Annotated in this window: 45 protein-coding genes and 8 pseudogenes (2 of these 53 running past the window's edge); 39 read left to right on the top strand and 14 right to left on the bottom strand. The window is 41.1% G+C overall.

Going from position 1 to position 57671, the window contains the following annotated elements; genetic code table 11:
- The 6 genes from PGRAN_RS03135 to PGRAN_RS03160 form a co-directional block, all read left to right on the top strand.
- On the top strand, positions 1-784 hold the 3' portion of the coding sequence (locus PGRAN_RS03135) for a phosphate acyltransferase (protein ID WP_036064966.1). 92 nt of this gene lie to the left of the window's left edge; the window shows 784 of its 876 coding nt (coding positions 93-876); the start codon falls outside the window, past its left edge; the stop codon is at positions 782-784.
- 118 nt (positions 785-902) lie between these two features.
- Complete coding sequence (gene buk, locus PGRAN_RS03140) at positions 903-1976, top strand: butyrate kinase (RefSeq protein WP_149023963.1); 1074 nt, start codon at positions 903-905, stop codon at positions 1974-1976.
- A 2-nt stretch (positions 1977-1978) separates the two neighbouring features.
- Positions 1979-3403: a dihydrolipoyl dehydrogenase gene (gene lpdA, locus PGRAN_RS03145; protein WP_036064969.1), complete on the top strand. Its 1425-nt coding sequence runs from the start codon at positions 1979-1981 to the stop codon at positions 3401-3403.
- 22 nt (positions 3404-3425) lie between these two features.
- Entirely contained in the window at positions 3426-4412 is a 987-nt protein-coding gene (locus tag PGRAN_RS03150; RefSeq protein ID WP_036064971.1) for a thiamine pyrophosphate-dependent dehydrogenase E1 component subunit alpha, read from the top strand.
- A 53-nt stretch (positions 4413-4465) separates the two neighbouring features.
- Positions 4466-5449, top strand: a complete 984-nt coding sequence (locus tag PGRAN_RS03155; RefSeq protein WP_036064972.1) for an alpha-ketoacid dehydrogenase subunit beta — start codon at positions 4466-4468, stop codon at positions 5447-5449.
- A 14-nt stretch (positions 5450-5463) separates the two neighbouring features.
- Entirely contained in the window at positions 5464-6705 is a 1242-nt protein-coding gene (locus PGRAN_RS03160) for a dihydrolipoamide acetyltransferase family protein (protein WP_036064974.1), read from the top strand.
- A 387-nt stretch (positions 6706-7092) separates the two neighbouring features.
- On the opposite strand, the gene prli42 is transcribed toward PGRAN_RS03160, so the two are convergent.
- Complete coding sequence (prli42, locus tag PGRAN_RS16545; RefSeq protein WP_149023964.1) at positions 7093-7188, bottom strand: stressosome-associated protein Prli42; 96 nt, start codon at positions 7186-7188, stop codon at positions 7093-7095.
- A 206-nt stretch (positions 7189-7394) separates the two neighbouring features.
- Between prli42 and PGRAN_RS03170 the strand changes: the two genes are divergently transcribed.
- The 4 genes and pseudogenes from PGRAN_RS03170 (at position 7395) to PGRAN_RS03185 (ending at position 12420) form a co-directional block, all read left to right on the top strand.
- Positions 7395-8402, top strand: a complete 1008-nt coding sequence (locus PGRAN_RS03170) for a M20/M25/M40 family metallo-hydrolase (RefSeq protein ID WP_036064978.1) — start codon at positions 7395-7397, stop codon at positions 8400-8402.
- 129 nt (positions 8403-8531) lie between these two features.
- Entirely contained in the window at positions 8532-9950 is a 1419-nt protein-coding gene (gene gndA / locus PGRAN_RS03175; protein WP_036065283.1) for an NADP-dependent phosphogluconate dehydrogenase, read from the top strand.
- Between the two features lie 303 nt (positions 9951-10253).
- A complete protein-coding gene (locus tag PGRAN_RS03180; protein ID WP_036064979.1) occupies positions 10254-10937 on the top strand; it encodes a response regulator transcription factor in 684 nt (227 codons plus the stop codon).
- Positions 10934-12420: pseudogene (locus tag PGRAN_RS03185) on the top strand (HAMP domain-containing sensor histidine kinase). The gene PGRAN_RS03180 and the pseudogene PGRAN_RS03185 overlap by 4 nt, the downstream one beginning before the upstream one ends.
- An 88-nt stretch (positions 12421-12508) precedes the next feature.
- Here the strand turns inward: PGRAN_RS03185 and yidC are convergent.
- From yidC to PGRAN_RS03200, 3 genes and pseudogenes are all read right to left on the bottom strand, one after another.
- Positions 12509-13334, bottom strand: a pseudogene (yidC, locus tag PGRAN_RS03190) (membrane protein insertase YidC).
- A 25-nt stretch (positions 13335-13359) separates the two neighbouring features.
- Positions 13360-13653: a hypothetical protein gene (locus tag PGRAN_RS03195; RefSeq protein WP_036064981.1), complete on the bottom strand. Its 294-nt coding sequence runs from the start codon at positions 13651-13653 to the stop codon at positions 13360-13362.
- Positions 13654-13729: 76 nt separating this feature from the next.
- Positions 13730-14011, bottom strand: coding sequence for an acylphosphatase (locus PGRAN_RS03200; RefSeq protein WP_036064984.1), 282 nt, complete (start codon positions 14009-14011; stop codon positions 13730-13732).
- A 169-nt stretch (positions 14012-14180) separates the two neighbouring features.
- Here PGRAN_RS03200 and PGRAN_RS03205 point away from each other — a divergent pair, with 169 nt between their 5' ends.
- Both PGRAN_RS03205 and fni read left to right on the top strand, forming a co-directional pair.
- A complete protein-coding gene (locus PGRAN_RS03205; RefSeq protein WP_036064986.1) occupies positions 14181-14543 on the top strand; it encodes a DUF1033 family protein in 363 nt (120 codons plus the stop codon).
- Positions 14544-14582: 39 nt separating this feature from the next.
- On the top strand, positions 14583-15638 hold the full coding sequence (gene fni, locus PGRAN_RS03210; RefSeq protein WP_036064988.1) for a type 2 isopentenyl-diphosphate Delta-isomerase: 1056 nt from the start codon (positions 14583-14585) through the stop codon (positions 15636-15638).
- Between the two features lie 43 nt (positions 15639-15681).
- Here fni and trhO read toward each other — a convergent pair whose 3' ends face one another.
- On the bottom strand, positions 15682-16641 hold the full coding sequence (trhO, locus tag PGRAN_RS03215) for an oxygen-dependent tRNA uridine(34) hydroxylase TrhO (RefSeq protein ID WP_036064990.1): 960 nt from the start codon (positions 16639-16641) through the stop codon (positions 15682-15684).
- A gap of 308 nt (positions 16642-16949) precedes the next feature.
- Between trhO and PGRAN_RS03220 the strand changes: the two genes are divergently transcribed.
- The gene (locus PGRAN_RS03220; protein ID WP_149023965.1) at positions 16950-17771 is read left to right on the top strand and encodes a YitT family protein; all 822 of its coding nucleotides are present in this window, start codon (positions 16950-16952) and stop codon (positions 17769-17771) included.
- Positions 17772-17921: 150 nt separating this feature from the next.
- Positions 17922-20198, top strand: a pseudogene (locus PGRAN_RS03230) (DNA translocase FtsK); the annotation flags it as partial.
- A gap of 61 nt (positions 20199-20259) precedes the next feature.
- Here PGRAN_RS03230 and proG read toward each other — a convergent pair.
- Positions 20260-21096, bottom strand: coding sequence for a pyrroline-5-carboxylate reductase ProG (gene proG / locus PGRAN_RS03235; RefSeq protein ID WP_036065285.1), 837 nt, complete (start codon positions 21094-21096; stop codon positions 20260-20262).
- 312 nt (positions 21097-21408) lie between these two features.
- Here proG and PGRAN_RS03240 point away from each other — a divergent pair, with 312 nt between their 5' ends.
- From PGRAN_RS03240 to PGRAN_RS03350, 23 genes and pseudogenes are all read left to right on the top strand, one after another.
- Positions 21409-22476, top strand: coding sequence for a BMP family lipoprotein (locus PGRAN_RS03240; RefSeq protein WP_036064997.1), 1068 nt, complete (start codon positions 21409-21411; stop codon positions 22474-22476).
- A 380-nt stretch (positions 22477-22856) separates the two neighbouring features.
- A complete protein-coding gene (locus tag PGRAN_RS03245) occupies positions 22857-24392 on the top strand; it encodes an ABC transporter ATP-binding protein (RefSeq protein ID WP_036064999.1) in 1536 nt (511 codons plus the stop codon).
- A complete protein-coding gene (locus tag PGRAN_RS03250) occupies positions 24385-25437 on the top strand; it encodes an ABC transporter permease (RefSeq protein ID WP_036065000.1) in 1053 nt (350 codons plus the stop codon). Before PGRAN_RS03245 ends, PGRAN_RS03250 begins: the two co-directional genes overlap by 8 nt.
- Positions 25434-26384, top strand: coding sequence for an ABC transporter permease (locus PGRAN_RS03255; protein ID WP_036065001.1), 951 nt, complete (start codon positions 25434-25436; stop codon positions 26382-26384). The genes PGRAN_RS03250 and PGRAN_RS03255 overlap by 4 nt, the downstream gene beginning before the upstream one ends.
- Positions 26385-26495: 111 nt before the next feature.
- Positions 26496-27779 (top strand): EF-P 5-aminopentanol modification-associated protein YfmF, encoded by a 1284-nt coding sequence (gene yfmF / locus PGRAN_RS03260; RefSeq protein WP_036065002.1) that lies wholly within the window; start codon positions 26496-26498, stop codon positions 27777-27779.
- 20 nt (positions 27780-27799) lie between these two features.
- A pseudogene (yfmH, locus tag PGRAN_RS03265) lies at positions 27800-29056 on the top strand (EF-P 5-aminopentanol modification-associated protein YfmH); the annotation flags it as partial.
- 90 nt (positions 29057-29146) lie between these two features.
- On the top strand, positions 29147-29881 hold the full coding sequence (gene ymfI, locus PGRAN_RS03270; RefSeq protein WP_036065287.1) for an elongation factor P 5-aminopentanone reductase: 735 nt from the start codon (positions 29147-29149) through the stop codon (positions 29879-29881).
- Positions 29882-29914: 33 nt separating this feature from the next.
- Positions 29915-30865: a helix-turn-helix domain-containing protein gene (locus tag PGRAN_RS03275; RefSeq protein WP_036065004.1), complete on the top strand. Its 951-nt coding sequence runs from the start codon at positions 29915-29917 to the stop codon at positions 30863-30865.
- 109 nt (positions 30866-30974) lie between these two features.
- On the top strand, positions 30975-31553 hold the full coding sequence (gene pgsA / locus PGRAN_RS03280) for a CDP-diacylglycerol--glycerol-3-phosphate 3-phosphatidyltransferase (RefSeq protein WP_036065006.1): 579 nt from the start codon (positions 30975-30977) through the stop codon (positions 31551-31553).
- Positions 31554-31662: 109 nt separating this feature from the next.
- Positions 31663-32926, top strand: a pseudogene (locus PGRAN_RS03285) (competence/damage-inducible protein A).
- A 313-nt stretch (positions 32927-33239) separates the two neighbouring features.
- Positions 33240-34289: a recombinase RecA gene (gene recA, locus PGRAN_RS03290; RefSeq protein ID WP_036065008.1), complete on the top strand. Its 1050-nt coding sequence runs from the start codon at positions 33240-33242 to the stop codon at positions 34287-34289.
- A 249-nt stretch (positions 34290-34538) separates the two neighbouring features.
- Positions 34539-36101 carry a ribonuclease Y gene (gene rny / locus PGRAN_RS03295; protein ID WP_036065010.1) on the top strand — a complete coding sequence of 521 codons (1563 nt, stop codon included), beginning with the start codon at positions 34539-34541 and terminating at the stop codon, positions 36099-36101.
- A 132-nt stretch (positions 36102-36233) separates the two neighbouring features.
- Positions 36234-36731, top strand: coding sequence for a GNAT family N-acetyltransferase (locus PGRAN_RS03300; protein ID WP_036065012.1), 498 nt, complete (start codon positions 36234-36236; stop codon positions 36729-36731).
- 78 nt (positions 36732-36809) lie between these two features.
- Complete coding sequence (locus PGRAN_RS03305; RefSeq protein WP_036065014.1) at positions 36810-37610, top strand: TIGR00282 family metallophosphoesterase; 801 nt, start codon at positions 36810-36812, stop codon at positions 37608-37610.
- Positions 37610-37984: a YlbF/YmcA family competence regulator gene (locus PGRAN_RS03310; RefSeq protein ID WP_376699082.1), complete on the top strand. Its 375-nt coding sequence runs from the start codon at positions 37610-37612 to the stop codon at positions 37982-37984. The genes PGRAN_RS03305 and PGRAN_RS03310 overlap by 1 nt, the downstream gene beginning before the upstream one ends.
- Positions 37985-38125: 141 nt before the next feature.
- A complete protein-coding gene (gene mutS / locus PGRAN_RS03315) occupies positions 38126-40717 on the top strand; it encodes a DNA mismatch repair protein MutS (RefSeq protein WP_036065288.1) in 2592 nt (863 codons plus the stop codon).
- A gap of 18 nt (positions 40718-40735) precedes the next feature.
- Positions 40736-42595: a DNA mismatch repair endonuclease MutL gene (gene mutL / locus PGRAN_RS03320; RefSeq protein ID WP_036065017.1), complete on the top strand. Its 1860-nt coding sequence runs from the start codon at positions 40736-40738 to the stop codon at positions 42593-42595.
- Positions 42596-42638: 43 nt separating this feature from the next.
- Positions 42639-43163, top strand: a complete 525-nt coding sequence (locus PGRAN_RS03325) for a glycerol-3-phosphate responsive antiterminator (RefSeq protein ID WP_036065020.1) — start codon at positions 42639-42641, stop codon at positions 43161-43163.
- Between the two features lie 12 nt (positions 43164-43175).
- Positions 43176-44024, top strand: coding sequence for a ribokinase (locus PGRAN_RS03330; RefSeq protein WP_036065022.1), 849 nt, complete (start codon positions 43176-43178; stop codon positions 44022-44024).
- A gap of 398 nt (positions 44025-44422) precedes the next feature.
- Positions 44423-46654: a formate C-acetyltransferase gene (gene pflB, locus PGRAN_RS03335; RefSeq protein ID WP_036065025.1), complete on the top strand. Its 2232-nt coding sequence runs from the start codon at positions 44423-44425 to the stop codon at positions 46652-46654.
- A 99-nt stretch (positions 46655-46753) separates the two neighbouring features.
- Positions 46754-47500: a pyruvate formate-lyase-activating protein gene (pflA, locus tag PGRAN_RS03340; RefSeq protein WP_036065028.1), complete on the top strand. Its 747-nt coding sequence runs from the start codon at positions 46754-46756 to the stop codon at positions 47498-47500.
- Between the two features lie 167 nt (positions 47501-47667).
- Complete coding sequence (locus PGRAN_RS03345; RefSeq protein ID WP_051998400.1) at positions 47668-48552, top strand: polysaccharide deacetylase family protein; 885 nt, start codon at positions 47668-47670, stop codon at positions 48550-48552.
- Between the two features lie 451 nt (positions 48553-49003).
- Positions 49004-49930, top strand: coding sequence for an ETX/MTX2 family pore-forming toxin (locus tag PGRAN_RS03350; RefSeq protein WP_036065031.1), 927 nt, complete (start codon positions 49004-49006; stop codon positions 49928-49930).
- 336 nt (positions 49931-50266) lie between these two features.
- Here PGRAN_RS03350 and PGRAN_RS03355 read toward each other — a convergent pair whose 3' ends face one another.
- From PGRAN_RS03355 to PGRAN_RS17580, 4 genes and pseudogenes are all read right to left on the bottom strand, one after another.
- Complete coding sequence (locus tag PGRAN_RS03355) at positions 50267-50545, bottom strand: methyltransferase domain-containing protein (RefSeq protein ID WP_077914568.1); 279 nt, start codon at positions 50543-50545, stop codon at positions 50267-50269.
- A 67-nt stretch (positions 50546-50612) separates the two neighbouring features.
- A pseudogene (locus PGRAN_RS03360) lies at positions 50613-53787 on the bottom strand (ATP-binding cassette domain-containing protein).
- 66 nt (positions 53788-53853) lie between these two features.
- On the bottom strand, positions 53854-54264 hold the full coding sequence (locus PGRAN_RS17575) for an SRPBCC family protein (protein WP_051998410.1): 411 nt from the start codon (positions 54262-54264) through the stop codon (positions 53854-53856).
- 138 nt (positions 54265-54402) lie between these two features.
- A pseudogene (locus PGRAN_RS17580) lies at positions 54403-54516 on the bottom strand (ArsR family transcriptional regulator); the annotation flags it as partial.
- Between the two features lie 397 nt (positions 54517-54913).
- On the opposite strand from PGRAN_RS17580, the gene PGRAN_RS03370 reads away from it, so the two are divergent.
- Positions 54914-55396 carry a DUF2975 domain-containing protein gene (locus PGRAN_RS03370; protein ID WP_036065036.1) on the top strand — a complete coding sequence of 161 codons (483 nt, stop codon included), beginning with the start codon at positions 54914-54916 and terminating at the stop codon, positions 55394-55396.
- A 9-nt stretch (positions 55397-55405) separates the two neighbouring features.
- Positions 55406-55624, top strand: a complete 219-nt coding sequence (locus PGRAN_RS03375; protein ID WP_036065038.1) for a helix-turn-helix domain-containing protein — start codon at positions 55406-55408, stop codon at positions 55622-55624.
- A gap of 63 nt (positions 55625-55687) precedes the next feature.
- Here PGRAN_RS03375 and PGRAN_RS03380 read toward each other — a convergent pair whose 3' ends face one another.
- The 4 genes and pseudogenes from PGRAN_RS03380 to PGRAN_RS03390 all read right to left on the bottom strand — a co-directional run.
- Positions 55688-56281, bottom strand: coding sequence for a hypothetical protein (locus PGRAN_RS03380; protein WP_149023966.1), 594 nt, complete (start codon positions 56279-56281; stop codon positions 55688-55690).
- Positions 56282-56302: 21 nt separating this feature from the next.
- Positions 56303-56452 carry a hypothetical protein gene (locus tag PGRAN_RS16550; RefSeq protein ID WP_159101107.1) on the bottom strand — a complete coding sequence of 50 codons (150 nt, stop codon included), beginning with the start codon at positions 56450-56452 and terminating at the stop codon, positions 56303-56305.
- On the bottom strand, positions 56443-56772 hold the full coding sequence (locus tag PGRAN_RS15500; protein WP_051998401.1) for an SRPBCC family protein: 330 nt from the start codon (positions 56770-56772) through the stop codon (positions 56443-56445). The genes PGRAN_RS16550 and PGRAN_RS15500 overlap by 10 nt, the downstream gene beginning before the upstream one ends.
- Positions 56773-56843: 71 nt before the next feature.
- Positions 56844-57671 (bottom strand): annotated as a pseudogene (locus tag PGRAN_RS03390) (MFS transporter); it runs 425 nt beyond the window's last position.

Genomic DNA, 57671 nt, shown 5'->3' on the forward strand with positions numbered 1-57671 from the left:
GGTGGAGCAAGCCTTGGAACTTGGTATTGCGAATTTTTTACTGTTTGGTCGAGCGGAAGGAATTTCACTACGGTCGCCACATGTAAAAATAGTTGCCACTGATTCAGAACAAGAGGCCGCAGAAAAAGCGACGGAAGCTGTAGTAAATAAACGAGCAGATGTATTGATGAAAGGCAATCTGCCAACAGGGCTCATTTTGAAAACGGTTTTGAAACGAGAATACGAACTGCGCGAACGAGCATTATTATCGCACGTTTCTGTATTTGAAATACCGGCATATGATAAACCACTCATCGTATCAGATGTAGCAATGAATATCGCGCCAACAGAGGAAGAACAGATTCAGATTACACATAACGCGATTCGTGTAGCCCAAAAATTAGGCATTGAAAGACCAAAAGTCGCGATTCTAAGTGCGGTGGAAAAAGAGAACCCTAAAATGCGATCTTCGGTGCAAGCCGCCCAAGTAGCTGCTTATTTCAAAGCATTCCCAGATGGTGACTCACGAGTAGAAGGTCCATTGGCGTTTGATAATGCCATCTCGAAAACAGCAGCGTTGCATAAGAATATTGTGAACGATGTAGCAGGAGATGCAGATATTTTAATCGTACCTTCTATCGAGGCCGGAAATATTTTATATAAATCACTCGTGTTCTTTGCTGGTGCTAGGGTTGGTGGGATTATTGCCGGCGTAAAAGTACCCGTGATCATCGCCTCCAGAAGCGACTCGGTGGATAACAAACTTGCCTCATTAATACTAACAGTTGGAATGATCGGAAAATGATACAAAAATGTGAATAAAACGATTTCAACTGTTGGGGTGCAAAGCTTTTTAAGTTTGTGATAGGCACGTGTTACAATGGGCTGGAGAACAATATCAGATTCACATGGGAGGTAACTACGTGACATTTCAAGTTTTAGCAATTAATCCAGGTTCGACATCGACAAAAATTGCTTTATTTGCAGGAGAAGAAGTCATTTTAAAGCAGGAAATATCACATCCAAGAGAAAAAATCGCAACGTTTGACAGCATCTTGGCGCAGTTTTCTTTTCGCTATGAACTTATTAAAGAGACGCTTCAAAAAACGGATTTAAAACGATTAGCAGCAGTCGTTGGTCGTGGAGGGCTATTGCGACCTATGGCTGGTGGCACATATGAAGTAAACGAAGCGATGGAACGAGATCTGAAAATCGGCGTTTCTGGACAGCACGCTTCGAATTTAGGTGGGTTACTCGCTCGCAAAATAGCGGATGATCATGGACTTCCCGCGTACATTGTCGATCCTGTTGTCGTGGATGAACTTGCGCCCATCGCTCGTTATTCTGGAAATGCGCATATCGTGCGACAAAGTATTTTTCATGCGTTAAACCATAAGGCGGTGGCTCGGAATGTTGCGAAGTCGCTGAACAAAGAATATGCCACGCTAAATCTTATTGTAGCGCATCTTGGTGGCGGAATTTCCGTTGGTGCGCATCAACAAGGCCTAGTCATTGATGTGAACAATGCGCTGGATGGTGATGGTCCGATGAGTCCGGAACGCTCAGGCTCGCTTCCGATGGCAGGTTTTCTCGAATGGGCTTTTTCTGGTGAGATGACAAAAGAAGCACTACATAACGAACTTGTCGGGCGCGGTGGACTTGTTTCCTACAAAGGGACGAATGATCTGCGCGATATCGAGCGACAAATAGAAGCAGGGGATCAAGAAGCGCGTGCTCTTTTTGAAGCAATGGCTTACCAAGTCGCTAAAGAAATCGGGGCAAGTGCTGCTGTACTAAAAGGAAAAATGGATGTGATCGTGCTCACTGGTGGATTAGCCCGAAGTAAAGCCTTTATACAAGAAGTGAGCCAGTACATTCATTGGATCGCACCTATTATGACAGTGCCTGGTGAGGACGAAATGGCCGCACTAAATGGTGGGGCACAGCGGATTTTGCAAGGAATAGAGGAAGCGAAAGTTTACCTAGGGGAGGAATAGAAATGGCAAAAGAGTATGATGTAGTAGTATTAGGCGGTGGAACAGGTGGTTATGTTGCTGCAATCCGTGCCGCACAAAACGGGCTCTCAGTCGCCGTTGTTGAAAAAGACAGACTAGGCGGAACATGCTTACATCGTGGTTGTATCCCGAGTAAAGCGCTACTACGTTCGGCAGAAGTGCTGCAAACTGTAAGAAAAGCAGCCGAATTTGGCATTGATACACCAGAACCAACGTTTAATTTTATAAAAGCACAAGAGCGCAAACAAAAGATTGTTGACCAACTGGAAAGCGGGATCCAGCAATTATTTAGTAAAGGCAAAATCGATTTATACGAAGGAAAAGGCACAATTTTAGGACCATCTATTTTTTCACCAACAGCAGGAACGATTTCTGTTGAGTTTGCAGATGGTCGCGAAAATGAAATGTTGATTCCTAAAAACTTAATTATTGCGACAGGCTCTAAACCACGTGCTTTAAAAGGTCTTGCGTTTGATGAAACATCGGTTTTATCATCCGACGGTGCCTTGCAACTCGAAGCTTTGCCAGAGTCGATCATCATCGTTGGTGGTGGCGTTATTGGTATGGAATGGGCATCTATGTTGCATGATTTTGGCGTAAATGTCACTGTCATTGAATATAGCGATCGTATTTTGCCAACGGAAGATAGGGAAATTTCAAAAGAACTTCACAGCCTTTACAGGAAGAAAAAAATCAATATCGTGACGAGTGCGGAAGTACAAGCAAATACTTTTGAAAAAACACCGGATGGCATCGCGATAAAAGCAATCGTAAAAGGACAGGAGCAAACATTCACGGCAACCAAAATGCTCGTATCGGTTGGTAGAAGCGCTAATGTTGAGAATATCGGCCTTGAGAATACGGACGTGATTGTTGAAAATGGTGTGATTCAAGTTACTGATAATTTCCAGACGAAAGAGAGTCATATGTATGCTGTTGGGGATTGCATTGGTGGCCTGCAACTCGCGCATGTCGCAATGGAAGAAGGCATTATTGCAGCGGAAGATATTAGTGGAAATCCGCAACCAGCGCTGAATTACAATCACGTACCACGTTGTACGTATACATCACCAGAAATTGCAAGCGTCGGAATTACAGAGGAACAAGCGAAGGAACAAGGTTTTGAAGTGAAGACTGGGAAATTCTTTTTCCGTGGCATTGGAAAAGCGCTTGTTTACGGCGAATCAGATGGTTTCATCAAAGTTGTCGCGGATAAGAAAACCAATGATCTACTTGGTGTTTTCATGATTGGTCCACATGTGACTGACATGATTTCCGAAGCGGCACTCGCGCATGTACTGGATGCGACACCGTTTGAAATTGGTAGCACGATTCATCCGCATCCAACACTTGCAGAGGCATTTGGCGAAGCAGCACTAGCTGTTGATGGCCTTGCCATTCATGGATAACAAATAAGGAGGAAATTTGGCAATGGGATTAAGAGAAACAGGTTTATCAGATGAAACCTTATTAGAAATGTATAAAAAACTACTATTAACGAGACGCATTGATGAGCGTTTATGGTTGCTCAATCGCTCTGGGAAAATACCGTTTACGATATCAGGACAAGGACAAGAAATCGCTCAAATTGGAGCTGCATTTGCGTTTGACTTGGAAAAAGATTATTGTTTGCCGTACTACCGAGACTTAGCGGTTGTGCTTTCCTTTGGGATGACAGCGCGTGATATCATGCTAAGCGCTTTTGCAAAAGCCGAAGATCCAAACTCAGGTGGTCGCCAAATGCCGGCCCATTTCGGCCAAAAATCGAATCGAATTGTGACACAAAGTTCACCAGTAACCACCCAATTCCCGCATGCCGCTGGAATCGGACTTGCTGCTAAAATGAAAAAAGATCCCATCGTTGCCTACGCGTCTACAGGCGAAGGATCATCTAACCAAGGCGATTTCCATGAAGGTATTAATTTTGCGAGTGTGCATAAATTACCGGTGGTTTTCGTGATCCATAATAATCAATACGCCATTTCGGTTCCGGTCGAGAAGCAATATGCCGCGGAAAAGCTATCTGATCGTGCCTTAGGTTATGGTATTCCTGGCGTTCGCGTCGATGGAAATAACATGACAGAAGTATACTTAGCGTTTAAAGAAGCGACAGATCGTGCTCGTCGTGGTGAAGGTCCGACCTTGATTGAAACAATGACATACCGCTTCACACCGCATTCCTCTGATGATGACGATAGAAGTTACCGTACACTGGAAGAGGTCAACAAAGCCAAAGAGCGCGACCCACTTGCGGTTTACACAGAAGAACTGGAAGAGCTAGGCCTGCTAGATGATGCGAAAAAAGAAGTCTTCGAAAAAGAAGTGATGACGCTTGTCAATGAGGCTACAGACTATGCTGAGGCGGCGAGCTATGCTGATCCAGAATCAGCGTTATTACATGTTTACGAAGAAAAATAAAGGTTTTATTTACGTCAAGGGAGTTTACCCTTTACGAATTAGGAGGAATAACAATGCCTGTCATTTCATATATTGATGCCATTACGGCTGCGCTTCGTGAAGAGATGGAGCGCGATCCAAATGTATTTATTTTAGGAGAAGATGTCGGAAAAAAAGGTGGCGTTTTTAAAGCAACGGCTGGCCTTTACGATCAATTCGGCGAAGACCGCGTGCTCGATACACCACTCGCTGAATCTGCCATTGCTGGTGTGGGCATTGGTGCAGCGATGTACGGTTTGCGTCCGGTTGCCGAAATGCAATTTGCTGATTTTATCATGCCTGCTGTCAACCAAATTATTTCCGAAGCATCTCGGATTCGTTACCGCTCCAACAATGATTGGGATTGTCCGATCGTCTTTCGTGCGCCATACGGTGGTGGCGTACACGGTGCGCTTTATCATTCCCAATCGATCGAAAAAGTTTTCTCTGGGCAACCAGGCTTGAAAATTGTGATGCCATCCAGTCCATATGATGCGAAAGGTCTTTTAAAAGCAGCGATTCGCGATAACGACCCGGTTCTTTTTTTAGAACATAAACGCGCGTATCGACTCATTAAAGGCGAGGTGCCAGACACAGATTACACCGTTCCAATCGGAAAAGCCAATGTGGTTCGTGAAGGCGACGACCTAACTGTAATCACATATGGCTTAGCTGTCCACTTTGCCCAACAAGCTGCCGAAAAATTAGCAAGTGATGGCATCGAAGCAGAAATTTTGGACTTAAGAACGATTTATCCTTTAGATAAAACAGCGATTATCGAGGCTGCAAAGAAAACAGGAAAAGTGCTTCTCGTGACAGAAGATAACAAAGAAGGAAGCGTTATTGGCGAAGTAGCTGCAACGATTGCTGAACATTGCCTGTTCGATCTAGATGCTCCAATCAAGCGTCTAGCAGGACCAGACACGCCAGCGATGCCTTTTGCGCCAACAATGGAAAAATATTTTATGATCAATCCAGATAAAGTAGAAAAAGCAATGCGCGATTTAGCGGAATTTTAAAGGAGTGAAAAAGAATGGCACTTGAGAAAATCACAATGCCACAACTTGGTGAGAGCGTAACAGAAGGAACGATTAGCCAATGGTTAGTCGCACCTGGTGACCATGTCAATAAATACGATGCACTAGCAGATGTATTGACCGATAAAGTAACCGCTGAAATCCCATCTTCCTTCACGGGAACGATTAAAGAGCTGATTGCTGAGGAAGATCAGACACTGGATGTCGGCGCAGTTATTTGTATTTTAGAAACAGACAGTGACACAGAATCCGCACCAGAAGAAATAGCCACACAAGAAGCCACTATAGCCAAAAAAGCTCCGGCTAAACAAACGGCAGCAACTGGTCGATTCTCACCAGCCGTTTTAACATTGGCGGCGGAACACGGCATTGATTTAGGTCAAGTAAACGGTACAGGTCGTGACGGGCGCATCACGAGAAAAGATGTACTTTCCTATGTAGAAAACGGTGCACCAGTCGCTCCGAAACCAGCTACACCAACAGAGGTGAAGACTGTATCATCAGAACGGCCGAACGTACCGATGCCAACGAGCCAAGTCGGCGATCGTGAAATCCCGATTGATGGTATCAGAAAAGCCATCGCAAAACATATGTTGACAAGCAAACACGAAATTCCACATGCATGGATGATGGTAGAAGCAGATGCCACAGGTCTTGTTCGTCACCGAGATGCACTAAAAAATAAATTTAAAGCTGAAGAAGGCTATTCCTTGACGTATTTTGCATTTTTTGTCAAAGCAGTAGCACAAGCTCTAAAAGAATTCCCAATTTTAAATAGTACGTGGGCTGGCGATAAAATCATTGAGCGCGCCGATATCAACATCTCCATTGCTGTAGCGACGGACAGCCATCTGTTCGTACCAGTTATCAAAAATGCCGACGAGAAGTCTATTAAAGGTATCGCACGCGAAATCAGCCAATTAGCAGCCAAAGCACGCGCTGGTAAATTAACACAAGACGATATGTCAGGTGGCACATTCACAGTCAATAGCACAGGCTCATTTGGTTCCATCCAGTCAATGGGAATCATTAACCACCCACAAGCAGCAATCCTACAAGTAGAATCCATTGTGAAGCGTCCTGTTGTGATTGATGATATGATCGCGATTCGGAATATGGTTAATCTCTGTCTTTCGATTGATCACCGTATATTGGACGGACTAGTTGCCGGCAGATTCCTAAGTAAAGTCAAAGAAAATATTGAAACTATTACGAAAGATAACACACCAATCTACTGAAAATAAATAAGGTAGTTCCGGGGAACGGCTCATCAGAGTATCCAATGTTTAACAAGAAGAACAGCGGGTATTAAAATAATACATCTAGACCATACCCCTAAACTCCCTAGATGTCTTGAGTGGTACGTTTAAATACGCTATCGCTCTTTTTTGTTGGAAGCCTTTGAAACAAAGTGAATTAGGCTTCCAATATAAGAGTGAGCAAAGCGAACTGTTAATCCTAAAAAAAGCCTTGCAGCATATTAACTTATTCCACAATAAAAAGCCTATGCAAAAAAATACCAAACATAAGAGTAAGCAAATCCAGATTTCACTAACTCAACTGAAGACAAACAAAAAAACCACACAAAACAAGTGCGGTCTCTAAATCTCGTATTCAATCAACAATTATAGAAACATCAATACCCCTGTTAATACAGAAGAGGCTACAATTGCAACAAGCATCAAAATAACAACAACTTTAGCAATTTTTTTGTTAGTCATAAAGTGGATTGGCTCCTTCCAAATAAAATCTCGTTACATCCATCATACTTACTTTTAATGAGAAATTCAAGTAAAATTGGTAGGAAAACACTAATAATTTTTAAGAACAAGGCGGAGGTGACTAAATATGACACAATTTAACGTGCAAGACCTTTTTTTTAGAACTCATTGCTATCCCTTCTCCATCAGGACAAGAGCAGGAAATCATGACATACGTGCAAACCTTTTTTAAAGAAATTGGTATTGCCGCGAAGCTTAGCAAGCAACAGTCCGGTATTGTCGCGACACTTCCAGCAACAAATGAGGCCATGGAGCAACTACCGGTCATTGCTTTTTCAGCCCACTTGGACACGATGTTTTTCTCCGAGTCCCCCGAGGTTATTATAACAAATGGATATATCGAAACAGCTAACAAAGCTAATCTAGGTGCGGATGATAAAGCAGGCGTTGCAGCGATACTTGCCGCAGCTCGCTGGCTTACTAAAAATGATCAGCCGCACGGACCAATCGAGTTTCTTTTGACGACAAAAGAAGAAGAAGGTCTAACCGGGGCTAAGTTGTTTGATTTGGATATTGTGGACGCGAGTTTTGGTTACTGTCTTGATGCACCTGGAGCTGTTGGAGGGATGATTCATACAAGTAAGACGCATTTGCAACTTGATTTTTGGATGGAAGTGGGTGTTCCCCATGAGAAATCTGCTATCCAAGTTGCCAGGGAAGCAATGAAGAAAATCCGTACAACCTTTTCCCATGATGTTGGTATTGCATGGCAAGTGTACCATTTCGGCGGTGAAATTTTGGAGAACGGGAATGAAAAAGTAACGATTTTATCAGAGTTTGTCGCCGATTTTCCGCTACAAGAATGTCTGCCTTATGTGGAGCAGATAAAGCAAATCTTTATTGAAACAGGTGTTACATATAAAGCGGACGTGCAAGATGTGACACATATGAGCTACCATCATTTTAGCCTTCCGGAGACGGCGTATCTTTGCAAGCTCGCAATAAAGGCAATGCAGACGCTAGGAATTCCGGAAAAAGCATTGCAGCTAGAAGGTGGTACCGATGCCAATGTCTTTAACGATCGCGGGATTCCGTTTTTGGTCTTGTCTACTGGTTTTCAAAATCCGCATACGACAAGTGAACGAATTGCGGTAACGGAGCTTGAAAAACTCACGTCACTCATTCTAGAAATCGTGAAAACAGCGGCAAAGTGACAATAAATTCGCTAAATTCGGGTTTGTTTCGTTGCCGTAGCGCCAAAGTTTTGATATAGTTGTTAGTGTTGAGAAAATGGTAGCATTCATTTAACGAATGACTCGAGTGAGAAGGGACGAATGTTGAAAATGGCAAAACAAGAAATTGGCGTTATCGGAATGGGCGTAATGGGTCGTAACTTGGCTCTAAATATTGAAAGTCGTGGTTACAGTGTCTCGATTTTTAACCGCTCTAGCGAGAAAACGAAAGCAGTCGCAGAAGCACATAGCGACAAAAAATTGGTTCCTACGTATAATTTAGAGGAATTTGTAAACTCAATCGAAGTGCCGCGTCGTATTTTATTAATGGTACAAGCAGGTGCAGCAACAGATATGATGATTGATGCAGTCAAGCCTTTCTTAGCACAAGGTGACATTTTGATCGACGGTGGGAATACATTCTTTAAAGATACGATTCGTCGTAACAAAATGCTAAGCGAAGAAGGATTTAATTTTATCGGAACAGGTGTTTCTGGTGGGGAAGAAGGCGCGCTTAAAGGCCCTTCGATTATGCCAGGCGGTCAACGCAAAGCCTACGATTTAGTCGCTCCAATTTTGCAAGAGATCGCGGCTGTGGCTGACGGGGAACCTTGTGTGACTTATATTGGCCCAGATGGCGCTGGTCACTATGTGAAGATGGTGCATAATGGTATCGAGTATGGCGACATGCAGTTAATCGCAGAAGCTTACACGATCCTAAAAGAAATTGGTGGCTTAACAAACGATGAGCTTGCTGACGTGTTCACAGAGTGGAATGACGGCGAATTAGACAGCTACCTTATCCAAATCACGAAAAACATTGTTAAAACAAAGGATCCTGAAACAGGCAAACCAATTGTGGATGTTATTCTTGATAAAGCCGGTCAAAAAGGAACTGGTAAGTGGACAAGTCAAAGCGCGTTAGACCTAGGTGTACCGCTTTCGCTAATCACAGAATCCGTTTTCGCACGTTACATTTCCGCATTAAAAGAAGAACGTGTGCATGCGAGCACGGTATTGACTGGTCCAAGCAATTACTCCTTCAATGGTGATAAAAAAGCTTTCATCGAATCTGTGCGCCGCGCACTATACTTCAGCAAAATCGCGTCTTACGCACAAGGTTTCGCTCAAATGAAAGCTGCATCTGATGAATATGAGTGGGATTTACAATACGGTGAAATTGCGAAGATCTTCCGTGCAGGTTGTATCATCCGCGCGCGTTTCCTACAAAAAATCACCGATGCGTATAATAATGACAAAAACTTGAACAACCTATTATTAGATCCATATTTCAAAGATATTGCGCATAATTACCAAGGTGCATTGCGTGAAGTTGTTGCAGAATCCGTCAAAGCAGGGATTCCAGTACCGACATTCACAGCAGCAATTAGCTATTACGATAGCTATCGCTCTGAAGTGCTGTCTGCGAATTTGATTCAAGCGCAACGTGACTACTTTGGTGCGCACACATATGAACGCGTGGACAAAGCTGGAACATTCCATACAGAATGGCCAGAGATTGACGAGTAAGCTGAATCCAGGAATATAAGCCCTTTAGAGAACACGAGTAGTTGAGCATCTCTTCTTAGAGATGCTCAACTACTCGTGTTTTGCTTTATTCTGTTTCACCATTTTTATTTCGAAATCATATTCTTGTTATTCCTTTACCTAGCTCAAAGCAACAAAAAAGCCCTCATAATAAGCCTAACAATAAGAATCTGATGAAAATTAGGGAATAAATTGCCTAAACAGACTGTTATTAGTTGTTTTTACCGCTAATTTAGTTACAATGGTAATAGGAAGATATCTGGTTTTTGAAGGTGGGGATAGTTAATGAATAGAATATTAATTGTAGAAGATGAAAAAAATCTAGCTCGCTTCATAGAACTAGAGTTGCAACACGAAGGTTATGAGACGGCGGTTGCCAACGATGGTCGCACTGGTTTAGAGCTTGCCATTACCGAAGAGTGGGACGCCATTCTGCTAGATTTAATGCTACCACAGCTCAATGGCGTGGAGGTCTGCCGCCGTGTACGCCAAGTAAAAGAGACACCGATTATTATGATTACTGCACGTGATTCTGTTATTGACCGTGTATCTGGTCTAGATCATGGAGCAGATGATTATATCGTGAAACCATTTGCAATTGAAGAGCTTTTAGCGCGTCTTCGTGCCTTGCTTCGCCGTATTGAGACGAGTGAGAGCGAGATGAAGCAAACAACGCTTGAATATCGTGATATTGTAGTGGAGAAGGAAAGTCGAATCGTGAAGCGTGGTGAAGATATTATTGATCTGACAAAACGTGAGTACGAGCTGTTATTAACCTTGATGGAGAATATTAATATTGTGTTAACACGAGAAGTCCTTTTAAATAAAGTATGGGGTTATGAAACGGAAGTGGAGACGAATGTTGTCGATGTTTACGTCCGGTATTTGCGCAATAAGATCGATAATAAGGGCGACGATGAGAGTTATATCCAAACAGTTCGCGGTACGGGGTATGTGATGCGTACATGACAACCCCCAACACATTTTCTTTAAAAAGCCGATCCTTAAAATTTAAATGGACATTTGGCGCTAGTGCTGCCATTTTTTTGACCTTTTTCTTATTTTCATTCGCCATTTATCAAGGAATCGGTAGTATGCTTTTGGATGAGAAAAATGACACAGTGAAGTCAGCAGCTCTTGTATCTTCTCAAGTGATTTATAGTGCTAATTTAACTGTGGATTCGTCGAGCTTAACTGCTGCAAGTATTGGGCCAATTGTTCGGCAAAGTATTGATCTCAGCCAACGTTTAGAAGATCAGGTCCTTGCTTTTTATGATAAGGATGGGAAATTAATCAGTCAGTATACGGCAGAGCAAAATAATGTAAAACCGTATGCCAAATACGATTACAGTAGTTATCTTGTTAAACAACCAGCACCAACGTTCTCAAAGCCTAAGATTAATGGACAGCAAGTGGTCATTTACCAAGTTCCAATTGTCGACAGTAACGATAACGCAAGCATTATTGGCTATATTCAAGTGATCAATCCGATGACCTCGTACAATAGCATTATGGGGAAACTACTAGCAACGATGTTCTTGCTTGGCGCCGTAGCCTCTTTATTAGCGGGATGCTCGGATATCTACTCGCGCAAAACTTCTTGAATCCACTAACTAAAATGGCGAAAACGATGAACGATATTCGTGACAACGGTTTCCAAAAACGGATTGAGCCAACGGTCATTACGAAAGATGAAATCGGTGAGTTGACATTGGTTTTTAACGATATGATGGCTCAAATCGAACGCAGTTTTGAACAGCAAAAACAATTTGTCGAAGATGCCTCGCATGAATTACGAACGCCAGTACAAATCATGGAAGGGCACTTGAAACTGCTCAATAGATGGGGAAAAGATGATCCGGCAGTACTCGACGAATCATTGAATGCCTCTTTAACAGAACTAGAGCGAATGAAAAAACTCGTGCAAGAGATGCTAGACTTATCGCGTGCTGAGCAAATTTCGCAGACGAAAGAATTACAACTGGTTTGTGTGAATGACGTCTTAGAACAAGTGCGACGGAACTTCGAAGTGATGCATGAGGATTTCACATTTACGCTAAAAGAAGATGATAAAGACCTCCATGCGTTGATTCAGCATAATCATTTGGAGCAGATTTTGATCATTATTTCGGATAATGCCGTGAAGTACTCGGGTGACAGCAAGCAAATCGAGATGCACATCGGCAAAGACCAAGATAAAATAAACGTTTCTGTGAAAGACTACGGTGTCGGTATTTCTAAAGATGAGATTGATAAGATTTTTAATCGTTTTTATCGTGTGGATAAAGCGCGTAGTCGTGAGGTTGGCGGCAATGGTTTGGGTCTTGCGATCGCGAAGGAACTAGTCAGTGGTTACCTCGGTTCTATTCAAGCACAGAGCGAAGATAGCGTTGGCACTACTATCACCATTACGCTACCGCTGATTGAGAAGAAAGAAGAGTCCGCAGAATAATATTAAAAGACGTTTTGATGTGCCTCCCCTAAAGTTAGATTTTTTAACGCTAACTTTAGGGGGGCATGACAAAACGTCTTTTTTATTGTTATTTTTTATTTTGCTCGTGTTCCAACTGTTCGATTTCTTTTTCTTCTTTTTCCATCATCTCTACTTCTGGATGTTTCTTCATGTATAGTTTCTTGGTTAGTAGTGTTTGACCAGCTAGGAATAGTCCTCCAACGGCCCAGTAGAGCGCTAACGCGGATGGTGCAGAGAAGGAAACGAACAAGATCATCATTGGCGAAATTAAACCCATAATCCGCATCTGTTTTTTCTGTTCTGGTGTGTACCCAATGAGGGAGACAAAATATTGCAGCAAATACACGGCACCCGCAATGACAGCCATGATCATATCAGGGCTTCCAAGGCTAAACCATAGGAATTCGTGATGTGCAATGTCGGAAGAACCGCGAATCGCATAATAGAACGCCATCAAAATAGGCATTTGGATTAAGAGCGGTAAACAGCCCATTTGCAGAGGATTAATGTTGTATTTTGCATATACTGCGGTCATTTCTTGTTGTATTTTTTGTTGCTCTTCTTTAGAAGTAGTCTCTTTTTAGTCGTGCCTGAATTTCATCGATTTCTGGTTTGGCTGTCGCCATTTTTGACTGCATGCCCATTTGAGCTTTAGCAGTACGCAGGTTAAGCGGCATGATGATAGCCCGAATCGCGAGTGTGGTAACGATAATCGCGATACCGTAATTCCCGCCAAATATGGAGGCAATCCATTCAATAACCGATGTAAATGGCTTAATCAGGTAAATATAGAAGAAACCATCTGTGTTTTGTGAAGGATCTAAGCTACATCCTGCGAGCGCAAAGAACAACGCTGCAATCATAATAAGTAGTAATATATTTTTCTTTTTCAATGTCTTTCTCCTCCTAAAAATCAGTTCATTTTATGCTTGAATTAGGAAAAGATAAGGAAGCTTCATCGTCAGTATTTGAAAAGCGAGTCATTGCTTGGATGAGCCAAATGATAATGAAACGAGCATGATATGCCTCTGTTGGCTTCCAATGAATAACGGGAAGTGGCGTGATGCATAGATGTTTCGTATGCAATACCATTGTCGGTTTTACCATTGCTAAAACGGGCCAGTAACGCAAAACTGCCATCGTCATGAAAAAAGTAACATATAGCGAAACATACTCCGGGCCAAGCGCCATCTGGATTAATGATTCAAACACACGCCCTCACTCCTTCCATTACTAAATAAGTACAGCCTTAACTATAAGTGAAAACAGCTGTAAAAACAAGTCTCAATCAGTATTCGATATCAAAAGTTTTACGTTCCTCTACAGGTGCGTCTTTGTAGATGTAAACTTCCCCAATTCGCGCGGCTGGAGAGGGTCCTTTTTTTACGGCCTCAATAAATTTCTCTAAGTCTTCTTCTTCCGCGATGGCTTGAATTTCCACAGAGCCATCCTGCAAATTTTTGACAATGCCGCTAATATTCATTTTGTAAGCTAAATGTTTTGTGGTATAACGAAAACCGACGCCTTGCACCATTCCTGTTACGCGCATAATGACAGTTTTACGAGCCATAAGTCTGATCACCTATCCTTTTTATATTGATATCTTTAGTGTTAACTTTTTTTTGCGCACTTTTCAAAAAAATAGCATGCGAAAGAGCAAGTTAGAATGAGATCGACACGCCTTGTGCTATAATAGTTTTACATATTATGAAGTGAATGAAAGTAAGGTGTTTTTAGGGATGGATAAATTTCAAATCATTGTGACGAAAGGTGAGTATGAACCTTGGTGGTTTTTTGAAGATTGGCAAAAGGATATTGAATCTTCGTTTACGTATACAAATAAACAGGAGGCGATGGAGAAATATCAGATGCTAGCACAACAATTAATGACAACATACCCAAATAATGCCGTCAAAAAAGAGGTCTTATTAGCGACTTGGTCTGAGGAGGAGACTCAGTATTGTGAGGAGTGTGAAGATGACATTCAGACGTTCCATGGCCTCATTTTATTTTTGAATGAACGCGTATATGAACCAACAGCAGACGAATTGACAACGTTTTTTGCTTTTAAAGAGGAGCTAAATATGTCAAAGGACGCCTGATTTTTAGGTGTTTTTTTGATAGGAAGAGGAGGAATAGGGATGGAGGATCAACACAGATCGCGCCGCAAGGATGAACATATTACGCTTGCATATGGGCAATTTGATGAGGGGATGACGTCGTTTGCTGATGTCAGATTTGTACCGCAGCCCATACCGCATTTTCATACAAACTCCGTTTCACTACAGACGGAATTTGCAAATCAGCGTTTCGAATTACCATTCTATATCAATGCCATGACCGGTGGAAGTACCCGAACGAAGCAAGTCAATCAAAGCTTGGCGATTATCGCACGTGAAACTGGCATTGCGATGGCGGTTGGCTCACAATCAGCGGCATTGCAAGATCCGGATATGATCGACACCTATAGCATCGTTCGAAAGGAAAACCCGACTGGTAAAATTTTTGCAAATTTGAGCGCGAATAATTCAGTGGATAATGCTAGGAAAGCTGTAGAAATGTTGGAAGCGAATGCTTTACAAATACATATTAATGTGGCACAAGAACTCGTGATGAAAGAGGGAGACCGTGATTTCTCCAATTGGTTAGAGGCCATTCAGCAAATCGTTGCGCTACATGAATTTCCTGTGATAGTGAAAGAAGTTGGCTTTGGAATGAGTCGCGAATTAATGGAACAATTGCAAAACGTTGGTGTGAAAACGCTGGATGTTGGTGGTAAAGGTGGAACTAATTTCGCTAAAATTGAATCAGACCGGCGTCGTGACGGAGCGTATCGGTATTTAGAAGATTGGGGCTTAACGACGGCAGAATCTCTACTTGATTGCCAAAATAGTTCCGGAGAAATACTCGCATCAGGAGGCATAAAAACACCGCTAGATATTGTGAAATGCCTGGCGTTGGGCGCTAAATCTGTTGGTATATCTGGCGTTGTCTTACATCAATTGAAAAGAACAGATGTCGAAACAACCATCCAGATGTTACAAAATTGGCAGGGGGAGCTAAGAAGTATTATGACGCTTCTTGGCGCGAAAGGGATTCCTGAATTGGCTCAAAAAGCGATACTTATTGAAGGGGATCTAAAACATTTTGCTAAGCTGAGACATGTGCCCACCGATCATCTCGCGAATAGAACATAAAAAGAGAGTTGCTACCGTGATTGGTAACAACTCTTTTCTTCATTTATTTAGCGCTTATCGGTGTTTCGAGTGTTGCTAAACGCGCTTCTAAATCCTCTGGACTTAGTGCGTGTTTTTTGACATATAGGTTAGCTGGGTGTGTCCGGCATTCATGCGAACAGCTGCGTAAATATTTCTCCTCATTCTCCTCTGACGCGAGGATTTGCTTATTACAATAAGGATTAGCACAGTTGATGTAGCGTTCACAAGGTGTACCATCGAAGTAGTCTTTCCCAACAATCGTATGATCCACACGGTTGATTGGAACAGCGATACGCTCATCAAACACGTACATCATGCCATCCCAAAGGTCGCCTTTCACCTTCTCATCTTTTCCGTAGGTGGCAATACCGCCATGCAATTGAGAAACATCATCGAAACCAGCTGTTTTCAACCAACCGGAGAATTTCTCACAGCGAATGCCGCCAGTACAATACGTCACAACTTTCTTATCTTCAAATAATTCGCGGTTCTCTTCTACCCATTCCGGTAGATCACGGAACGTCTCGATATCTGGACGAATCGCACCACGGAAATGACCTAGATCAAATTCGTAATCATTTCTTGCATCCAGAATGACTGTGTTCTCGTCTTTTAAAGCCTCGCGGAATTCTTCAGGTTCCATATAATTTCCCGTAATTTCTAAAGGATTGACGTCGTTTTCGAGTGAAAGGGAAACAATTTCTGGGCGCGGACGAACGTGCATTTTTTGGAAAGCATGCTTGTCTGCCGCATCAATTTTGAATACCATGTCAGCAAAACGCGCGTCTGCGTGCATCGCCTCGATATATTTTTCCGTTTCCTCGACTGTCCCTGAAACAGTACCGTTTATGCCTTCCTCTGCTACTAAAATCCGTCCTTTCAGACCGATTTCTTTACACATAGCGAGATGTTCGGCTACGAATTGCTCAGGATTATCAATCGTTGTGTATTTGTAATATAACAACACTTGATAGCTGCTCATGTTCTAACCACCCTTAATTATTTTTTATTGGAAAAATGAATTTCCTAGTTTGCGCATTGTCTATGATACTATATTTATAGCCAATGATGCAAGAGGCAATACATTAACTTTCCATCTGAATAGTTCAATTTATGAAATAATTATTTAACCGACTACTATAATATGATATAATTTATAGTAGAGAAAAAATCGTATGGGAGTGGATAGCTTTTGCAATCAGTAGAAACTGCGTTAGAAGAGACGGTAGTACAAGAGGTATTTGTAAAAAAAACGCAACAAAACAAAAATGGCTGATCTATAAAATTCTGATGATCACGCTAGGTGCTATTTTGATGGGGGTTGGATTAGAGTTATTTCTAGTTAATAATCGCATTCTGGATGGAGGAATTGTCGGTATTTCCATCATTATTTCCCAGCTAACGCCAGCGCCACTAGGTGTTTTAACATTTGTTCTTAATATCCCGTTCTTCATCATCGGCTATCGTAAAATAGGGAAGAGTTTTGCACTTTTCACACTATATGGTATTGCCGTGATGTCGACTGTAACGCTTATATTACACGATTTAGAACCAGTAACAGATGATTTATTGCTCGCAACTGTTTTTGGTGGGGTTACTTTGGGACTGGGCGTAGGTATCGTAATTCGTAATGGTGGGGCGCTAGATGGTACAGAAATCGTATCGATTATTATCAATGGCAAAACACCTTTTTCTACCGGCCAAATTATTATGGCAATCAATATCGTGATTTTCCTTGTTGCAGGGTTAGTTTTCAACTGGGATCGCGCGATGTATTCCCTAATCACGTATTTCCTAGCCTACAAGGTAATTGACATTGTCATAAGTGGTTTAGATGAATCGAAAAGTGCTTTTATTATTAGCCAACACTACGAAAAAATTGGTGCCGAAATCGTCGATCAACTCGGAAAAGGTGTGACGTACATTGATGCATCAGGTGGTTATTCGGGTGATATAAAAAAAGTAGTTTTCGTTATTATCTCCCGCTTTGAAGAACCCAAACTAATTTCCATTTTGGACGACATTGACCCGGAGGCTTTCTTGGCCGTTGGGAATAATATGTCAGAAGTTCGTGGTGGCAAAATGATGAATAAGAAAACGCCGCATTTATGATGTGAAAAAAGATGTTTCCGAACAAGGGAATGTCTTTTTTACGTATAAGAACGTATTTTCGCATTTCGTACTAAAGGTGGAGGTTTATCCATCAATTTTATGTTATAATGAGTGGGATTTAAAAATAGATAGGGTGGGGAATTTGGCAAATCAAACAAAGAAAAAAATCATCTACGCTCGAAAAAAACGAACGAGAAAAGAAAAAGCAAACAAACGAAATCATACTCCTTTGAGATAAGTGGCGTGATCATTGCTGGTCTTAGCTTAATCGGTATTTTTAATCTGGGCTTTATTGGGCGACTTGCCTATGCGCTAGGCGAGTTTATCGCAGGGGACTTAGCGATCGCCCTCCTTATTGGATTGGCCATTCTTGGTATTTATTTTATCTTTAAAGGGGAATTCCCGCCTCTATTCACGAAACGCTTAAACGGTTGCTATTTAATATTTCTTGGCTTTTTGACGTTTTTTCAAATGTGGTATGTAACACATGTACTCGCAGATGGAGCGCCGATTTTTAGCACGATGTGGAAGCTACTCATTGAAAACCTGGGGCATCCGAGTCAAATCGATCAAGTTGGCGGTGGCATTATTGGTTCGGGAATTGTTACCGTTACATATTTTCTAATAGACCGTATTGGCACCAATATTATCGCGACAATGCTTGTGATTTATGGATTATCTTTGTTGACAGGAATCCCTCTAAAAACAGCCTATACAAAAGTAGTCGCCGTTTTGCATCCCCTCTTTGATAAAATGGATCGTCTTTTTGAAAAGGGCAAGAAGCGGAAGGTAAAGCCAAAGAAAACAGTGAAACCAAAACCAAATGTAAAAGAAGCTGAGCCGATTCTTGAAGTGGCAGAAGAGCCAGTGGAACCGAAATTACCGCCGATCATCTCTAACTTTCAGAAAGCACAAGAAACCGCTAAAAAAGAAGTGAAGTTAGAATCTACACAAGATGACGAAGCACCGCCGATCACTTTTCAGCAGGAATCTTTTGAGAATGAGATCTATCAGTTGCCACCAATCGATTTGTTAACACCAGCAGAACCGACTGATCAGAGTAAAGAGTACGACCAAATTAAGGCGAATGCGCAGAAGTTAGAATCGACATTTGAAAGTTTTGGTGTCAAAGCCAAGATCACGCAAGTCCACCTAGGTCCAGCGGTTACAAAATACGAAGTACAGCCATCTGTGGGCGTAAAAGTAAGCAAGATTGTTGGCTTGAGTGATGATATCGCTCTTGCTCTTGCTGCTAAAGACATCCGTATCGAAGCACCGATTCCAGGGAAATCAGCCATTGGCATTGAGGTCGCTAACCAAACCGTCGCGATGGTAGCACTTCGTGAAGTGTTGGAAAACAATCCGAATGATCGACCAGACGAGAAGCTACAAATTGCCTTAGGGCGTGATATTTCTGGAGATGCGATCGTTGCTAATCTTGATAAAATGCCGCATATGCTTGTCGCTGGGGCAACAGGAAGTGGGAAATCTGTCTGTATCAACGGCATCATCACAAGCATCCTATTACGCGCCAAACCACATGAAGTAAAAATGATGATGATCGATCCGAAAATGGTAGAGTTAAACGTCTACAACGGTATTCCGCACTTACTTGCGCCGGTTGTGACCAATCCGAAGAAAGCAGCACAAGCCTTGCAAAAAGTAGTGTCAGAGATGGAGCGTCGTTACGATTTATTCTCTCATACTGGGACACGAAACATGGCTGGCTATAATGCGCATGTACGTCAACAGAATGAGCAAAATGAAGCAAAACAGGCCGAGTTGCCGTTTATTGTGGTCATCGTTGACGAGTTGGCCGACCTGATGATGGTTGCCTCAAATGATGTGGAAGATGCGATCACACGATTAGCGCAAATGGCGCGTGCGGCAGGAATACACCTTATTATTGCGACACAACGCCCGTCTGTTGATGTCATCACGGGGGTCATCAAAGCCAATATCCCGTCTCGAATTGCTTTTGCCGTCTCGAGTTCGATTGACTCTCGAACTATTTTGGATATGGGAGGCGCTGAGAAGTTGCTTGGTCGTGGGGATATGCTGTTTCTCCCTGTGGGCTCTAGCAAACCTGTGCGAATTCAAGGAGCGTTCCTATCAGACCAAGAAGTCGAAGATATTGTTTCGTTCGTTGTTGCCCAACAAAAAGCACAGTATAACGAAGATATGATTCCTGATGAAGTACCAGATGTAGATATAGACGCAGAGGATGAACTGTACAACGAAGCCGTAGAGCTCGTACGCGACATGCAAACCGCATCGGTTTCCATGTTACAACGCAAATTCCGTATTGGTTACAATCGCGCAGCTCGAATCATCGATGAAATGGAACAGCGAGGCGTTGTTGGTCCACACGAGGGTAGTAAACCTCGCCGCGTGAATATTAGTGATATACCGGAATACGAAGAATAACTTTCCAAACAAAAAACGTAAAGCACAGAAATGGCGCCTTACGTTTTTTATTTTCTTCTTTTTAAAATAACGTTTTGATCTGATCTTTAATTTCTTTATGGTGATCGTCGTATTTTCGTTCGGTTCGTTCGAGTAATTCGTCAAAAAACGCAGGCAGCTTGTCTTCACTAAGCGCTACACCTTCAGCTGTAATCCCGCCTTTTGTTGCTACACGCTTAATTAATGAATGAAATGTATAGTCCTGCTCGGCCAATAGTTTAGATGTTCCAGCTAAGGAATTGCTAATCATTTGAAAAACTTCTGCTTCCGTTAAGTCAGACTTACGAACGGCCGCCTGAACAAATTGTTCAAAGATAGCAGCAATGAAACCTGGCGATGAACTCGTCAAATCACTAGCCAAATCAATATCCTCCTCCGCTACTTCGATGACAGAACTAAATGCCCCAAGCGCGTCATTCAACCACGTTTGGTTTGCCTCGGAAACAGATGCGTCATGATTAACTAAACTTGTTCCAATCCCAACAGATGTGGTTAATGAAGGGATTAATTTACTATACTGTGCATCCGTCGTGACATGCTTCAAATCATTGATAGATACCCCTGCAGCAATTGAAATTACATGCTTGTTGCTAGAAAGTGCCTGCTTATTTTCTAAGAGAACAGGCAAAACACCCAAGGGTAAAACGCAAAGAAACGTATGCACTGCTTGTTCAAATACTTCTTGACTCGTTTTGGCAATCGTCACATCGGGGAATACCTCATGAATATCTTTCAATTTTTCATTTTCTGACCGCGTGTATACAATTATTTCTGAAGGTGCCAGATCCGTATGCGCTAAAAACTGCCGCGTCAATAAATCTGCCATACTGCCATACCCAATAAAACCAACTTTCATGATAACCATCTCGTCTCTATTCAAAATTATGCTACCATTTGAAGCACATATACCTATTATGCTGATCTTTGACTTCACTTGCAAGCCATTTACTCTAAAAAAGAATTAATATTCAGAATATATTTTGAATATTTACTTTGAGCTTCGATATTTATTTATTTTACATTCCGTGGTATATTAAAAAGAGTTACAGTATCCGTTTTCAAAGAGGACTTTTAGATACGCAAAAGGGGAACATATACCATACATATTTTCTAATCGTTCGCATTTGGGGTGCTAATAACTATAATTTTATCTCTCGGGAGGGGTTTTAAGGTGAAAAAGCGTACATTTGCTTTAGCACTATCCATGATTTTAGCAACAGGCGTTGTGCTTGGGGCGTGTGGATCATCAGATGACAGTAAGAAGAGCAGTGGCGACAGTGATAAATTTACTGTAGCAATGGTAACAGATACTGGTGGGGTAGATGACCGTTCATTTAACCAATCAGCATGGGAAGGTTTGCAAAAGTTCGGTAAAGCTAACGGCCTTGAAAAAGGAACAGATGGCTATAACTACTTGCAGTCCGCTTCTGAAGCAGATTTCAAAACCAACCTGAATACAGCAGTCCGCAGTGGCTATGACCTTATTTATGGTATTGGCTACAAACTAAAAGACGCTATTGAAGACGTTTCAAAACAAAAACCAAAAAACAAATTTGCACTTGTTGATGATACGATTACAGATCGCGACAATGTTGTAAGTATCGGATTTGCGGACCAAGATGGTTCATTCCTTGTTGGTGTTGTTGCCGGTTTAACGACTAAAACAAACAAAGTTGGATTTGTCGGTGGTGTAAAAGGCGCTGTTATCGATCGCTTTGAAGCTGGATTCACAGAAGGCGTGAAAGCCGTGAACCCGAAAGCAGAAGTAAAAGTGCAATACGCAAATGATTTCGCAAAAGCAGATAAAGGCCAACAAATTGCAGCTGGTATGTACAATGGTGGCGTAGATATTATTTTCCACGCAGCTGGTGCAACTGGTAACGGTGTGTTTGCTGAAGCGAAAAACTTGAAGAAAAAAGATCCTGCACGTGCTGTATGGGTAATCGGTGTTGACCGTGACCAGTGGGACGAAGGAGCTGTCACAGCAAATGATGGTAAAGAGTACAACGTAACATTAACATCTGAAATCAAACGTGTAGACATTGCAGTGGATGATTTGGCGACACGTACAAAAGCTGGCGACTTCCCTGGTGGCGAGAAAATCGAATACGGTCTTGATAAAAATGCCGTAGGTCTTTCTTCAAGTCAAGATAACCTAAGCAAAGAAGTCTTAGCAAAAGTAGATGAATACAAGCAAAAAATCATTAACGGTGACATCAAAGTTCCACAAAAACCTTGATAAAACGTTAAAAGATAAAAACCGGTTTCTCAACCGGTTTTTATTTTTCATTAATGATCGGAGGATGTTTTTATTTTTTGTTCGTATTGTAAGCGGTTTAACCTATTAAGCGTTGGATTATATTCTCTAATCGTAGGTCAAAAAGCATATTTTTATAAAATAACGTCTATTTTTACGCTTTTTTTATAAAAATGAATTGCAATACGGAGCGTTTCGAAATAGAATAAGGTGAAGACTTTTTTGGAAGACTACATATCGCACTTTATTTGTCATCAAAAGGGAACTATTTTGCATAAACTTAGCGCTTGTAAAACGGTTTACATCAAAAAAGAAATCAATCCATTCAATGGATATTTGTTATTAGTAAAGGGAGTGAGACAGTGGATTATGTTATTGAAATGTTAGGGATCAGAAAGGAATTTTCTGGGTTTGTAGCAAACGATAACATCACCTTGCAACTCAAGCGTGGCGAAATTCACGCGCTGCTAGGTGAGAACGGTGCTGGGAAATCAACACTGATGAATGTTTTGTTCGGACTTTATGAACCAGATGGTGGCGAAATTCGCGTCAATGGCAAAACGGAGCTAATTCATAGTCCTAATAAGGCCAACGATCTCGGAATCGGCATGGTGCATCAACATTTTATGCTTGTCGATAAATTTACCGTAGCTGAGAATATTATTTTGGGGAAAGAGCCTAGTAAGTTTGGCGTCATCGAGAAGAAAAAAGCGCTGGAAGAAATACAAGCTATCTCAGATCGCTACGGCTTGAAAGTAGACCCCAATGCTAAAATTAGTGACATCTCGATTGGTATGCAACAACGTGTGGAAATTTTGAAAACATTGTATCGCGGGGCAGATATTCTTATTTTTGATGAACCGACGGCCGTGCTGACGCCACAAGAAATTAAAGAATTAATCTCGATTATGCGTACGCTAATTAAAGAGGGCAAGTCGATTATCCTGATTACTCATAAATTAAAAGAAATCATGGACGTGTGCGATCGCGTAACGGTTATCCGGCGCGGTAAAGGGATGGGAACTGTGAATGTTCCTGAAACAAGTCCACAAGCACTAGCCAATCTCATGGTTGGACGCGAAGTCGTTTTTACTACCGTGAAGACACCTGCCAGTCCAGGAAAAGATGTGCTGGAAGTGAAGGACCTTGTTGTGAAAGAAAGTCGTGGCGTGGAGAGCGTTCGTGGATTGAACCTCACCGTTCGAGCTGGTGAAATCGTCGGTATTGCTGGGGTAGATGGTAACGGCCAAAGCGAGCTTATTCAAGCGATTTCGGGGCTGACAAAAGCAACGACGGGCTCGATTTTGCTAAAAGGCGAACACATTGAAAACAAAAAACCACGCCGTATTACCGAAGCTGGGTTGGGACATATTCCTGAGGATCGCCATAAACATGGACTCGTTCTAGAGATGTCACTCGGTGAAAATATTGCATTACAAACCTACTACAAAAAACCAATTTCGAATAAAGGTTTCTTAAATCATAAGGAAATGTACGATTTCGCGCGTAAACTAATTGAAGAATATGATGTGCGTACAAGTAGTGAATACGTTGCGGCGAAAGCACTTTCTGGTGGAAATCAGCAAAAAGCGATTATCGCGCGTGAAATTAGCCGTGACCCAGATTTCCTGATTGCGGCACAGCCGACGCGTGGACTTGATGTTGGTGCGATTGAGTTTATTCATCGTCGTTTAATTGAGCAACGTGACGAGGGCAAAGCTATTTTGCTGATGTCTTTTGAGCTTGATGAAATTTTAAATGTGAGTGACCGAATCGCGGTTATTTATGAAGGTAAGATTGTGGCTATTGTGAAACCTGAGGAAACAACCGAGCAAGAACTTGGTCTACTGATGGCCGGATCATCTAAAGGGGAAACGGGGGAGAAAACGCATGTCTAAAAAAGTTCAAGCCCTTGTTATACCAGTTACGGCCGTTATTCTAGGCTTACTTTTTGGAGCTATTATTATGTTGCTATTCGGATACAATCCGATAGACGCTTACATTGCACTTTTCCAAGGCGCGTTTGGCGATTCTTTCTATCTTGGAGAAACGATACGTCAAGCAACGCCATATATTCTAGTCGGTCTTTCGATCGCGATTGCTTTTAAAGCAGGGCTTTTCAATATTGGAGCAGAGGGTCAGCTGTTAATGGGCTGGATCGGTGCTGTTGCAGTAGGTCTGAGTTTTGACGGATTAGATAAATGGATTCACTTGCCGCTTGCTTTGCTTGCTGGAATCGTGTGTGGCGCTTTCTGGGCTTTCATTCCAGGGATCTTAAAAGCTACGCTAAAAGTGAATGAAGTTATCGTGACGATCATGTTGAACTACACAGCGCTTTATATTTTCAACTATATCGTGCAAAACGTACTGACGAAACAATTGGACAAAACAAAAGAGGTTCCTGCATCCGCATCACTTCAATCACCGTTCCTACAAGAAATGACGCAATATTCGTCGCTTCACTGGGGAATTTTGATCGCTGTCGGTTGCGCACTTATCATGTGGCTCGTGATTAATAAAACGACATTTGGTTACGAATTGAAATCGGTTGGTTTTAACCAAAATGCTTCGAAATATGCCGGAATGAGCGTCGCGAAAACAATCGTTGTCTCGATGATCATTGCTGGAGGACTTGCTGGGCTTGCTGGCGCGATGGAAGGTCTTGGTAACTACGGAACAGCGTATGTATTACCAACATCTCCAGGTACCGGATTTGACGGTATTGCCGTTGCTTTACTCGGTGGTAATTCACCAATTGGTATTATCTTCTCCGCTATTCTATTCGGAGCGTTAAAAGTAGGATCGCTAAACATGCCTGCTGTCGCTGGAGTTCCAAATGAGTTAGTAAACGTGGTTATCGCGCTTATTATCTTTTTCGTTGCTTCTAGTTATATTATTCGCTGGGCAATGGATAAATTTGCGAAGGGGGCGAAAACAAAATGATTTCGACTTTAGCGATTATTGTCTCCAGTACATTGTTAATGGCTGGACCACTCATTTTTACAGCGCTCGGAGGCGTATTTTCTGAGCGAGCCGGTGTTGTTAATATCGGTCTCGAAGGTATGATGATCATGGGAGCATTTTCATCGATTGTCTTCAACTTAACGTTTGCTGATGTGTTCGGTGACTGGACGCCTTGGGTTGCCCTCTTTGCAGGGATGCTTGTCGGCGGTTTATTCTCACTCGTACATGCCGTTGCAACGATTAATTTCCGCGCCGATCACGTTATTAGTGGTGTTGCGATCAACTTTTTAGCACTCGGTATTTCCTTGTTCCTCGTTAAAGTGATTTACGATAAAGGACAAACCGATCAAATTAAACATTATTTTGGTAAGCCGGATATTCCTGTTTTGAAAGATATTCCTGTCATTGGCGATATTTTCTTCAAAAATGTGCCGGTTATGAGTTACGTCGCGATTCTTGTGGCGATTGCATCTTGGTTTATTATTTATAAAACGCGCTTTGGTTTGCGTCTTCGTTCTGTTGGGGAACATCCTCTAGCAGCTGACACGATGGGAATCAAAGTTCGCTGGATGAGATATCAAGGTGTCATTATTTCTGGTATTCTAGGTGGGCTTGGCGGAGCAGTTTACGCCCAATCGTTCACGCTAGATTTCGGACATGCAACGATCTCTGGTCAAGGTTATATGGCCTTAGCAGCGATGATTTTTGGTAAATGGAATCCACTTGGTGCAATGGGAGCTGCGATTTTCTTCGGATTTGCGCAGTGTCTGAGCATTATCAGTGGTCAACTACCATTCTTCAGCGACATTCCAGACGTTTACTTACAAGTTGCCCCATACGTACTAACGATTCTTGCGCTAGTGGGACTCATTGGTAAATCCGAAGCGCCAAAAGCAGATGGTATCAATTATATTAAAGGTAAATAAAAGCGAAAGCCCGGTTTCAGTTGTAACTAACGAAACTGGGCTTTCTAATTGTTTAGATGCGTATTATAAGGTACAATAACAAGGTTCAGTAAAATGAAGGAGGGATTTTTTATGACGACTCAAAAACAGGAATATAAAGAACAAGTTGGAGCGATTCAGTTAACGCTTATTCCTTCCGACAAATATAAATCCAATAAAATCGTCTTTAAATTTAGAGCGCCACTTGATCGCGCAACCACAACAAAACGGGCTTTGATCGCTGCTTTAATTGAAACAAATACCAAAAAATATCCGACGCAAACCGCATTTCGTAAAGAACTTGCAAGTCTTTATGGTGCCAATTTTTACGCATCGGTTGATAAAAAAGGGAATGAGCACATTATTACGGCCGTGCTTGATATGGTGGACGGCCAATTTGTCCCTGAAGGAGACGCATTACTACAACAAGCATTTGAGCTTATTCAAGAAATTATTTTTAATCCCAATGTGGCGGACGGAAGTTTTAATGAAGCAACCGTAGCACGCGAAAAGGAGAACTTGGCGCAGCGTTTAGAAAGCGTCTACGATGATAAAATTCGCTATGCCAACAAACGGTTAACAGAGATCATGTTTGCCGATGAGAATTATAAATATGGCGCGGCTGGTGTTTTAGAGGACATTGCTGGCATCACAGGTGCCGACCTATTTGAATACTATCAACAGTTTTTAGCGGAGGATACCATCGATTTATTTATCTGTGGCGATGTGCAAAAAGACGCGGTTATTCCATTGATTAAAGCCTTACCATTTGCCGATCGCGCTTATCGTGAGCTTGATGTGATAGCACCTATCCATCCTAAGAACGTTACTACTGTGAAGGAAAATCAGCCAATTAATCAAGGGAAGCTTGTGCTTGGCTACCGAACGAATATTTTATTTGGTGAAGATGCCTATGTCCCATTGCAACTGGCGAACGGTTTACTCGGCGGTTTTGCCAATTCGAAAATCTTTATTAATGTCCGCGAAAAAGCGAGTTTGGCCTATTACGCGAATAGCCGTATAGATTCATTCCATGGCTTCATGCTGATTTCTGCAGGGATTGACGAGAAAAATTACGATCAAGCCTTGGCGATTATTAAAGAACAAGTGGCGGCTATGCAAGCTGGCGATTTTACGGAAGAAGAACTATCACAAACAAAAGCGATGTTATCCAATCAGCTATTGGAAGCAAACGATCAAGCGCAAGGTTTAATTGAACTTGCCTATAATAATACTTTGAAAAAAGCGAATCTCGACTTAGCGAATTGGTTAAAACGAATCGCTGCTGTGACAAAAGAAGAAGTCGTTGCTGCTACAGGTTCATTTGAACTCGATACGATTTATTTCTTAAGCAAAGGAGCTGATTCCAATGAATAAAAAAAGCTATGATCAATTAAAAAGAAGCTGTATACTATGAAAAGTTAGAGAATGGATTGCAAGTATACGTCTTGCCCAAACACGGATTCAGTAAGACATTTGCAATTTTTACAACAAATTATGGCTCGATTGATAATGAATTCGTGCCAATTGGCCAAGAAGATTTTACACGTGTTCCTGATGGTATCGCGCATTTCTTAGAGCACAAGCTTTTCGAAAAAGAAGATGGGGATGTGTTCTTTAAATTTGGTGAAAAGGGCGCTTTTACCAATGCTTTTACATCATTTACACGCACTGCTTATCTGTTCTCAAGTACATCGAGCGTGGAAGAAAACTTAGAGACACTTGTTGATTTTGTTCAAGAACCATACTTCACCGAAGAGACAGTGGAGAAAGAAAAAGGGATTATCGGTCAGGAAATCCAAATGTACGATGATGATGCTGATTTCCGCGTTTATTTCGGTGCGATTGAAAACATGTACCATCACCACCCTGTGAAAATTGATATTGCAGGGACCGTTGAATCCATCGCTGACATTGATAAAGACTTATTGTACCTGTGCTACAATACATTTTATCATCCGAGTAACATGATTTTATTCATTGTCGGTAATGTCGATCCAGAGCAAGCGATTGAGCAAGTTCGTAATAACCAATCGAAGAAAACCTTTGCACCCGCAAAACCCGTGAAGCGTCATTTCCCAGAGGAGCCTAAATCTGTCGCAGTGAAGAAGAAAACATTGGCGTTCCCCGTTCAAATTGCGAAAAATCTGGTGGCGATTAAAGAAGATATCGGTTTATTACGAGGGAAAGAAGCGGTGCAACACGAAATGACTGCTGATATCATGTTAGAACTCTTATTCGGCACAACATCAGATGCTTACTTAGAATTATACGACCAAGGTATTATTGACGATACGTTTGGTTTTGATTATAGTTTACAAGACAGCTTTTCTTTTGTGCTCGTTGGTGGTGACGCAAAAGATCCAGATCTGCAAGAACGAAAAATTAAAGAAACATTTGCCAATGCTATTCAGACAGGCTTCAAAGAGGCAGATTTAGAACTAATAAAACGTAAAAAAATGGGGCAGTTTCTGCGTTCCTTAAACTCACCGGAATTTATCGCTAATCAGTTTTCGCAATACATCTTTGAAGAAGCATCACTATTCGACATTTTGCCGGCAATCGAAGCAGTGACAGTCGCGGACATAGAAGCATTTTTGAAACGGATCTATATGGAAGAACGTGTGACGACTTTTCAAATTGTACCGGAGTGACCATCAATTTTTTAATTTTAATAAAATAAATGGCATTTGGAGCCAAGTCATGCTATGATGAAAGAAATGGATAGAAGGGAATTATCGTCTTTGAGAAATGATACGAAATACGCGCTAGTCACTGGAGCGAGTGGAGATATAGGAAGAGAAATCGCGATTGCGCTTGCAAAACAAGGATTTCACTTATATTTGCATTATTATCGTAACAAAGAGGCGATACAGCTACTACGAGAAGAGTTACTTGTTTTCGATGTGGATGTTATCCCGATTCAAGCTGATTTTACTAATTCTGGCCAGATTACTTGGTTGCAGGAATCAATTTTTCAATTAGATGTATTTGTTCATGCTGCTGGAAATAGCTATTACGGCTTGTTTCAAGATATGCCTGATCAGGAAATAAAGAATTTATGGGATATTCATGTTCACTTTCCGATGCAGTTATTGCAGAAATGGATTCCGAAATTGCAACACAGTCAATCAGGACGAATTATTTTTATTAGTTCTATCTGGGGAGAAGTTGGGGCTGCGATGGAAGTGGCTTATTCGGCTGTCAAAGGAGCACAGATTGCATTTTGTAAAGCGCTGGCTCAAGAAATAGCTGCAACAGGCACGACTGTCAATATAGTATCTCCAGGAATGGTAGATACAAAAATGAATCATCTTTTTAACGAGGAAGAGAAGACAGCAATAATAACCGAGATTCCCATGCACAGATTTGCAAATCCGAGCGAAATTGGGGAAGTGGTCGCCTTCTTAGCAAGCGATCGCGCAAGTTATATGACTGGACAAACGATGCGTTTAGACGGTGGATGGTTTATGAGGTAAGAAAAGATTTTATGTAATGGTAGGTGTTTAAAATTGACCGAACTAGGTGAGAAACTCAAAAATGCAAGGCGAACAAAGGGTCTAAGTCTCGATGATCTACAACAAATAACAAAGATTCAAAAGCGTTATCTCGTTGCTATTGAAGAAGGTAACTATGCAGTAATGCCGGGTAAGTTCTATGCGCGAGCTTTTATTAAGCAATACGCAGAGGCCGTTGATTTAAATAGCGAAGAGCTTTTTCAAGAATTTGAGAATGAAGTTCCAGCTACAAGTCAAGAAGCGGTCGTAAACGAGCAAATGACGCGTGCACAGCAACGTCGTGCGCCACTTGCTGCGAGTCAGCCAGGTAATGATAACCCGAACACGACACATTCTGTCTTTGGGCTTGTTCCGAAGATTCTAATCGCATTATTTATCGTCGTTATCGGCTTTGTTATTTGGTATTTTGCAATTTATAATGCCGGTGGATCAGGAGACGAAGTAAAGAATACAAGTAGCAATGATTCTGCTGTCAAGGTCGATGATTCAACCAAAGGCACGGACACCAAGAAAGATACGACGAAGAAAGATGAGCCGAAAAAAGATACAACAACGGAGAAAAAAGACGAACCGAAGAAAACTGAAATCAAAGCAGATACGTCTGGAAACGCAACAACGTATACGGTCTCTAATGCTGATAAGCTATCCTTAACATTTACATTATCCGGCGGTGAAAGTTGGATCCAAGTTACAGATGATGCTGGCTCAAGTATTTTCGGTGGCATTATTGCTGACGGCGAAACGAAAACATTCGACCTCGCAAGTAGCAAATCTGCCAAAGTAACGGTCGGAAATGCAACACCGGTAGCAATGAAAATCAATGACCAAGCGGCAGAACTAGCGAAAGATTCCATTACGCAGAAATTAACGATTAACCTTGCAACAAGCACGGATACTGGCACGACTGATAGCAATTCAGACAGTAGTGATAGTAGCGCGCAATAACAAGCTCTAAATACAGCGTGGCGATAAAAGCTTACATTTTGCATCTAGCATAAGCGTAAGCAGTTATTGCTGCGCTGCGTTATTACATAGTAAAGAAGGGGTGGGGAAAATGAATTTACCTAATAAAATAACAGTGGCGCGCATCATCTTAATACCGATTTTTGTCGTATTATGTGTGGCTCCGCTTGGTCTAGGAACAGTTACATGGCTTGATTCCACAATTCCAGTATCAAACATTATCGCCGCTATAATCTTCATCGTTGCGGCACTGACAGACTGGTTTGATGGTCATCTAGCTAGGAAGTATAATCTGATTACTAATTTTGGGAAGTTTGCCGATCCATTGGCGGACAAGTTACTTGTAGCAGCAGCATTCATTGTTTTAGTAGAGCAACATATTGCCCCTGCTTGGGTCATCATCATTATTATCAGTCGCGAATTTGCAGTTACTGGCTTGCGACTATTACTTGTTGAAGGTGGCGAAGTAATGGCAGCTGGACAACTCGGCAAAATTAAGACTTTCACACAAATGATCGCGATTCCGTTGTTATTATTACACAACTGGCCGTTCGAATGGAGCGGTATTCGCATCGATTTAATTTTCCTATACGTTTGCACCTTCTTCACTGTTTGGTCAGGTTGGGATTATTTCTACAAAAACCGTAATATCTTTAAAGGTTCTATGTAATTATGCAGCGACTTATCTATGCTTAGATAAGTTGTTTTTTTTTGATCTCAACTATTAGTATTTTTCAAATAGAAGATGTAGTATAGAAGAATAGAGAGGACGTGTTTTCATGCGCAGTGCAGAAATTATTGCTGTTGGAACGGAGCTATTACTTGGCCAAATTGTGAACTCCAATGCCGCATTCATATCAAAAGAGCTTGCCGAGTGTGGTGTTTATGTATATCATCATACAGTTGTTGGAGACAACCCTGAACGTTTGAAAAAAGTGATTAAAATCGCCGAAAAACGAAAGCGATATTTTGATTTTCACGGGTGGTTTAGGCCCAACAGAAGACGACATTACGAAACAAGTTTTAGCATCATATTTAACAAAAGGAATTATTTATGACACAGACCATTTATCCAAAATTGAAAGCTTTTTTGCGGCAAGAAATGACAAAATGTCAGAAAACAACAAGCGTCAAGCAGAGATCATTGAAGGATCACATGTGTTATCGAACGAATTCGGCTTCGCGGCTGGCATGTTTTTAGAAACCGATTCCCACACCTATGTTTTACTTCCCGGTCCGCCTTCAGAAATGCAACCGATGTTTACAAAATATGCGAAACCGCTATTACTAAAAAATAGCGAGCACAAAATTGTATTAGAATCCAAGATATTACGTTTTTTCGGCATTGGTGAATCCAAACTAGCAGATGACCTGAAAGACTTAATTGCTACACAGACAAACCCAACGATTGCGACCTATGCGGGTGAAAATGAAGTCGTGATTCGGCTGACAGCTTCTGCAAAAACAAGAGAAGAGGCTTTACAGCTTATTGCAACATCAGAAGAAGAAATCATTAAGCGGGACGGAGCATACATATACGGCTCTGGAGAGGTCACCCTCGTTGATTTAGTGATTCAGCAGCTTATGGATGCCAACATGACTATTTCAGCAGCTGAGAGCCTCACAGCTGGCTTATTTCAAGCGGAATTAGGTGGCACAACAGGAATTTCTAAGATTTTTAAAGGTGGGATGGTCACATACAGTAATGAAATGAAACATGAGTTACTACACGTCTCCACAGAAACGATGGAACAAGAAGGCGTTGTCAGCCAAGCTTGTGCAATGGAGATGGCTGATAACATTCGCAAATTATGCAAGACAGATATAGGAATTAGCTTTACCGGTGTAGCAGGTCCAAAATCATTAGAAGGTCATCCAGTTGGCACTGTTTGGATCGGTCTAAGCGTTGTAGAGCATCCCACGCTTGCCTATCGCTATACATTCAACCGAGATCGCAATTACAATCGTCGCCGAGCTGTAAAAGAGGGTTTTGCGCTGATTAAAGCTTTTTTGGATGAAAAATTAGAGAAAAGAGAGAAATAAGGGGTTAAAACTGGATCCAATAGGGATAAAAAAAGGTTAGACGAAACCTTGTAAACCCGCTATAATAAAGGCATGGCGAGGAAGCGAATTTGATCAGTATGAGATGGAAATGGTGAGCAATAAAAAAATACGAACAAATATTCGCTTTTTGCTTGTATATCTTAAAAAAATAAGGTATAGTATCTATAGGCAATAAAAACAGACCGTAAATCAACACGTCACTTCTATCACAAGGAAGCGCGCAAGTTGATGCATACGTTGAAGATTGTTTTTATGGATTAGATATTATAGATAAAGACTAGGAGGCAATAATGTGAGTGATCGTCAAGCGGCCTTAGATCAGGCGTTAAAACAAATTGAGAAACAATTCGGTAAAGGTTCCATTATGAAGTTAGGGGAACAATCAGACCACAATATTTCTACAATATCCAGTGGTTCATTAGCACTTGATATTGCATTAGGAGTCGGTGGTTATCCACGTGGGCGTATTATCGAAGTATACGGACCAGAAAGCTCAGGTAAAACAACCGTTGCGCTACACGCGATTGCAGAGGTGCAAGCACAAGGTGGGACAGCCGCATTTATTGATGCTGAGCACGCGCTAGACCCAGCTTATGCGAAGAACTTAGGCGTTAACATTGATGAACTACTATTATCGCAACCAGATACAGGAGAACAAGCGCTAGAAATAGCAGAGGCGTTAGTTCGTAGTGGTGCCGTTGATATACTAGTTATCGATTCAGTAGCAGCACTTGTGCCACGTGCTGAAATCGAAGGTGAAATGGGAGATTCTCATGTCGGTTTACAAGCACGATTGATGTCCCAAGCACTGCGTAAACTATCTGGTGCTATCAATAAATCCAAAACCATTGCGATTTTCATTAACCAAATTCGTGAAAAAGTAGGTGTTATGTTTGGTAACCCTGAAATAACACCAGGTGGACGCGCGTTGAAATTCTATTCGACTGTTCGTCTAGAAGTAAGACGTGCAGAACAGTTGAAACATGGTACAGATGTTATTGGTAATAAAACCAAGATTAAAGTAGTCAAAAACAAAGTAGCACCACCGTTCCGTGTTGCTGAAGTGGACGTTATGTATGGCCAAGGTATTTCGCGCGAAGGTGAACTTGTTGATATGGCGTCAGAAATTGATGTAATCAATAAGAGTGGTTCATGGTATTCTTATAATGAAGAACGCATCGGTCAAGGTCGCGAGAATGCTAAACAATATTTGAAAGAACATCCTGAAATTCGCGATGAAATTTCCAAACGTGTTCGTCAAGAATACGAAATCGATGTAAAACCTAACTTTACAGAAGACGCTTTACCAGAAGAAATCGATTTACTTGATGAAGATAAATAAAAGAAGTGAAGAAAAGCCACCCAATCGCGTGATGACTGGGTGGCTTTTTTGATATAATCTCTTAATTTAGTGAAGTTTTTTTTGATTCCGTTTACATCTTAGCGCTTTCCTTGACAATAGATGGATTGACCTATAGAATTAAATTGTATATTTTACATTTAAAAATGAAAAAAATACACGCGTGTCAGGAATATTTCTGGCAACCGACATAACCATTAAAAAGAATTGAATAGCAAAGGAGGTGTAAGGATGGAACTCGTAATCACAATCATCTCCAGCTTGCTTTTCTTGATCGTCGGTCTGGTTGTTGGTTCTCTAATTTATAAATCAAGCTCCGAACGGAAATTGGCAGCTGCCAGAAGTACGGCTGAATTAATCACGGAAGACGCTAAAAAAGAAGCAGAAACCATGAAGAAAGAAGCATTGCTTGAAGGAAAAGAGGAGAATCATAAGTTACGTACTGAAATCGAAAATGAACTTCGTGGGCGAAGAGGGGAACTACAAAAATCAGAAAATCGCTTATTGCAAAGGGAGGAAAACCTCGACAGAAAAGATACTTCTTTAAGTAAAAGGGAAGCAACTCTTGAAAGAAAAGAGGAGAGTATCAGTAAACGTCAACAACATATTGAAGAAAAGGAAAGCACAGTTGAAGAGATGATCGAAAAACAACAAGTAGAGCTAGAAAGAATATCTGCCCTTACAAAAGACGAGGCGAAGAATGTTATCTTGAGCCAAGTAGAAGAAGAGTTAACACATGATACAGCCGTGATGGTAAAAGAATCTGAAACTCGGGCAAAGGAAGAAGCAGATAAGAAAGCGAAGAACATTCTTTCTCTAGCGATTCAACGCTCTGCAGCAGATCATGTTGCCGAAACAACAGTAAGCGTTGTGAATCTACCAAATGATGAGATGAAGGGTCGAATTATTGGGCGTGAAGGCCGTAATATTCGTACACTCGAAACACTCACTGGTATCGATTTAATCATCGATGATACGCCAGAAGCAGTTATCCTTTCCGGATTTGATCCTGTTCGCCGTGAAATCGCGCGAATTGCTTTGGAGAAACTCGTACAAGATGGACGAATTCACCCAGCGCGGATTGAAGAAATGGTCGACAAAGCTCGTAAAGAGGTAGACGAACATATCCGTGAAGTCGGAGAACAAGCGACATTTGAAGTTGGTATTCATTCCATTCATCCAGATCTAATCAAGATTCTCGGTCGTTTACGTTACCGTACAAGTTACGGACAAAACGTCTTGAATCACTCATTAGAAGTTGCGAAGTTAGCCGGAATTTTGGCTAGTGAGCTTGGTGAAGATGTAACAATGGCTAAGCGTGCTGGACTCCTTCATGATATCGGTAAAGCTATCGATCATGAAATTGAAGGCAGCCACGTCGAAATTGGTGTAGAACTTGCGACCAAATATAAAGAAAATGATATTGTTATTAACAGTATCGCTTCCCACCATGGAGACACAGAAGCAACATCTGTCATCGCTGTTTTAGTAGCGGCAGCAGATGCCTTATCAGCCGCAAGACCAGGCGCTCGTAGTGAAACACTAGAAAACTACATTCGCCGCTTAGAAAAATTAGAAGAAATTTCCGAGTCTTATGAAGGCGTAGAGAAATCGTACGCTATTCAAGCCGGGCGCGAAGTTCGTATCATTGTGGAACCAGATTCTATCGATGACCTTGCTTCTTACCGACTTGCACGAGACATTAGAAAACGGATTGAAGAAGAACTCGAATACCCTGGTCATATTAAAGTGACCGTTATCCGTGAGACTCGCGCTGTAGAATACGCGAAGTAACCTCACGTAACCAAAACACGCAGGATCCATATCGGAGCTGCGTGTTTTGGTGTGTATGGAGCACTTTCCTTGCTTCCCGTTTAGGAACAGGGCTATAATATGCAGTAATCTAAGAATGGGAGATTTGATATGATGACAAAATGGGAAATCAGAAATTTTCAAAAAAATAATTATTCCGACATCGCACGCATTTACCAAACAGGCATTGACGGGAAAAATGCAACGTTTCAAAAAGAAGTTCCAACTTTTGCGGTATGGGATCAGAAGTATTTGGACGCTTGTCGTTTTGTCGTAGTAGAAGATAGCGTAACAATAGGCTGGGCAGCATTATTGGCGTTTTCAGCAATGCCTTCCTATCGTGGCGTTGCAGAACTAAGCATTTATATCGATCCGACAGCCGCTGGAAAAGGAATTGGAACGGCATTGATGGCACATATGATTAGCGAAAGCGAAAAAGCAGGATTCTGGACGCTACAATCATTGATTTTTCCAGAAAACACGGCTAGTATCGCGTTACATAAAAAATTCGGATTTAAAACGCTTTGTATCCATGAAAAACTCGGCGAAATGGATGGCATTTTCCGGGATGTGGCTTTATTGGAACGAAGAAGCCAACTGGTCGGGAAATAATATACTTAAAATAGTACGGGTATTTTTTAGTGTTTCGCGGTATAATGAACACATATAGAGATAGTGAGGAGCAAAACGATGGAATTATTATTTATTGGGGATGTTGTGGGGTCTATCGGTCGCGATATGATTACGGAATATTTACCACAGCTAAAAAAAGCGTACCGTCCGACAGTAACTGTCATTAACGGGGAAAATGCTGCGGCAGGACGTGGAATTACAGAGAAAATTTACAAACAGTTTTTAGAACAAGGTGCGAATGCGGTCACGCTTGGGAATCATGCCTGGGATAACCGCGATATTTTTGAATTTATTGATGATGCGAAGTATTTGGTGCGACCGGCGAATTTTCCGGAAGAAACGACGCCAGGTACAGGGCTTGTTTTTATTAAGAGTAACCAGTTGGAAGTGGCAGTTATCAACATGCAGGGTCGTGTTTTTATGTCGGACCTAGATGATCCATTCCGCAAAATGGACGAGCTGATTGCCGAAGCATCCGAACGTACGAATATTATCTTTGTCGATTTTCACGCGGAGACGACGAGCGAGAAACAAGCGATGGGTTGGTATGTCGATGGTCGCGTCACGGCGATTGTTGGTACGCATACGCACGTGCAAACGTCGGATAATCGGATTTTGCCACAAGGAACGGCCTATTTGACCGATGTCGGTATGACAGGACCGTATGACGGTATTTTAGGTATGGATAAAGAGGCCAGTTTGCGTCGTTTCTTAACAGCGATGCCTTCTCGGTTTGAAGTTCCAAAGACTGGCCGCGCTGTTTTATCAGGTTGCATGATTAGCATTCATGACACGACGGGCCGTGCGACGAAAATCGAGCGAATTTTGATTAATGAAGATCATCCATTCACGCTTTGATGAAGGAGGTACCTATTTTGACCTATCAAAAAGAAGATATCATCGCCAAGGCGCGCGAGTTAAAAGACGCCCTTCAAAAAACAGAAGCCGTGGAATTTTACCGTGCTGCCGAAGCGAAGATTAATACGAATCAAAAAGTAGCTGCGAAGGTGGGCGACATCAAGAAATTGCAAAAAGAGGCTGTTAACCTAGAGCATTATCAAAAATTCGGAGCGGTAAAGAAAACAGAAAATGATATTGATGCTTTGACAGCGGAGATTGATCACTTGCCGATCGTGCAGGAATTTAGACGTTCACAGGAAGAGGCGAATGATTTGCTACAATCGATTACGCGGGAGATTAGCGACAAAGTCACTTCTGAGCTACAAAAATAAGAGATAACGATGCAGCGTGCTTTTAAAGCATTGCATCGTTTCTTTGTATCTGAACCGGGCTTTTCTTCATGATTTTACTCTATTGTGCTATAATAATAAGACAAAATAACTTTTAAACAAAGAGAAAAAGGGTTGATTGGAATGGCAGTAGAAGTTACGCCGATGATGAAGCAGTACTTAGCAATCAAAGAAAATTATAAAGATGCATTTTTGTTTTTCCGATTGGGAGACTTTTATGAAATGTTTTTTGAAGATGCGATTCAGGCATCACAGATTTTGGAGATAACGTTGACGGCACGTGCTGGGAACTCGGATAACCCGATTCCGATGTGTGGCGTTCCGTACCATTCGGCCGCGGGTTATATTGATACGCTGATCGATAAAGGTTACAAGGTCGCGATTTGTGAGCAAGTGGAAGATGCCAAATTTGCAAAAGGTATGGTGAAACGGGAAGTAGTGCAGTTAATTTCTCCGGGAACGATGATGGAAGCAAAGGGCTTGAAGGAAAAGGAAAACAATTTTATTGCGGCTGTCTTTCAACACGAGGAGAAGGAGTACGGATTTGCGTATTGTGATCTTTCAACGGGAGAGCTGAAATCGACAGTGCTTCCCATGGGTGAGGACCGACTCATCAATGAATTGACGACGCTATCTGCGAAGGAAATGGTGGTTGGCATTGAGTTTAGTGAGGCGTTTCCAGAGGCTGTTCGTGAGCAGTTAGGGTTATTCATTTCGTATGAGAACAATAATGAATTACCTGATGGATACCATGCGCTTGTAACGAACACGATTCATCCGATTGAGAAGAAAGCAATTGCCAAGTTGCTAAACTATTTTATCGATACGCAAAAACGGGATTTGTCGCATTTGCAGAAAACAGTGCATTACGAGACCAGCCAGTATATGAAAATGGACTATTATTCAAAGCGAAACTTGGAATTGTCTGAGTCGATTCGTGGAAAAGGAAAGCAGGGCACATTGCTTTGGTTGCTTGATCAGACAAAAACTGCGATGGGTGGGCGTTTGCTGAAGCAGTGGATCGATCGTCCGTTAATTCATTTAGATGAGATTGAGGCGCGACAGGAGGATGTCAACAGCTTTATTAACCATTATTTCGAACGCATGGAACTGATGGAGCAGTTGAAACAGGTATATGATTTGGAACGTTTGGCGGGACGCGTGGCTTATGGTAATGTGAATGCGCGCGATTTGATGCAATTGAAGCACTCGTTATATCAGGTTCCGCTGTTGAAAGAGACGTTGAAATCGATGAATCGACCGAATTTGACGCGGATTATTGATGCCATTGATCCGTGTGGGACGCTGGCCGATGTTTTAGAGCGAGCCATTAATACATCACCTCCGATTTCCATTCGAGAAGGTGGCATTATTAAAGACGGGTATAACGAGGAGCTGGATACATATCGTGATGCCAGTCGTAACGGGAAAACGTGGATTGCGGAATTGGAGCGTCAAGAGCGCGAGTTAACGGGGATTAGATCGCTGAAAGTTGGTTTTAACCGCGTGTTTGGCTATTATATCGAGGTTACGAAAGCGAACATTGCTGCTCTGCCGGAAAATCGTTATGAGCGCAAACAGACTTTGACCAATGCCGAGCGCTATATCACACCTGAGTTGAAGGAGAAAGAGCGCCTCATTTTAGATGCCGAGGAAAAAAGTATCGAACTTGAGTATTCATTATTTATTGCGGTTCGAGAAACGGTCAAGCAATACATCGAACGTCTCCAAAAGTTAGCGAAAGTCATCAGCGAAATCGATTGCTTGCAAAGCTTTGCTAATATTAGTGAGAACAATCATTTTGTAAAGCCAATCATGAATAAAACGGGTGACTTGGAGATCATTCAAGGACGCCACCCAGTTGTGGAGAAAGTGATGGGCACGCAGAGCTACGTTGCGAACGATTGCGTGATGAATGACTCGCGTGGTATGTTGCTAATCACGGGGCCAAATATGTCTGGTAAGAGTACGTACATGCGTCAAATTGCGCTAACGGCGATCATGGCGCAAGTCGGTTGCTATATCCCAGCAGAACAAGCAATATTGCCTATTTTCGATCAAATTTTCACACGGATTGGTGCAGCGGATGACTTGATTGCTGGGCAGAGTACGTTTATGGTGGAAATGCTCGAAGCGCGTAATGCGATTGTGAATGCCACTGCGAACAGTCTTATTTTGTTTGATGAAATTGGGCGTGGGACGGCGACGTATGATGGTATGGCACTGGCCCAAGCGATTATTGAATATATTCATGAAGAGGTGCACGCTAAAACCCTGTTCTCGACGCATTACCACGAGCTGACGATTTTAGATGAGACCTTACCACAGATGCATAATGTCCATGTGAGCGCGGTAGAAGAGGATGGTAAAGTGGTCTTTCTCCATAAAATTGAAAACGGCCCTGCGGATAAGAGCTACGGTATTCATGTGGCTGAGCTCGCTAATTTACCGCAAAAGTTGATCGGTCGAGCACGCCATATTTTGGAACAGTTGGAGAGTTCGGAGGATAAAATTATCGTACCAGATCAGGCTGTCAGTGTCCCAGATATCCGAGAAGAGGTGCAGCTCTCGATGTTTCCGATTGAAGAAAAGACGGTTCGCACAAAACAAGAACAAACATTGATCAAGCTCCTTAAAAATATCGATTTGATGCATATGACGCCGATGGATGCGATGTCAACGCTTTATGATCTACAGAAAAAAGCAAAGGAATAGGAAGGCAGGTGGATCAGGATGCCTAAAATTATCGAATTAACCGATGCACTATCCAATAAAATCGCGGCGGGGGAAGTGGTGGAACGCCCAGCTTCTGTCGTGAAAGAACTTGTCGAAAATGCGATTGATGCGAAAAGCACTGTGATTGATGTCCTCGTTGAAGAAGGTGGGCTAAACAAGATTACAATCATTGATAATGGTGTAGGCATCCCTTCGGAAGAGGTTTCTGTGGCTTTTAAACGCCATGCAACGAGCAAGATTAAGAATGAACATGATTTGTTTCGTGTACACACGCTCGGTTTTCGCGGTGAGGCTTTGCCAAGTATTGCGTCGGTGTCGTATTTAGAAATGACGACGGCAACCGGTGATGGTGCTGGGACGAAGATTACGGTCGAAGGCGGTAAGGAAGTCGAGAAGCAGAGTGCTCAAGCCAGAAAGGGTACAGAAATTCAAGTGTCGAATCTGTTTTTCAATACACCGGCCAGGTTGAAATACTTGAAGAGTTTGCATACGGAACTTGGTAATATTACAGATATTATGAATCGGTTAGCCTTGTCGCATCCAGAAATCAGTTTCCTTTTTTCGCATAATGGGAAGAGTTTGTTGAAAACCAATGGAAACGGTGATTTACAGCAAGTGATGGCATCGATATACGGTTTGGCCGTTGCGAAAAAAATGATTCCAATTCAAGCGGAGTCGCTAGATTTCAAATTAACGGGTTACGCAGCGCTACCAGAGGTGAATCGCTCTAACCGAAATTATATTTCAACGATCGTGAATGGTCGCTTTATTAAAAACTACGCGTTAGTTCGCGCCATACAAGAGGGCTATCATACGTTGCTACCGATTGGACGTTTTCCAATTTTAGTATTACAAATTGAGATGGATCCGCTGATTGTGGATGTGAATGTGCATCCTGCAAAATTAGAAGTACGCTTGAGTAAAGAAGCAGAACTTGGTCAATTTATTGCGAGCACGTTGAAAGCGACTTTTCATAAAGAACAGCTGATTCCGGATGCCGCCCCTTCGAAACGACAAAAACTTGCTTCCGAGCAATTAGCGATGAATTTTGACGGTAGGCAAGAGGAGGCGCCTGATACTGATACTATGTCTGAGCAAACGGCGCCAGCGTATCAACCGACATATTCGACAGCGCCGAAATCAGCCGAAGAGCTACCAACAAGTGACGCGCTACCAGAGGAACCTCCACTTTTTATTAATGAAACGTTTGCAGAATATGATGTTACGAAGCCTGTCGTGCACACCGAATATGAAGCACCTGCTAGATCTAAGGAACGCATGCCAAAAATGTATCCTGTCGGTCAAGTTCACGCAACCTATATCGTGGCTCAAAACGAAATGGGGATGTATCTGATCGATCAGCATGCCGCGCAAGAACGCATTAAATATGAATTTTACCGCGAAAAAATTGGAGAAGTTGATCGAGAGTTGCAACAATTACTCGTTCCGATCGTGCTTGATTTCTCGACGGATGAATTTATTAAGTTACGCGATCAAAAAGCAAAACTTGAAGAAGTCGGTGTTTTCTTAGAGATTTTTGGACAAAATAGTTTTATTATCCGAGAGCATCCGACTTGGTTGCCCAAAGGAGAAGAAGAAAGTACGTTGCGAGATATTTTAGACGAGGCGCTCCATAAACCGCAGATCAGCATTCATAAACTACGAGAAGACGCGGCTATTATGATGAGTTGCAAGAAATCGATTAAGGCGAATCATTATTTAACGCAGGAGGATATGGAGACGTTGCTAGACACTTTGCGTGAAGCAAGTGATCCCTTTACATGCCCACATGGCCGACCTGTGATCATCCAGTATTCGACATACGAACTCGAAAAAATGTTTAAACGCATCATGTAATTTTTAAAGGAGCGAAAAAAAATGCCGTTTAAATGGTCAAACGATTATACCTGCTGCACATAATCATCGTGATGTGGAGAAAATTCTGAAGCTGGATGCAGAATATATGGTGATGTTAGAAACACAAGTCGGACAACTGAAGTCGCTCGTCCAATTGGCAGCTTCGGGAGGCAAAAAAGTGATTTTGCATGCCGATTTGATTCATGGCTTGAAAAACGATGAATATGCTGTGGATTTTCTTTGTCAGGATGTCCGCCCGGCTGGAATTATCTCCACGCGTGGCAACGTTATTTTAAAAGCAAAGCAACACAAAGTACTCGCGATTCAAAGGCTTTTCATGCTGGATTCGAGCGCTTTTACAAAAGGTACCGCACTCGTTCAAAAAGTCCAACCAGATTACATCGAATTATTACCAGGTATTTTGCCAACGATGGTGGAAAAGATGACGGAACTACTTCATATTCCAGTTATCGCGGGTGGATTAATTACGACGCAAATACAAATCGATGAAATTTTGGCAGCAAATGCTACAGCTATCACGACATCTCAAAAATCACTTTGGAAATGAGGGATTAGCAAGATGGGGAAAATTGTTGTTATTGGGAGTATTAATATGGATATCGCTACAGAGCTATCCGAAATGCCGCAAATAGGTGAGACGGTGAAAGGGAACGCTGCGGTGATATCACCAGGTGGTAAGGGCGCCAATCAAGCGGTTGCTGCAGCAAAGCTCGGCGGGGATGTCATGATGGTCGGCATGATTGGAAATGATGCTTTTGGAGCAGATGCGCTGGCTAATTTAAATTCCGTTTGCATTGACGTCACGCATGTTCGAAGTATCGATGCTACGACAGGACTGGCGATGATTTTGCGGGAGCGTGGAGATAATCGGATTATCGTTGCTCCTGGCGCTAATCACGCTTGGCCAAGCGATCTGCCATTAACAGAGATCATTTCAGAAGCATCAATCGTTCTACTGCAAAATGAGATTCCATTTCCAATCATTGAAAAAGTGGTCGATATAGCAGCGCGCTACCATGTTCCAACTATCTTTGATCCCGCACCTGTGGACCATTTCCCAGTATCATTTTTGCGAAAGATCACGTATTTGACACCAAATGAAAGTGAATCCAAGCAACTACCGGACGATATGCTCCATGGAAAAACAGAAGCTTTGCTCGTAACGCTAGGAAAAGAGGGCGTTCAGCTCTGTTTGCCCCATGAAAAAGTAACGATTCCAGCCGTTCCGGTGGATGTAAAAGATTCTACTGGCGCTGGAGATACGTTCAATGGTGCCTTTGCTGTTGCGATTACATCAGGAAAATCATTGCAAGAAGCTGTTCGTTTCGCAAATAAAGCCGCAGCGATTAGTACAACAAAAATAGGCGCACAATCAGGAATGCCAATATTAACTGATATAGAAAGCTAATCTCGAAAAGGGGTTAGCTTTTCTTCGTTTGTAACAGTTTATGTAAAGTCATTGTGTCCCAATGTTTAGCGATTTGATACAGAATCAGAAGAAATATATCTGTATTATAACAGAAATAACGATTCTCAATAGTACAGGAATATTATTGTATTGCATATAAATTATTTTCTAACTTATTTAAGAATAATGATAATCTAGAAAATATGTGATACCAATGACTTAGCGCTAAAAAAAGAATGAAAGCACTTTATTATATTGGGAAAACGATGAAATTTTTATGTGAAAACTGTAGCATTATTTTTAATTTGTGGTATGATAACAGTATAGAAGTTACTTGGGTAGCTTTGCTCAGCTTTTAACGCTCATAAATGAACAATAAAACGTAGGAGGTTTCCGTGATGAAAGAACAATGGTTTGAATTTACAGGTGGTAACTGGGAAAATGAAATTGATGTAAGAGACTTTATTATGAAGAACTACAGATTGTATGAAGGTGATGACACTTTCCTAGTAGGTCCTACAAATGCAACATCGCAATTATGGGATCAAGTTATGGATTTAACAAAGCAAGAACGGGAGAATGGTGGCGTACTGGATATGGATACAAAAATCGTATCAACGATCACTTCGCACAATCCTGGATACTTAAATAAAGATTTAGAAACAGTAGTGGGCGTGCAAACAGACGTACCGTTTAAACGCTCATTACAACCTTTCGGCGGAATCCGTATGGCAGAGCTAGCGTGTGAAGCATACGGCTATGAAGTCGACAAAGAGATTTCAAGCATTTTCAGAGATTGGCGCAAAACGCATAACCAAGGTGTTTTTGATGCCTATAATGACGAAATGCGTGCCGCTCGTAAATCTGGTGTCATTACAGGACTTCCAGATGCATACGGACGTGGACGCATCATCGGTGACTACCGTCGTGTCGCTTTATACGGTGTAGATCGTCTAATTGAAGACAAGAAGAAAGACCTGAAGAATACAGGACTTCGCACAATGAGTGATGATATTATTCGTTTACGCGAGGAACTAAATGAACAAATCCGCGCATTGGGTGAGTTGAAACAACTTGGAGCGCAACACGGTTTTGATATTTCGAAACCAGCAACAACAGCGCAAGAAGCTTTCCAATGGTTATACTTCGGCTATCTTGCAGCAATCAAAGAGCAAAATGGTGCTGCCATGAGCTTAGGCCGTACATCAACATTTCTTGATATCTTCGTAGAACGCGATCTTCGCAACGGTACACTAACAGAAGTGGAAGCACAAGAAATCGTGGATCACTTTATCATGAAACTACGTCTTGTAAAATTCGCTCGTACACCAGACTATAACGAATTATTCTCTGGAGATCCAACATGGGTAACAGAATCAATTGGTGGTATTTCAGAAGATGGGCTACCGCTTGTAACGAAAAACTCTTTCCGTTTCTTACACACCCTAAACAACTTAGGACCAGCTCCTGAACCAAACTTAACCGTACTTTGGTCGACACAATTACCATCAGGATTCAAGAAATTCTGTGCTAAAATGTCTATCAAAACCAGTGCTATCCAATATGAAAACGACGATGTTATGCGTCCTAAATGGGGCGATGACTACGGAATCGCATGCTGTGTATCCGCAATGCGTATTGGTAAACAAATGCAATTCTTTGGCGCGCGTGCCAACCTTGCGAAAACATTGCTTTACGCGATTAATGGTGGTATAGATGAGAAATCAAAAGCACAAGTTGGTCCAGCATTCCAAGCCATTACTTCCGAAGTATTAGATTACGAAGAAGTTATGGTGAAATATGATGAAATGATGGAATGGATTGCCGAGTTGTATCTCAATACATTAAACGTTATCCATTACATGCATGATAAATATGCGTATGAACGTTTGGAAATGGCGTTACATGATACACACGTGTTACGTACGATGGCTACAGGTATTGCCGGACTTTCCGTTGCAGCCGATTCCTTGAGTGCGATCAAATATGCACAAGTAAAACCAATCCGCGATGAAAATGGTATTGCGGTTGATTTTGAAATCATCGGTGACTATCCTAAATACGGAAACAACGATGATCGTGTGGATCAAATCGCTGTGGACCTTCTAAAAGCGTTCATGACGAAAGTAAGAAAACATAAAACATACCGTGATTCCGTTCATACAACATCTGTTCTTACCATTACATCGAACGTTGTATATGGTAAGAAAACTGGTAACACACCCGATGGACGCCGCGCTGGCGAACCTTTCGCACCAGGGGCAAATCCAATGCATGGTCGTGATACAAAAGGTGCCCTAGCATCACTTTCATCGGTTGCGAAACTTCCGTACGAATATGGTCAAGATGGAATTTCTAACACCTTCTCCATTGTACCAAAAGCGTTAGGCCGCGAAGATGAGTCGCAAATCAATAACTTAGTAGCCATGCTTGATGGTTACTCCACAAAAATGGGCCATCATTTAAATATCAACGTCTTCAACCGTGACACATTGCTTGATGCCATGGATCATCCAGAAGAATATCCGCAATTAACGATTCGTGTATCTGGTTACGCTGTTAATTTCATTAAACTGACGCGTGAACAACAATTAGATGTCATCCATCGTACCATGCACGAATCTATGTAAGTTAGCGAAACGAGAAGCGAGGAAATAATAATAGGGATTGTGCTAGTTACAATCCCTATCTGTTGTAAGGTAGTCAATCACGAAAGGAAGAGAAGTACAATGTCTGAAGTTATTGGTCGAGTTCATTCCGTAGAAACAATGGGGACTGTTGACGGTCCTGGGATTCGTTTTATTGTTTTTATGCAAGGTTGTTTGTTGCGTTGCCAATTTTGTCATAATCCGGATACTTGGAAGATTGGAATTGGGGAGGAAAGAACTGCACAGGACGTTTTTGAGGAAGCTTATAAGTATAAGGCTTTCATGGATGCTTCAGGCGGAGGTATTACTGTCAGCGGTGGAGAACCATTGCTACAAGTAGACTTCTTAATTGAACTCTTTACTCTTTGTCAAAAAGCAGGAATCCATACTACTATCGATTCTTGTGGTGGTTGCTTTACAAGAGATCCTGAATTTATCGCAAAGCTAGATCGCTTAATGAAAGTAACAGATTTGATTTTGCTGGACATTAAACAGATTGATCCTGCGAAGCATTTGAAATTAACGACGCGTCCAAATGCTCCAATTCTTGATTTTGCACAGTATTTAGCAGATAAAGAACAACCGATTTGGATACGCCACGTATTAATTCCAACAAAAACAGATGATCCGGATGATCTTACTAAATTACATGCGTTCATCACGGCGCTTCCCAATGTGGAAAGAGTAGAGGTACTGCCTTATCATACGATGGGCGTCTACAAATGGGAGAACCTTGGAATCAGATATCCTTTAGAAGGTATTGAAGCCCCTGAAGATGATGTGATAGATATGGCAAATCGTATTTTAGAAACTCAAAAATATAATTAAAAAACAAAAGCGGCGTAAATAACATTTTGCGTCGTTTTATTACTTTTAAATTACAAAAAAGTCTATTATATTTCAAAAAATGATATTTAAGACAGATAATGCTTGAATTATCATGAAAATTATGTTTAAATTGTTATAGTAGAGGAATAAAAAGGAGGCAGTAAGCAATGAGACAAAGTAGAAGGTCGCAAGCAAAAAACATCCAGTCGTCAAAGTTGAAGTGGCTCATCGCTATCATCGCAGCGACAGTTGTGTTGACAATTGGGGGGTTAGTTGTCACCAATAATTTATTTACACAAAGCGCCTCATCTAAAGAATTACTGGTACTAAAAGCAGAAGCCGTTTCTGTGCAACATTGGAAGGTGCCAGCGAAGAAACAACCAATTAGTGCAGCTCCAAAAGACCCACCTGGTCCAGCGCAAGGCAAAAAAGTCGTTTATTTAACGTTTGATGATGGACCGAGTGCTTACTTAAAGCAGTTTTTAGAGATACTTGAGAAAGAAAAAGCGCCTTCTTCATTTTTCTTTGTGGGAAATGAATTTCCGAATAGTGATAAGGCAACCTTCCAACGAATGGTTAGTAGTGGATTTGTGATTGGTTTACATAGCTACACACATGACGCTAAGCAGCTATATCGTAAGAAAAATCCTACATTTATTAGTGAAATGAGCCGTGAGCGAGATAAATTTGAAGAATTGAGTGGCATCCGCACGAATTTAATACGTGCACCTTATGGCAGTACGTATTTGACAAAACAGCAAGTTGAACAAACGAAACAGAATGGTTTCCGATTGGTTGATTGGAATATTGATAGTAATGACTGGCGCTATAGCTCAGGTAACTCTGGTGCGGTGTATCAGAACGTACTATCACAAGTTAATGCTTATGCTGGTAGCAATGAGCCGCTAGTTATTCTATTCCATGAACGTAAAAATACACTAGAAGCATTACCGAAAATTATTAAAATGTTACGTGAGAAAGGATATGTATTCCAAGCATATCACGAAAACGAGACTTTACACGAAAATTTTCACAAAGACCCTAATTTATGATTTGTAAAAAACATGATTTGCCTTTAAAATAAGGGAATCATGTTTTTTTATGGCATTTAGGAGGATATAAAGCTTCTTATTGGAGTAGCAGTCGGAATTTGACATTTTTGTACGGTAGACGTTTTTTAGTTGAATGGCTTAAAATCCTTTAGTTGTATCCATTTACAAACGATACACTGACTCTTTCTCATTGTTAAAGAGCAAAAGAGGGTGCCGCTTTAAAACTTAAACTTTTAATGTACCTCGTAAAAGTTCCTTTTCAGGATGGCATACATGGGATAATTTGTGCAAGTGAATATAGCCATTATTTTCAAAATTAATCCACCCAAAAACGGCATATAAATGTAACAATTCTGTGTTACTCTTTTAAAGTAGTTATCAATACTTTTCTTTCTACAATTTTGAACTTAGTATTTATAAATCGCTAAAATACATGCAAGAGGAGGATTTTATGAAAAAATTAATTATACTTCTATTTGTTTTCTGCGGATATACGATAGGGATAACTTCATTTTCTAATACTGCCAGTGCAAGTAGCGAATTGACACCTGCACTAACAAAAATTGATTGGATTGGAAATACGTACTACAAGAATGTCCTTGAGCATGGAAATATTAAAAGATTGAAATATAATACTTTTAATACTGATTTATTTAATGTATCGGGTACAAAAAATGGCGAGCCGATTAGAACTGATATAGAGCCAATTTATTTCGGAGAAACAAGTAAGGGACTGGTTAATAATACTGATGAAGAACAAACGTTTAGTGTGCCTTCTTTTAGTAAATCTGTTGCTTATTCAAAGTCAACGTCAATCTCAAAAAATGCTAGTTTTGGCTTGGGTAAAGTTGAGATTCCTTTACTTAATGAGCTTTCTGCCACAGTTAATACGTCAAGCACCGATACCAATACAGAAACAGAGACAGTCACAGTTACTTCACCTTCACAGTCAGTAAAAGTACCCGCGCACAAGACTTATGGAGTGAAAGTATATTTAAATAGAATTAAATATACAGGCCAATTTAAATTGAAGGCTTCGACATGGAGAAATTATGAAGAAATAACTGCTACAGTGGTAAGAAGAGTTCCTACGGGACATCACACAGGATATCTAGATGAAAAAATTACTTATCCGATTGATTACGCATATTACAAAAATACTGCTAACTTTAAAGAAAATGGAGTAAACTATTCATCAAACTCAACTAGTTTAGAAGATGCTCAAGAAAAATATAAAAATGGAACATTGCGTACAACACTTTCACTTGAAGGTGACGGCGAGTATACAATTGAAAATGGAACTGATTTTCATGTAGTAATTTATGATATGAGTAACAATAGAACCATAAAACAATATGACAAATCAATTATTGAGTGAAATAGGAACATGCGAAAAGTTTCTGTATAAAAACGAATGCTAAATTTGAAAATTAAACTCAGCATTCGAGAGTGTAAAAAAACTGCATAAATAATGAACCTAGGAGGAACTTTCATGGGAACGCCCGTTTTTCTTACTTCAGATCAAAATTTAGATTTGATATCTATGCGCTGCTGCCGTTTTTACCGTACGTTACCCCTTATTATTCAATAATAACTTCCTATAATATATATTATGTAAACTAAAAAACGATAAAAGAAGTAAGGAGCAATTGGCTCGCTCTCCTTACTTCTTTATCCACTCACATATGATGCTATCAAGTCTTTAAAGTGGCAATTAAAATAGCAGCATTGTTTCATATTTTTTAGCTGTCCAAAGACGAAATTTCATTAAACGCATTACTCCATTTAATATCGCAGAAATAATTCCTTGTTTTTTAGGGATCGGAACTTCTTTATAGCTTAAATTAGATGCGTCTTGGATAGTAAAATTAAGATTTTCTGGTTTTTCTTTTGCACGGGCAATCATTTCTGCTGAAAAATCACTTGCTCCCAGTGAATGACAAAATTGGGCCAAGTTTAACGCCAAAGACCCTGTGCCAGCGCCAAGTTCCAGTCAGGATTGGATCTGCGGTAGCGTCCTTTATCGAAACTTTTAGCTAATATATCCCAAAAACGAGCCTTCATTTCGAGGAACTTTCCAGACACTCATAGACTGCCATCATTTCTTGTTTATTTAACTCGCGAATTCGTTTGAAAATCTCGATACCTGAGAGAGCTTCTGTACGCGCTTCTTTTGCTACGGCATCGCTCACTTTGCCTGTTAGCCATGTTTGGACATCGATACCTTCGATGACTTCTTTGCGTCCTTCGTCATTGACTCCACTCGCGTAGCAGCTGACACAAGGAATGGATAGTTTGTACACGCCATCATGTAGCCCATCTTCAGAAATCACTTTTTTTCCTTTACAGAATGGGCATGGATGACTTTTTTTGACTTTGTTTATTTGCGTTACGATTTTTTTATAACCGAATGCTTCGTAAACGTAAGTCAGTTTTTTATATTTTCCATTTGTGAAATATTTATCAATGATTGTTTCTCGTGTTTCATTGATATTGGCAAAATCGCAAATCGTTACTTGGTTTTTCTTGCTGATCGTTTCAATACTTCCTTGGATTAGCTCCCAGAAAGGTAAGGTGTTTTGCAGTACCATTTCGTAGCCGACAAAGCTTGCTTGTTCTAGTTCTACCATTTTTAGCGCGACTTGGGATTCTCTTGGAAGTAAATCGATATCTTGTGTCAATGTCATGTCACCGCCAACGATGGCCTTTATTTTTTCAAGTACTGGAAGGTTTCCTACAGTTTGTATCACTTGATCGACTGGTTGTTGGATGATGTCGCGGATGTCGATGCCGTTAAACATCAGTTTTTTGTGATGGCCAAGTACCGTTCCCTCGCAAATGGGGCATTCGACCATTTTTCTTGTTTCCTTCATCTGTTCTTTAATGATGGATTTCGAGACGAACATGTAGCGGTTGATTAGGCTAGCGAATCCTTCCCATATTTTCGTGGATTTAGTCGCTTTATCGTAAAATGATTTTTCCCAGTAGCCGTATAGAAATGTATGTTTTTCTGCTTCATTCATGTCATTGAAACTCTTGCTAATGTCTTGACCTAGCTCGTTTTTAAGCTCATCAAACAGGAATTGAAGTCTAGCATGTTGATAATATTTTAAAACTTCCATAACGTCTGGATATAGCATACCATCCCAGAATGGTACCGTTTTGTCTTGAATGACTACGTCGAAATCAAATTGTTCCGCTACTCGGCGGCCGGAACAATACGGACAATGGTTTCTAGGTGCATAAAAGTCAAAACTCCTGGTATCTTTATTCGTTGGGTGTGATGCTACGATCTGATTGATTAAACCACCTGTTTCGTAAAGGAAACTATATTGACTGTATAAATGCCGTTCTAGATCGATAGCAATGACGGGTGCAATTTTTTCGGAGTTGTATTCACCATAAATGACGCGTGCTATGGAAGAAAGGCTCTTCAAAATACCCCCTTTATAGACATTCTCGGCATTTTTGAAATAGGCGATAGGGTCTTTTTCTAGATAATGAATCCCCTCCTGATGCTTGAGACTTGATGTGATTGGTGACGGGTCTACTTTGTCATCGCCGTTTTTTTGGCGATAGTATTCTTCATGGCTGAGTACGTCTAATTTTTCCACAGGCTCTAGTTGTCTTTTACCAAAATCTACAATGAAATCGGAGCTATCTAGCATGTAAGCGTTATGCTCGATCATCACGATAGAAATGGATTCGTCTTTTAAAATGTCACGGATGCTATCGATAAACTGGTTTAAGATGTTTTGAGATAAACCTTTCGATGGCTCATCAAAAATGAATAAAGTATGCGGATTACGCGTGTTTGCAAATAGTTCTGAGACTAGATGAACACATTGAAATTCTCCGGTTGACAAGGTTTTTGTTTGTCTTTCGAGCGTTAAGTAGCCGAGCCCAAGTTTGATAAGTAGGCTGAGGCGTTTATGGGCGATATCTTGATTAGGTAGTTCATCAATAATATCTTCAATTGAACGTTGGAATATGTCGTCAATATCGTCACTGTATTTTGTGAGTTTCTTTTTAATATCCATAAAAGTTGCGACGGTTGACCTGCTCGTGATGGATTGATTACGGTTTTGTCCTACTAAAACAAGCTTATCTTTAGGATGGCGCTTCACGAAATCTTTGGCCATACATTCGTTGACGAGCGTTGATTTTCCGCAACCTGATTCACCCGTGAACGTGACTACCCGGTTTTGAGGAATCTCGATTTTATCCATTTGAATATTACGGCAGTGTAGATCTTTGAATTGGTAGTTTGCTGTTGGTGCCGCTAGATTTCGATCCCACTGGATTGGTTTTGGCCGTGGTGATTCTTCGACGATTTTCCCACCATACTTCCCGCTTCCAGGTCCAAAAAACACTTGCTCATTCGTGATATCAAGCACTGTATCAGAGTGATCGATCAGCCAAATTTGATTTTTAAAGCCTAATTGTTTGATTTGTTCTAAGATTTTGAGTAACGTGTGGTGGTCTAGCCCTACTGATATTTCATCAATGATGATAACCGTATTTTCACTTGTGGCCATAAACTCGGCTAAGTAAAGTCGCGTTAGTTCTCCCCCGGATAGCGTACCCATGATGCGGTTTAAGCTAAGGTAACCAATGTTCATGTTGATGATATTTTCAAGAATATGCTGCTTCGGCTCGCTAAGGCGGAGCTCTTCTTTGTAAGAAAGGATTTTTTCAATGCTCCATTCATTAATATCCGAAATGCTATACAGCTTACCCGATAACTCGATTTTATGCGTTTCTACTTCTTCATTAAATCGCTTTCCGCCGCATTTTTTACATTCTATATTTTTCGATGAACCGCGCCCTTTGCATGTTTTACACCAGCCCAGTTCGTTATTGAATGAAAAAACTTCTGGTGACATATCAAATTTTTTCTGCCATCCGCTCTCGAATTTCCGTAAATACAACGGTATGCGTGCCGATCGTCGAACGAGGATTGGACGAAATGGAAGATTTTCCGAGAAAAAGTACTAACGGCATGTTCTCCATTTGAATTGCGCTAAAGTTTGTTTCCATAACGTTAGGAAATAAATATTGATACTCCGCTTTTGGCAACAAAGAAACAAGGCGTTTCTTGGATTCTTCACCGATTGTCTGGCAAAATGTCGTTTTTCCTGATCCTGATAAGCCTGCAATTCCAAGCGATTTATCCGTCGGGAGTTCGGTATCTAGCTTGTTGATGTTGTTTGCTATTAATTGATTGATTTTCATAGTGTTGTCCCCTTTACATAAAGATAGAGCGCAATTCTTACGTACGGAATTGCACTCTATTTTTGTTTATGCTAAAACTTTTGCCAAGTTGCTACCCATTTCAGTCCAAGCGTATTTAGCGCCTTCGATAGCTCCTTCACGTGCTTTAGTTTCTTCACTAAATCCTGATTGATCTAAGCGTAAGTTCACTTTACCGTCATCTGTTTTTGCGACAGTCCAAACAACTGTTGTCGTTTCGCCTGCACTAGCCCATGTGTAAGAGATCGAATTCGGCTCATCGATCGTAAGTACTTCGCAATCTACAATGCCATCCCACCACTCAGAAGGCTCTGCACGGAATTGGAATTTGTGTCCCACTTCTGCTTTGAAATCGTTATTCCAGATCCATTTAGCAAGCATAGCAGAATCAGTTAAAGCATTCCATACCTGTTCAACGGAATTTGTGAATTGAAAATCTAAAGATACATCTGGTTTCATATTTATTTCCTCCAATAATTGATTTAGTTTGATCATTCTTTTTTTCCAAAAGTCTTCGTAAAAAGAAACCCAATCTTGAATTTCTTTCAGCGGAGCGGCGTGCAACCGATATCTTGTTTCTCGGCCAACCTTCCTAGTCACGACTAAATTTGCTTCTTTAAGGATTGTCAAATGCTTCGAAACTGCCGTGCGCCCCATTTGAAAATGTTCCGTTATTTCATATAATGGTAACTCTTCAACATCTGCCAACATTTCAAGTATTTTTCGCCTCGTCGGATCGGCAACAGCGTCATAAATATCTCTCACTTGACTATTTTTATTAACATTCACCCCCTCCTTTTTCGGTAGATTTCGTTCAAATAAAATAGGACACCTTTTATTGTCTTATTTATTATACGACACCAAACAGTGTCTTGTCAAGTTCTCGTGATACAAATGTAACGCTCTCAATAAGTCAGTGACTACAAAATCAATCTCTATGCCTATCATCGCAGTATCTTCTCTGCTTTTTTACTATTATACCATTTTTCTTTATGAAAGATATTAAAAATCTAAAGGTGAGCATTGAACAATCTATTTTTATTGTAAAACGATAATTTTTTTGTTAGAATCAATATAGCATGAAAAGTAAATAAATGAGGTGTTTTTTATGAAGCGAGGCTCAACAACATTTTTGAAGCTGGTTGTTCTTCTGATTGGAATAGTAATGCTAGCGCTATGTATCGTCGGATTACCTTGGATAGCCATCCATGCGAATGAAGATACGCCTGCACTTAATCGCGCTCTATATCCGATTTTGATCAGTATGTTTATTTCGGCGGTTCCATTTTTTATTGCGCTATATCAGGCGTGGAAAGTTTTAGCTTATATTGATAAAGGGCAAGCATTTTCGATGTTATCTGTCACAGCTTTGAAGCGGATTAAATATTGTGCGGCAATCATTAGTGGGCTGTACTTGCTTACTTCGCCACTCTTTTACTACTTAGCACAAAAAGATGATGCGCCAGGAATTCTGCTTATCGCGTTGATCATCATGTTTGCTTCTATCATTATCGCGACATTTGCTGCACTTCTTCAGAGACTTTTACAAGAAGCGATCGATATAAAATCAGAAAATGACTTGACGGTCTGAGGTGATAGTATGGCAATTATAATTAATATTGATGTAATGTTAGCTAAACGAAAAATGAGTGTCACGGAGCTATCCGAAAGAGTTGGGATAACGATGGCAAATCTTTCAATACTGAAAAATGGGAAGGCAAAAGCGGTGCGTTTATCTACGCTTGATGCGATTTGCGTGGCACTCGAATGCCAACCTGGCGATGTTTTAGAATATAGACCTGATAATACCGAAGCGTGATAAAAAGGCTCTGCATCCATAAATGCGGGGCCTTTTCTATCGTATATAATACATTTAAAAAATTTATTCTTTGTGATTATTGCGGCGTCCTAATTTTGCTTTTACAAGTGGGTATTTTTGCATCAATCGTAGTGAATAGACAGCACTGGAAATCCCGATTAATGTCCAATCCATCCATGCTGTTGCCCCTTCTTTTTGTGCGAAAGACAGGAAGAAGAACATGTCTTTTAACGCATCATGTACGAAGGCATCCACCATACTTTCATGTATATTGAGGTGGAGCAAGAATGCAAGTAGAAATTTCGCTAAAATAATGCCCACCCAACCTAGCAAATATCGCATGCCGCCCTTTACTAACACTTCTTTTTTGTAGACAGGTAATTCTTTTCCTGCCACCTGAGTAAAGCCGATCTGCGTTTTTGATTCCTTCACTTTAGCAGCACTTGCTTGAAACAAACCAATGGCAGCACCTAAAATGAAAACGAGCACCACGACAAAAATTGGCGTACCACTTTTCATATCTGGCAATGTTTGTGTAATTTGGTAAATCGCAAAAATAGGAATCGCAACATAGGTGATTCGGCGGATTTTTTCGTATTCAAATTGTTGATAAATAAAGTATCCTAATACTAAAATAATGATAATAATCGGCATCATTTTCTTCCTTTCATGCTGTGGTTAGCTCATCAGTGCTTGGTATTTATCAAATAATGCTAAAAATTCTTCTTCCGTGAATGAAACATTTTCATTTTCTAAAATACCGCGGATTTTCTGCAAACACATGTACCAACCAGCAATATCACGAGGTGTGTGCGTTGTCAGCTCCACGATATCTTCTGTGAATCGCAGTATCGTCCCTGTTCCTTGTTGTAAAAGCTCGAACCGAACCATGTTCTTATCCCAGGTGTATTGCAAGACAGATTTGGCTCATAGGCCGTAATGGTCATCTCTTCGTATTCCCCATTTCCGAAATCAAAAAGAATAAGACCATCCACACCAGATTCACCAATACTTAATTCCGGAAACCATTGGGCGAATCCCTTTGTGGTGGCGATAAGTTCCCATACTTTTGAAAGCTCGCTATTTAATTCCAGTTCGAATGTCATAACACCAGTATCTTCTGTTATTCTTTGATAATTTTCCTTCATTTTTTCATCTCCTAATTGGATTAGTGACTCTTACATGTTATATCTAGAACAAGCGGTCGCTTCAGTCTTTGTCAGAGCTGAGCGGGCCGTTTCACCTTTTCATTCTTTACAAATAACAATAACACACCGCCTATTAAAAATAAAACGACGAGCTTGCGACGCCGTATTGTGTGTGGCCTGTGACTTGGGCGATAACTCCCATCAGAGCTGGTCCCATAATTGCTGAAAATTTGCCAAAAATATTGTAGAAGCCATAAAATTCATTGGATCGCGATTTGGGTATGATTTTCCCATAGTAGGAACGACTAAGCGCCTGAATCCCACCTTGCGAAGTACCTACTAACATGGCTAAAATCCAGAAATCTGTCGCCGTCTTCATAAAAATAGCATAGACACAAATAATAATGTACACCGAAATCGCGACAAGAATCAGTGCCTTTCCACCAAATCGCTTGGCTAACTGCCCATAAATAATCGTGAATGGAAATGCAACAATTTGCGTGACGAGCAACACAATAATAAGTGTTGTGTCTGAAATGCCTAAATCAATACCGTAAGCAGATGCCATCCGGAAAATTGTATCGACACCGTCAATATAAAAAAAGTACGCGACTAGAAATAAAACAATATTCCGATACTGTTTTATATTTTTAAGTGTTGATCCAAGTCGGATAAAGCTACTCCTCACTGGTTTTTTGTCATGTGGAATATAATAAACTTGGTGCACATTTCGCCATAATGGAATCGTAAACACAGCCCACCAAACCGCGGTTAATAAGAAAGCGCCATTGAGCAACGTCGTCTGGCTAACCGGCAAAACCCCTGTTGCCTGGCAAATAATAAACGCCACAAACGGAATACAACTGCCTAAATAACCAAATGCATAACCATATGATGAA

Origin of the sequence: Listeria grandensis FSL F6-0971, from assembly GCF_000525835.1 — a bacterium.
In the GTDB taxonomy this organism is placed as follows: domain Bacteria; phylum Bacillota; class Bacilli; order Lactobacillales; family Listeriaceae; genus Listeria_A; species Listeria_A grandensis.

Excerpts from the sequence above, each read along its gene's own strand:
- PGRAN_RS03300 (WP_036065012.1), top strand. The coding sequence starts at position 36,234 with ATGACAAAATGGGAAATCAGAAATTTTCAAAAAAATAATTATTCCGAC.
- PGRAN_RS03345 (WP_051998400.1), top strand. The coding sequence starts at position 47,668 with ATGAGACAAAGTAGAAGGTCGCAAGCAAAAAACATCCAGTCGTCAAAG.
- trhO (WP_036064990.1), bottom strand. The coding sequence starts at position 16,641 with ATGAGCAGCTATCAAGTGTTGTTATATTACAAATACACAACGATTGAT.
- prli42 (WP_149023964.1), bottom strand. The coding sequence starts at position 7,188 with ATGACTAACAAAAAAATTGCTAAAGTTGTTGTTATTTTGATGCTTGTT.
- PGRAN_RS03170 (WP_036064978.1), top strand. The coding sequence starts at position 7,395 with ATGACATACGTGCAAACCTTTTTTAAAGAAATTGGTATTGCCGCGAAG.
- fni (WP_036064988.1), top strand. The coding sequence starts at position 14,583 with ATGGAGGATCAACACAGATCGCGCCGCAAGGATGAACATATTACGCTT.
- PGRAN_RS03305 (WP_036065014.1), top strand. The coding sequence starts at position 36,810 with ATGGAATTATTATTTATTGGGGATGTTGTGGGGTCTATCGGTCGCGAT.
- PGRAN_RS03330 (WP_036065022.1), top strand. The coding sequence starts at position 43,176 with ATGGGGAAAATTGTTGTTATTGGGAGTATTAATATGGATATCGCTACA.
- PGRAN_RS15500 (WP_051998401.1), bottom strand. The coding sequence starts at position 56,772 with ATGAAGGAAAATTATCAAAGAATAACAGAAGATACTGGTGTTATGACA.
- PGRAN_RS17575 (WP_051998410.1), bottom strand. The coding sequence starts at position 54,264 with ATGAAACCAGATGTATCTTTAGATTTTCAATTCACAAATTCCGTTGAA.
- PGRAN_RS03380 (WP_149023966.1), bottom strand. The coding sequence starts at position 56,281 with ATGATGCCGATTATTATCATTATTTTAGTATTAGGATACTTTATTTAT.
- PGRAN_RS03375 (WP_036065038.1), top strand. The coding sequence starts at position 55,406 with ATGGCAATTATAATTAATATTGATGTAATGTTAGCTAAACGAAAAATG.
- pflA (WP_036065028.1), top strand. The coding sequence starts at position 46,754 with ATGTCTGAAGTTATTGGTCGAGTTCATTCCGTAGAAACAATGGGGACT.
- PGRAN_RS03220 (WP_149023965.1), top strand. The coding sequence starts at position 16,950 with ATGATCACGCTAGGTGCTATTTTGATGGGGGTTGGATTAGAGTTATTT.
- yfmF (WP_036065002.1), top strand. The coding sequence starts at position 26,496 with ATGACGACTCAAAAACAGGAATATAAAGAACAAGTTGGAGCGATTCAG.
- PGRAN_RS03310 (WP_376699082.1), top strand. The coding sequence starts at position 37,610 with ATGAAGGAGGTACCTATTTTGACCTATCAAAAAGAAGATATCATCGCC.
- PGRAN_RS03255 (WP_036065001.1), top strand. The coding sequence starts at position 25,434 with ATGATTTCGACTTTAGCGATTATTGTCTCCAGTACATTGTTAATGGCT.
- pflB (WP_036065025.1), top strand. The coding sequence starts at position 44,423 with ATGAAAGAACAATGGTTTGAATTTACAGGTGGTAACTGGGAAAATGAA.
- PGRAN_RS03250 (WP_036065000.1), top strand. The coding sequence starts at position 24,385 with ATGTCTAAAAAAGTTCAAGCCCTTGTTATACCAGTTACGGCCGTTATT.
- gndA (WP_036065283.1), top strand. The coding sequence starts at position 8,532 with ATGGCAAAACAAGAAATTGGCGTTATCGGAATGGGCGTAATGGGTCGT.
- lpdA (WP_036064969.1), top strand. The coding sequence starts at position 1,979 with ATGGCAAAAGAGTATGATGTAGTAGTATTAGGCGGTGGAACAGGTGGT.
- mutS (WP_036065288.1), top strand. The coding sequence starts at position 38,126 with ATGGCAGTAGAAGTTACGCCGATGATGAAGCAGTACTTAGCAATCAAA.
- PGRAN_RS03150 (WP_036064971.1), top strand. The coding sequence starts at position 3,426 with ATGGGATTAAGAGAAACAGGTTTATCAGATGAAACCTTATTAGAAATG.
- PGRAN_RS03180 (WP_036064979.1), top strand. The coding sequence starts at position 10,254 with ATGAATAGAATATTAATTGTAGAAGATGAAAAAAATCTAGCTCGCTTC.
- mutL (WP_036065017.1), top strand. The coding sequence starts at position 40,736 with ATGCCTAAAATTATCGAATTAACCGATGCACTATCCAATAAAATCGCG.
- PGRAN_RS03200 (WP_036064984.1), bottom strand. The coding sequence starts at position 14,011 with ATGGCTCGTAAAACTGTCATTATGCGCGTAACAGGAATGGTGCAAGGC.
- PGRAN_RS03160 (WP_036064974.1), top strand. The coding sequence starts at position 5,464 with ATGGCACTTGAGAAAATCACAATGCCACAACTTGGTGAGAGCGTAACA.
- PGRAN_RS03205 (WP_036064986.1), top strand. The coding sequence starts at position 14,181 with ATGGATAAATTTCAAATCATTGTGACGAAAGGTGAGTATGAACCTTGG.
- rny (WP_036065010.1), top strand. The coding sequence starts at position 34,539 with ATGGAACTCGTAATCACAATCATCTCCAGCTTGCTTTTCTTGATCGTC.
- PGRAN_RS03350 (WP_036065031.1), top strand. The coding sequence starts at position 49,004 with ATGAAAAAATTAATTATACTTCTATTTGTTTTCTGCGGATATACGATA.
- PGRAN_RS03370 (WP_036065036.1), top strand. The coding sequence starts at position 54,914 with ATGAAGCGAGGCTCAACAACATTTTTGAAGCTGGTTGTTCTTCTGATT.
- PGRAN_RS03155 (WP_036064972.1), top strand. The coding sequence starts at position 4,466 with ATGCCTGTCATTTCATATATTGATGCCATTACGGCTGCGCTTCGTGAA.
- pgsA (WP_036065006.1), top strand. The coding sequence starts at position 30,975 with ATGAATTTACCTAATAAAATAACAGTGGCGCGCATCATCTTAATACCG.